Source organism: Legionella worsleiensis (genome assembly GCF_001467535.1).
In the GTDB taxonomy this organism is placed as follows: Bacteria; Pseudomonadota; Gammaproteobacteria; order Legionellales; family Legionellaceae; genus Legionella; species Legionella worsleiensis.
Genome location: NZ_LNZC01000012.1, coordinates 57,672 through 115,342, shown reverse-complemented (window position 1 = coordinate 115,342; position 57,671 = coordinate 57,672). Strand labels below are relative to the sequence as shown.

Here is a 57,671-nt window from a genome sequence, read left to right as displayed (position 1 = left end):
ATTGCTGACCATTCGCATCGTACACATGAATACGGTAGTCCAGACATAACTTACCTATTCCTTGCAAAACTGCTGCAGAGTAGAGCGCATACTGCCAAAGCAACTGTTCTTCAGACAGGATTCCGCTTTTATCCAGAACAATAAATTCTTTGAACAAACTTAATGCGGCTTCAGTTCGATTTAATGCGTAGTCCATTACCCCGCCGGGTTGAGAATAATAACTGTTTGCAGTTTCAGGAAGTGATTGGCAATAATCAACCATGTTTTCCAGAAGGACGTTACATAAACTCTCATAGCGAGATGCTTCCAAACCGCTTAATTCCCTTATTCGGTGTATCAAATTCTGGCGTTTGTTATCAAGCAAAAATTGTGCGGCGGTCACATGTCGCATTAAATCTTTAACTGGTTTAGCCTGAGCAGATAAAGTGCTTTTTCGTTGACGATGAAACAAAATAACCTCCAATATGTTATTTTATCTATTTTACACTATTTGGAAATAAATTTCGCTAGTTGAACATATTCCGCAACAGATATTTGTTCTGGTCTTCTACCGCCATCAATGCCCATGGTGTTCAACTCGTCAGCAGAAATAATCCCTTTCAAATTGTTAGTCAGTGTTTTACGGCGCATTGCAAACGAACTGGCAACAATTCGTTCCAGTTGCTCCACTGCAACTGGTGCAAAAGGAGAAACCTGGTAAGGGATCAGCCTGACAACAGCCGAATCGACTTTAGGCTGAGGATCAAAGGCCTCTGGAGGTACATCAAACAAATGCTCAACTTCGCAATGATATTGCAGCATAACGCTCAAACGTCCATAGGCTTTAGTTCCAGGAACAGCAGCCATTCGGTCTACAACTTCTTTTTGCAACATGAAGTGCATGTCATCGATGTGCTTGGCATAACCCAGTAAATGGATTAATAAGGGGGTTGAGATGTTGTAAGGCAAATTGCCTATTACCCTTAAGTGAGAACCCATTTGGCTGTAGTCAACCGTCAAGGCATCAGCAGGAATGAGCTTAAGCTTACCCTGAGCAATAGGAAGCTCTTGCAGGTAACGCTGTAAATCAGTATCAATTTCAATCGCCGTCAGTTGATGCAAGTGCCGCAACAAAGGCTGGGTCAAAGCCCCAAGGCCTGGCCCAATTTCTAATAGGTTGTCATCAGGTTGAGGATTTATAGCTCGCAATAATTCATCAATAATATGCTTGTTTTGCAGAAAATTCTGACCAAAACGCTTACGTGGGCTATGCCTCACTGTGATCACCTCAGCAGTTAAAAAGAAATTATAACGTGCTCTTGAAACGATTACTAGGCAACATCCATGAGGTTATTTTAAACACGATGCAATCCTCAATTAAGCGCCGATTTTTTATAGGTTAAACACGGTTTATCGTTTATTCTATTACCTTGTTTATCATAAAACATGAGAATCCATGTTAGTGCATTTGATTGAACTAAGGCGCCGTGCACTGTATACCCTAATCTTGTTTGGCATCTTGTTTTTTTTGTTTTTTTTTATTGCGACCGATTTATTTCACTATTTGGTCACGCCATTACTGCAATCACTGCCTAACCAGGAAGGGCTGATCGCCACCCAAATTACGTCTTCTGTATTCACGCCGCTAAAACTTGCTGCTGATGCCGCTTTATTGCTGAGCGCCCCTTTTGCATTATTTCAACTTTGGCGCTTTATCAGTCCAGGACTCTATGCAAATGAAAAAAAACAGGTACGTGGCGCAATCGTGTTAAGCATGGTGCTGTTTGCACTGGGGATGGTTTTTTGTTTTTTTATCATTTTGCCATTTATGTTTCAATTTTTTGCCCATGCTTTGCCCAAAGGGGTGCGATTGATGCCCGATATGGCCTATACCCTGGATTTTATCACCCGAATGTTGCTGTTATTTGGCCTGAGCTTTCAATTACCGCTCATCTGTTTAATCATTACCCGCTGCAACCTAGTCAATGTTATGGCACTAAAAAACAGCAGGCCTTACGTTATCGTAAGTGCATTTATCGTAGGAATGCTCCTTACTCCTCCAGACGTGTTCTCACAATTAATGTTGGCCTTACCTTTATGTTTCCTCTATGAACTGGGCATTATACTGGCTGTAGTATTTGCCTGATCACCTAAAAAGCCATGGAGCAATTGCATACGCAAAAATTGCTTTGCAAAATCCATTCAAGCTATCCCCCAATGTACCGATATAAGTTCCATAACGCTCAAAAAGGAGCTGGAAATGGATAAAATCGCTAAATTTAATATTGGAGATTTGGTCATTCACAAACGTGCTCGTTACCGTGCGATTGTTGTGGATGCTGATCCTATATTTCAAGCATCAGGAACCTATAATCCACAAGCAAGCCAACGTGAATTTGCTACCCGGAATCCATGGTATCGCTTATTGGTTGATGACAGCAGTCAGGTCACCTATGTGGAGGAATGCATGCTCATGGCAGACCCCAGCCACCTACCCATCAATAATCCACACATTCATCAATACCTGAGAGAAAAAGAAGGTGCTTACCGCATCACCAATGCCAAACACTAAAGACTTTAGTGGACAGTTACGTGAAGAGAAAGTACCCAGACATGTGGTCTAGGTACTCCGCAACATCAAAACCAACAAGGCGATAAAACCAATTAGAATCAATGCCAAAACACCCATGGTGGATGCGCTTTTACTTAAATTTTCTTTACTGAACTGATCGGGGCTACCCTTGATAAAACGATACAAAACAAACACAATCAATACGGCACCAATTATTCCTAAAATTTGATATAAAGTTTCCATTAATTCTCTCCTTGAGCATTATTCCTGTTGCCTTAAACTCACTTTACCGTGATTCAAAAGCAAATGCATCTGAAAAAAGGTGCGCAGGCGCTACGCCATAATCCACAAGAACATCACGTGTACTGTAAACCATGTCGAAAGGACCGCTTAAAACGATTTGCCACTCACCAAGATCATCACTATGTCTGGAGATAGCACAAGAAGCAAGCGTCTCATTACTCTCGTTAGACAGTAATGAACAGTATTTAAAGTGACTGGCATGATTTTGCCAATGAATAACCTTTTCATCCAGATACAAATCGCTGCGTGAGCGGGCACCCCAAATTAACTCAAAACAACGTTGGTCGTTCGTTGCGAGCAAGTGCTCAATCATTGCCTTAACTGGCGCAAATCCCGTGCCTCCGGCGATAAACAGAATGGGTCTTTCCTTATCGAGGTGATTCATGCTGCAATTACCAAAAGGCAAACGAATGGTTATTTCGCCATGTTCTTTAATATGAGCAAAGAGACGTTGATTGGAAGAATTTTCCAAACTATGGCGTATGTGCAATTCATATTTGTGAGAACCCAAGGGAGCGTTAGCAATAGAATAGCTCATCTCCTCATCACCCAAAATAATCTGCAAATATTGACCTGCCTGATAGGGCACGTATTGTGCAGGATTTAAAACAAGCTGCGTAATGCTGTCAGTTAGTGGTGCAATAGTCTCTACCTGAGCCTGAACTGTTTTTTCTATCATTAATCTAATCCCAGAGAAGACCAATATCCATTTACTTTAGTTATGATTTCTTCATCCATTTTAATAGGTCGCCCCCATTCTCTTTGGGTTTCTCCAGGCCATTTGCTGGTTGCATCCATTCCCATTTTTGATCCTAAACCAGAAACAGGTGAAGCAAAATCCAAATAGTCTATAGGCGTATTCTCAATCATCACGGTATCACGAGCCGGATCCATTCGTGTTGTAATTGCCCAGATCACATCCTGCCAATTTCTGGCATTCACATCATCATCGCATACAATAACAAATTTGGTATACATAAATTGCCGCAAGAAAGACCACACAGCCATCATAACTCTTTTGGCATGACCCGGGTATTCTTTCCTGATGGTCACTACAGCCAATCGATAAGAACATCCCTCAGGCGGCAGATAAAAATCAACTATCTCGGGGAACTGTTTTTGCAGCAACGGGATAAACAATTCGTTTAAAGCAACACCCAATACTGCCGGCTCGTCAGGTGGCCTACCCGTATAGGTACTCAGGTATATGGGATTATCACGATGAGTGATACGCTCTACTGTAAACACCGGAAAGGACTGTACCTCATTAAAATAACCAGTGTGATCGCCATAAGGGCCTTCTGGAGCTTCTTCGCCCGGCTCTATGTACCCTTCCAAAATAATTTCTGCACTGGCAGGCACATGCAATTCATTGCCTATACAACGGGTCAAGCGGGTACGTTGACCACGCAGCAAACCAGCAAATGCGTATTCAGATAAGGTATCAGGGACTGGGGTCACCGCAGCCAAAATAGTGGCAGGATCTGCCCCTAAAGTCACGGCTACAGGAAAACGCTCGCCTGGATTGGATTTCAGCCAGGCTTGATAATCAAGAGCGCCGCCTCGATGAGAAAGCCAGCGCATGATTAATTTATTTTTACTCAATAATTGCTGACGATAAATTCCCAAATTTTCTCGGGTTTGATTTGGACCTTTTGTCGTCACCATGCCCCAGGTAATTAAAGGAGCAACATCACCGGACCAGCACGTTTGTATGGGCAGCATGGTCAAATCCACTTCATCTTTTTCCCATACATTGTTCTGACATTCAGCGCCGCTCACGTATTTGGGTGCCAAAGTCATAGCCGGCTTTAATAAAGACAACTTACTAAACAAGTCTTTAATCCCTTTGGGCGGTTCTGGCTCCTTTAATGCAGCTAACAATTTACCCACATCCCTCAATGCAGCAATAGACTCCTCTCCCATACCCATGGCCACACGATCCACCGTTCCAAACAAGTTAGTCAAGACCGGCATTTGGTAATTAGCAGGGTTGGTAAAGAGCAAGGCAGGGCCACCTGAGCGCAATACTTTATCGCTTATGGCAGTCATTTCAAAATGAGGAGAAACGGGATAATCAATGCGCTTTAATAAGTCACGTGCTTCAAGCTGTGCGATAAAATCTCTTAGATCAGAGTAGTTCATTAGTGATTTAACTCAAATGGATTAGATTAGTTTGTTCCAATTGAACGCTTAACCCATTCTGACTGAGAGAGGCATACCTTATCCAAAGAGGGGTTTTACCTGCCTGCAGCCCGAACAGATTCACGTATACTACCTGGTTTATGCCCATGGGCATAAACCAGGCGAACCAAAGCTGATTTTGGTTAGTGAAAAAGCGAAGAATACTACTCTTGTCTTTTCATTGCATCAAAAAACTCAGCGTTGGTTTTATGATTTTTCATACGCTCTAACAAGAACTCTATAGCATCACATTCATCCATAGATTGCAGAATTTTACGTAATATCCAGGTTCGTTGTAAGTCTTCAGGACTTAACAACAAATCTTCACGCCGAGTTCCAGAACGATTAATATTAATAGCAGGAAACACTCGACGCTCAGCAATATTACGACTCAAATGGATCTCCATATTACCGGTTCCCTTGAATTCTTCGTAAATCACTTCATCCATTTTCGAACCAGTATCCACCAAAGCAGTAGCAATAATGGTTAAACTGCCGCCTTCCTCGATGTTTCGTGCCGCACCGTATAAACGCTTGGGGCGTTGCAATGCATTCGCATCAACACCACCGGTCAGAACCTTACCTGATGAGGGAACAACCGTGTTATATGCTCGTGCCAGACGAGTGATGGAATCAAGCAGAATAACCACATCTCTTTTATGCTCAACCAATCGCTTGGCCTTTTCAATCACCATCTCGGCAACTTGTACGTGACGGTTTGCAGGCTCATCAAAGGTACTGGCAACGACTTCACCTTTCACCGAACGCTGCATTTCGGTCACTTCTTCAGGCCGTTCGTCTATAAGCAATACAATCAAGTAACATTCTGGATAATTTTTTTCTATAGACCGGGCAATGTTTTGCAGCATCAAGGTTTTACCCGCTTTAGGGGGCGATACAATCAAACCACGCTGTCCTCGACCAAATGGGGCACATAAATCAACAACCCTGGCGGTCAAATCTTCGGTACTGCCGTTACCCTGTTCCATAACTAATCGTTGGGTAGCAAATAAAGGAGTAAGGTTTTCAAAGAGTATTTTGCGTTTCGCACTGTCTGGCGTGTCGTAGTTGATCTGATCAACCTTTAATAAAGCAAAATAACGCTCGCTGTCTTTTGGCGGTCGAATTTTACCCGAGATGGTATCGCCTGATCTTAAACCAAAACGTCTGATTTGACTTGGAGAGACGTAAATGTCATCTGGTCCTGCCAGATAAGAACCATCTGCTGATCGCAAGAATCCAAAACCATCAGTCAAAACTTCCAAGACACCATCGCCGTGGATGTCTTCACCTTTTAAAGCATGTGCTTTAAGAATTGCAAAAATAATGTCTTGTTTACGCAAACGGGAGGTATTTTCAACTCCCATCTCCTGGGCGATATTAACGAGGTCAGCAATAGCTAATTGCTTTAGTTCACTAAGATTCATACTTCTCACTTGATTTGTAGTTTAAACGAATTGAATATCCGAGAAAATTTTTTGTTAGGGAATAGCAGCTAAGAATTCGACTGCCTATGCAACATGTTCCGATCTTTTAGCATGTCACATATTGCTAACAGGCTATCACAGCTTGCAAACAAGATCCAACTTTTTTATACAAAAACTAAAAGAATTTGCTTACAGGATGTAGCTTTCGTTTCATTCCCGAAGATTGATGCAGTGACGGTTAGTCTCGATTTTTTTCTTACGCCAACCATCACTCAAACAGGATTAAACGTGACTTTCAACAAAAGCGCTTAATTGGGACTTGGACAGTAAGCCCATTTTAACGGCTTCAACCTGACCATTTTTAAATAAAATCAGGGTGGGTATGCTCATTACACCAAATTTGGCAGGTGCTTGAGGGTTGTCATCAATATTAATTTTTGCAAAAGTAACGTCTTTGCTGTGCGATGCAGCAACTTCTTCCAGAATAGGAGTCAGTGCTCGGCATGGACCACACCACTCAGCCCAAAAATCAACTAAAACTGGTTTGCTGGAATTAATGACATCCTGATCGAAACTTGCGTCTGTCACTGTTTTAATATTATCACTCATGAGTATTCCTCAACTGTTTAAAATTCAATTATAGATCACCACCAACTGCTTGCAACACGCTTAAGGCAGTAATAGCCGCTGTTTCTGTTCGTAAAATTCTTGGTCCCAAAGATAAAGGTAAATACTCCGATTGACAAGCCAATTTAATTTCGTCATCACTCCACCCACCCTCGGGCCCTATGATCAACGAAATATCGGATGAGCCGATCGGATAATCCCGCCATGTTTTTTTCCCTTCGGGATGTAAAATATATTTGCTTGCCGCATTGGCCAAGCCCAAATAGTCCTCTAACAAAAGGGGAGGATGAACTGGCGGAATCACGTTACGACCCGATTGCTCGCAAGCAGAAATGACAATATTTTGCCATTGATTCACTTTTTTTGCCATGCGTTCTTTATCCAGTTTTACAGCGCAACGCTCCGTTAATAGGGGTGTTATGGAAGCGACTCCCAGCTCAACTGCCTTTTGCATGACCAGCTCCATACGATCGCCCTTAGAGATGGCTTGCCCCAGATGAACGCTTAAAGGCGACTCGCGATTCACCTCTTTAACCTCTTTGATTGCGACATGAACTTGCTTTTTTTTAACCCGCTCAATTACAGCAGAATATTCACGATTGTCTCCGCAAAACAGAGTAAGCGGCTCACCTGCTTGCATGCGTAATACCACTGCCACATGTTGACCCGCATCGGGTGTTAATTCCAATACCTGCCCAACGGGACAACAGCCAGGTTGATAGATACGTATTTCTCTCACGGTTTATTCACCAAAAATATGAAGCCGACACTATAACAAAAATTACTTAATAACGTCTGCTATGCTAAAATGATTATTTCCTTTCAAACAGAATTATTTTATCCAAGGAAGCAAATATGACGAACTCTATGCGTATTGAATCAGACAGTATGGGTGAAATTGAAGTGCCCGCAGACAAATATTGGGGCGCCCAAACTGAACGTTCCTTACATCACTTCAACATTGGCTCCGACATTATGCCTCGTGAAGTAACACATGCCTTTGGTATCCTGAAAAAAGCTGCTGCACTGACTAATCAGGAATTAGGCAAACTTCCCAGTGACAAAGCCGACTTAATCGTCAAAGCAGCTGATGAAGTCAGTAAAGGCATCCTGGATGCTCATTTTCCTTTGCATGTCTGGCAAACAGGAAGCGGCACTCAATCGAATATGAATGCCAATGAAGTCATATCCAACAGAGCGATTGAGTTGGCTGGCGGAATCATGGGTACCAAGACCCCAATTCACCCCAATGATCATGTGAATATGTCTCAATCTTCAAATGATACCTTCCCTACAGCCATGCATATCGCAGCAGCCATAGCAATCAATAATAAACTACTGCCTGCCGTGCGCAATTTAAGAGATGCTTTTGCAATAAAAGTTGCAGCCTTTAAGGATATAGTAAAAATAGGCAGAACGCATTTACAAGATGCCGTGCCAATCACCTTGGGACAAGAGTTTTCCGGTTATGTTGCTCAACTCGATGCCTGCATTCACAGAATAGAAGAAGTACTACCCGAACTTTATGAATTGGCAGCAGGGGGCACAGCCGTAGGTACGGGTTTAAACACCCATCCGCAATTTGCCGTTAAAGTGGCAAAACACATTGCCGCCATTACTCAATTGCCCTTTGTTACAGCACCCAACAAATTTGCCGCTTTAGCGTCACACGAGCCTTTGGTTTTTGCGCACGGTGCGATGAAAACTTTGGCTTGCGCATTAATGAAAATTGCCAATGACATTCGCTGGCTTGCTTCAGGACCTCGCTGCGGCATAGGTGAGATAACCATTCCAGAAAATGAGCCGGGCTCATCCATCATGCCTGGTAAAGTCAATCCAACGCAATGCGAAGCAATGACCATGGTATGTGCTCAGGTTTTAGGAAACGATACTGCCGTAGGAATAGCTGACAGTCAGGGGAATTTTGAACTGAACGTATTTAAGCCCGTTATCATATTCAACGTGTTGCATTCGTTAAATCTTTTGGCGGATACCTGTCATTCCTTCCAGGAGTTTTGTGCAGAAGGCATAGAAGCCAATCAACCGGTGATTGACTATTATCTGCATCATTCCTTGATGCTGGTCACAGCGCTAAATCAGCATATTGGTTATGATAAAGCCGCAAAAATAGCCAAGACAGCTCATCATGATAATTCATCGCTACAAGAGGCTGCTGTAAAACTCGGTTATTTAACCGCAGAACAATTTGCGCAGTACGTTAAACCGGAAGAAATGATCGCACCTCAATAAGTTCTATTCCTGGCGAATATAAAACTGCGTCCCCTCGATTATCGCAGCAAGGGGGCGCAAGCTCTCTCCACCGTGTTACTCTATAACAGGCAATTGTGGCGCAGCAGTTTGTTTTGGGCCAGGAGTTGATTCCTGAGTTGGCTCTTTCGATGCGTAACTTTTTTGTTTTGGCGCAGAGACAACTGCAGCTGACTTATCAACGTGAGTTGAATACTCTGTTGAGTATGTAGACTCTTGAGCGCTTTGCCCGTCCATGTGACAACCTGATAATCCTACAACCAAAGCAGCGGCACCTGCCCACATTAACAACGTTGCATTATTCATACTAAGCTCCCTGCATAAGTTAATAAATTAAAGCGAATCTCCACTTCTCTCAACCAATATAAATTAAAAATCACGAATTAACCACTACAAATTCATCCGCAAAATCAGGATTTTTTTTCTTAAACTTAAAGACCATAACTCAAATGGCCATTTTGCATTTTATGTCTATATGCTTATAATCAAATCTTTCATATCAATAAGGGACTAATATGATTTACCCTAATATTTTGGGTGCGATAGGACATACGCCTGTGGTAAAAATAAATCGTCTGGGCAGCGAGTTGGATTGTGAGCTCTATGCTAAATGTGAGTATTTCAACCCAGGAGGATCTGTTAAAGATCGTATAGGTTATGAAATGGTTGTCCAGGCTGCGCGAGCAGGGCAAATAAAACCCGGTGATACCCTGATAGAACCAACCTCAGGCAATACCGGAATAGGCATTGCACTGGCAGGAGCCGTTTTAGGGTACAAGGTTATCATCACCATGCCAGAAAAAATGAGCCAGGAAAAACAATCCGTACTTGAGCTTTTGGGGGCAAAAATATACCGAACACGCACTGAAGCGGCATCACACGACCCGGACAGCCATATTTCTTTGGCAAAAGATCTTAAAAAGAAAATACCCAATTCTCACATACTCGATCAATACGCTAATCCCAATAATCCTAATGCGCATTATTGCGGTACAGCTCAGGAAATAATTGATGATTTCGGTATGGATCTGCATATGGTCGTTGCAGGAGTCGGTACCGGTGGAACAATTACCGGAATAGCAAAGCGATTAAAAGAATATAATCCCCAAATAAAAATTATAGGCGCTGATCCTGAAGGCTCGATACTAGGAGGGGGAACGGAGGTGAAATCTTATCTGGTTGAAGGAATTGGTTATGATTTCTTTCCGGACGTACTGGATAATCATTTAATCGATGCTTATGTTAAAACAAACGACGCTGATTCATTCAAAACAGCAAGACGATTAATTCGTGAAGAAGGATTGCTTGTAGGGGGATCTTGCGGTTCTGCAATGTGGGCAGCGCTACAGGCAGCAAAATCACTGAAAAAGGGACAGAAATGTCTGGTTATTTTACCGGATTCTATTCGCAATTACATGTCAAAATATGCTAATGATGAATGGATGAAGCAGCACGATTTTCTGTAAGCACATCTCTACACCATCATAACGCATTATGCATGCGACTCTGTAGAATAAACCTCTGTACACAGGGTAAACGCATCTAAATTATGAACATAAATCTCCACCCTTTTGCCTACGTCCTGCGCTTTATGCGCAGGATCCATGCGATCTTAGTGCAGGCAAAGATCTGGATTCTGCGCATAAAGCGCAGAACGTAGGCGTCTTGTTCTTAGATACTACGTTTAGATGTGTTTGCCCTGCCTCTGTACATGACAAAAAAACCGGTCATGCCCGCACAGGCGGGCTACCATTTCTGGTTTGGCGCTAAAATAAATTAAGCTAACTCACCAAAATACAAGAAGGTTTGTGTGGGGATACCTTGTTTACCTGGCTGTTTTAAGATTAATTGACGGGTGGTTGCTCGTCTGCACGGACATGACCGATTTTTTTGTCAAGCCTGCAAACGCTCATGCCGCTGGACTGGCTGCCTCGACAACCGGTTTTTCTATGTAATCCATTAACCTATCAGGATCTATCTGGTTTAGGCTAATCCACTCGGCCAAACTTCCTGCTAACGCATCTTTGATGTATTCTTCGTTATTTCGGGTATCAACCCGAACGACCAGACTATTGGACGCTTTTAACCTTGAAAAAAATTCCCTGCAATCATGGATAATCGTGCTGTGTTCGGGTAAAAACTTGATGTACAGTGCGACCAATTGCTTTTTAGTCAAACCTTCCATTAATAAATTCTTTTTCCATTGATCGTAAGTTCTTAAAATCTGTTTGTTATCTGCTTGAATCAACCCCACTATTTCGGCAAGCGTTTCGCTACTGAATTCTTCTGATGCCGCAGGCGCTGGAGGCTTTATGGCCAATTGACCTACATAAGCATAATCCGCCTCATTTTTAACTCGGGGAAAATAATTTTCGCCATTAAGCTGTAACTCCAATTCCGCTTTAAACATCCCCGTAGAATTACAGGAAAATAATGTTCTCTGCCTTAACTCTTTACCATTTTCTATAACAGAAAGAACTATGGAGATCCCTAATGCGTGCGATAAAGCGCCAAGAACGCTTGGAGGGAACACAGTTCCAGCCTGACGCAACACAGCTTTGGACTCATTCGCATCCATACCAGCAAAGATCTCCCTATATTCCAAAGGGTGAGCATACACTTCATCAACAGCCATTTGCTGAAATACATAGGCGAGACATTCCACCACCTCGGATTTACGCGCACTGTTGATTAACATTGTCATACGATCCGCAGGGGTAAGATAAGCCTGATTTGAAATGAATTTGGGGTAATAGGTGTAAAACCGTTCTAATATTTTCTTTAACGATTGATCACTGGCACGGCTACAATGTTTAAAGTAATCGATGTATGCTACGGCCAAAGCTTGAAACTGCTTTCCACCGGTATTGATGAATACGTCTTTTGATAAAGTCTGCGTTCTATCGTGTGTTGCAGGAGCCCTATCAAAAAACTGTTTCCGGCCATGGTATTCTCCTACCCCTGATATATAGTTCCATTTTAATGAATCAATATTAAGGAAATATTAACCCGCTTTTTACTTTCTACTGTAATTTTAAATACTATAGCGAATGAATTATAGGCGCCATGCATAATAAAGCAACCACTACAGGCTTATTTTCATTGTACGGCACGAAAAATATGTATACAGTATTCTTCTAAAACAGATGGACCTAAAAGGAGGACGCATGGAACAATATCACGATGAGGATATAGTCCGCATTAAAGAACTGTTGCGTCATACGGGTGAATTTATCGCTTATTTTGAACTTGCTGAAACTAAAATGCTGGAGTGGCGAGAAGAAATAGAACAACAAAATGCCCAATTACAACGCTCAGCCCAAAAAATATGCAATGAACTGGCGACGATTAGCGAATTAATCGCACCAGCAGGAGTTGAACAATTTCGGATGACGGCTGAAAAAGCACTGGCTCAAGGAGCAGCCAATTTGCATGCCCTGGAACAAAAAGGCAGCCAGATAGTGCACGATTTTCAACGGCATCAGGAGCATCTCAATACGTTAACGGAGCATTGTATTCATAAAATTGAACAGCAATCGGCTAAAATAACCCAAACCCTTGCCGCTCATCTGGCGCGATACGATGTTCACCAATTTCATAGAATTGCCAGTGAAAGCTGTGATCATATTGAGCGAGTAGCTCATGATGCTGTGAATAAAAGCAACAAATTACTCAATATGTTTCAATTAAGGCTAGGGCTTTTTGCCGTATTTACGACCTTGTTAACGGCCTTTGTTATTACCTTGTATCTTAGCGATGAACTCCCCTGGGAAATGCATCACCAGGCAATGAATGAAAGAGAGGCGGGCAAAGTCTTGTTGCAGGCATGGCCTAAGCTAACTCAAGAAGAGAAAGAGAAAATCCTGCAGGAAGACAGGTTTAGACATGGTTGATGAAGGCATTACGCTCATAAGTGCCTTGGCTGGTTTACTGTTTTTTTTAATGATAGTCCTGATGTTATGGCATTTTTTTCGATTACAGGTAAAACGCAGAAAAATTCGATTATGGCAGCGCACTTTGAACGTGACAAAACACGCCTGTGCTTTTAATGCGTTATTTGCTGCAGTAGATGGCTACTCACTGTCTCGTCTAGCACGACTAAATCAAAATATTGATGCTATTGAATATACTTACGGTGAAATTGAATTTATCCCTTTTTTAGCGCTCTTATCCCTGGTCAACCCTAAATCCGACACGGTATTCTATGATTTAGGGTGTGGTGTTGGCAAAGCCGTTTTCGCTTGCGCTATGGTATATCCTGTACGCAAAAGTGTTGGAATAGAAATACTCCCGGAACTTTATGCCAGTGCGTGTGCTCAAATCCAAAAATTAGCCTCGCATCCTGATTATAAAACTATTGCTCAGCAAATAGCGATCATCAAAGGCGATATAATCGATATCGATTTAAGTGAGGCGACGCTGATATTTATCAATTCCACAACGTTTATTGGAACAATCTGGGAAGAGATTAGCGTCAAACTCAGTCAGTTACCGCAACTTGAAACAGTAATGACTACCAGCAAAGCCCTAAAAAATCCTGATTTTATGGTAAAAAACAGTATCCAATTGCAAATGAGCTGGGGGGTGGTTCCGGTATTTATTCATGTTCGTAAACTTATTTAAACTAACTGTTATGAAAACATTGAATAATTTTTTACCCAGTCTATACTTATAAAACAAGTGAATAGTGTCAGCGCCTGATGTGTCTTGGTTGCAGACGTAAGATCACGCGACAAAACGAGGTGGGTATGATTAAATCGGAACTCATTGAACACATCGCTGCTCGAATGACGCATCTTTCTGAAAAGCAAGTAGCTGATGGAATAAATAAAATTCTGGAATTAATGAGCGAAGCGCTGATTAAGGGACAAAGAATAGAAATAAGAGGTTTTGGCAGTTTCTCACTGCACTACAGACCGCCTCGCAATGCCCATAATCCCAAGACGGGAGAAAAAGTAGTAACGGAAGCAAAACACAGTCCTCATTTTAAACCCGGTAAAGAACTGCGTGAGCGAGTTGATGCATCTCGATCAACCTGTCCCTTACTCAAAGAAGATTAGCATTGTTGTAAGACTAAAGACGCCTACCTGTAGCATACGGATAGGCGCCTCGATAACGTTTTGATTTTTACAGAATGCTCTGCGAATTGTCCATCGCACTTCAAGATGCTGGTGTCTTTTACAATACGCTATAAAGAGCTTTTTCCCTCGATGAACGACTCTAGGTTCTTGGTAACGTCACACCGGTTTGTCCCTGATATTTCCCACCGCGATCACGATAAGATACAGCACACACTTCACTTGCTTCTAAAAACAGCATTTGCGCCACCCCTTCATTCGCATAAATTTTAGCAGGCAAGGTTGTGGTATTTGAAAACTCCAGAGTAACATGTCCTTCCCACTCGGGCTCTAAAGGAGTGACGTTGACGATAATGCCGCAGCGAGCATAAGTTGATTTACCTAAACAAATAGTTAATACATTTCTGGGAATACGAAAGTATTCAACCGTTCTTGCTAAAGCGAAGGAGTTAGGCGGAATGATGCAAACATCCGATGTTACATCGACAAAACTGTTTTCATCAAAAGCTTTAGGATCGACAATTGCAGAATTGATGTTAGTAAATATCTTAAACTCATTAGAGCAACGAACATCGTACCCATAACTTGATACACCGTAAGAAATAATACGCCCGCTCTCGTTTTCTCTTACTTGTCCTGATTGAAATGGAGCGATCATTCCATGCTCACGAGCCATTTTCTCAATCCATTTATCTGACTTAATTGACACAGTTAAACCTCATCGCTAATAAAAAATAGAGTTCTATCACAAAAACTGTTCAAACGAAAGTTTGTACTGGCAAAAGCGATTGTTTTCAGCATTTGATATGGAGCAAATTAAATACATGACATTGATGCACCAGGCAGGAAAACCAAATAATTGCTATGTAAATCGACTTATCATTGTTCGCTGAGTTCTGCATCGCATCCTATCATGCGGCTTTTTGCCACATGATAGGATGGATTTTTCAATGCCCACTTTTAGAAATAAACTCCGATTTGCGCAGAAACCGTATCAGCAGTACGTCCGGTTCCCAAAGTAGGAAGATTGACTAAACCAGTAGGAGCCGCACCATTAGCAAATTGAGTAGCGCCATAGTCTATATCATGACGGTATTCCAGACTTTCAACGGTATCCTTCCATATAGAGATATTGAACACACCGACAAAGCGCTGTTCCGGTAAATTTAATGCCAAAGCATCTTTTGACCATTGATATCCAACACCTATTGACGAAGGCCTGTTAAATGCCCTAAAAGTCATACCCAATTCAAACTGCGCAGCCTGTGGCCTGGCTCCCCGGCCATTAAAGCTCAAATCCTGGGTTCTAAACGATTCGGTTGCACCCACCCATTCTGCGGCAAAATTATATCGGTCATATCCTATATTACCGTGAACATCCATAGCCTGAGTTTTGCGCACGGCTTCGTTTCCGTTAGTTATGGAGCCAAAACCGCCAAAGGTAGTACCCACAACGGAGCCCGTGCTTTGCATTCCTGCAGCATCTGCTATAGAACTGATGTAACTGGCTCCGACTTCCCCGTTAAGATCGTTATGCTCAAATATGTATCCTAAATTGAGCCCACCAACACCTGATTTACCCAGGATGGTATCACTTCTGTAGGCATAAACCGCTGCAAAGGGACCAGTATCTTGCTGAGATTTGTAACCCAAAATAAATGGCCTGGTTTTAGTACGGGCAACGCTCATGGTTAAAGGTGAGCTGATCATTGAACTGGAATAACGACCAAAAGGAACATAAAGTTGTCCTGCGGTAAAATACCAGGGTGTTTTATCGAGATTACCGATATTGACAAAGCCCATATTCAAGTTAAATGCAGAGTTATTGATTCGTGGGCCAACCGCAGGAGGGCTCTCATCGTAAGCGATGGCAATATAGGCTTCTACATTTTGGTTTAAGGCAGCAGCAACATCCAGTTCACTTGAACCCAGAGTCAAATCTCCATTGGTATTACTGCGAAAAGGATCGTTCATAACGGCTACGGGTTCAGATTTTCCACTCAAAGAAATAATAGGCATCTGAGGAACAGGATAACCTATACTTTGATACGCCCTATAAAGACGACGACGTTGTTGCATTAATCGAATATCCCGGTTAATACTCGAAATATTCACGATATAATCTGAACCATCGAATGCAGGTCTGTCTCCTAAATACGGCGAACTGACAACAGGAGTACCAGCAATATAGGTTACTACCCGATTCTCTGCCACAAGAGCAGTAGGATAGAAACCTATAGATTCAGGATGCGCCTCTGGAGTATGAACGGTCACGTGCGAAGAATAATAATTAGAATTTTTTTTCTTGTCCTGATTCTTTACTGGTGCAGCCAGAGGCTTATTCTTTTGTGCATGCGAGCTGGCTTTAGCGTGCTCATGAGCATCTCGTTGCGACACCAGTTGTTTTTGTAAACGCTCAAGCTTTACTTGTAACTCGTTAGCCTGGTGCTGTAAACGCTGAATATCACGTTGCAATTGCTGATCATTCTCCGCATATAAAGAGGGGGATATACAGGCCAAAGCCAATAGGGTTGTCTTAAACTTCATGCGGGGTACTCCTGTTTATTATTTTTACATCAATGCCGATTAGGCGAGCGATTATATCTTGCCATTTTCTCTATGGCTAGAATTAAATTCGGATCTTTCTTCGATTAAAATAAACAGGGTGTTTTTTTTGTATGCTGACTTTTGCAGCACAAAAAACCAGTAAGTTGGTAATTAACGCTATAACCAGGGATTGGGACAAATGACGAATATAAACACGTGGTGTTTTTATAAGGATATTGCTGTTTTGTGATTTATACTCTTCAGTAGTTGTGAAACGAAAATATGTAACTCCCCGCATCATGCCCAGCGCAGCGAGGGATCTCCCTGCAGTAGCACTGCTCTCTAACATAACTAACGAGATAAATCGTCCCACTCAGGATTTAATGAATTAATCAGCTCCTGCTTCTTTTTTCGAGTGTTTTTTACACTATTTTAGTTTGTGCCACTCCAGGGAGATCCCTCGCTGCGCTCAGGATGACGTGGGGAATTACGAAAATATTATTTAAGAAAGTGCTCATGGGATGAGTTAGTATGTTTTTAAAATTTAAAGCCCACATGACATGGGCTTATAGATGAATACTCAAATGTATTATGCATTTCCTAAGTATTTCACGCCAAAGTATGGGCCACTCAGAGCATAGTCTGAACTTACAATACGGTTTGTAGTATACCCGTCAATACCAAGGCTTTGTAATGCATTGAAATAGTTTACCAGTTGATATCCGCCTTCAAGATTCAATTGTCCCTGAGCCAAAGCATGGACATAATTTACACCAAGTTTTACTTCCATACTGGGAACAATGGCTTTTTTGCTGCCATAACGATCCGCTAATACGATACCTACAGGTTTACCTGTAAATTCATTATCAAGGCGGGTTGTTCCGTAAAGAATGGAGCCAGCAGCATTGGCAGTAAGGCTAAATGAACTGGTCAGATCGTATGAATAATCAATACCCGCTACAGGACCAACTCCATTAAAATCCGATTTATCATACTGATAAATTGCCGTAACACCTGAACTCACCAGTTGTACGGGTGATTGGGAATAACTGGCTATGGCCTGACTGTCCACGCTCGCATACTGCAAGCCACCATAGAACCGTATGTGTTTCACCAAACCGAAATCGGTATGTTCACCCACAACCAGATTAACCTGATTAAAATAAGTGGTATTTTGTAAACTGTAGGAAGAAGACAATGGGGGTAATAGAGGTGAAAACGGAATTAAACCAACAAAACCATCAGGATTTGAATTGTTTGTATAATGAATCCAGGTCATTGTGACATCATTACCTGTATTGAAATGGTAAGATCCAGCCAACCTATATCCCCAATCCCATTCATTAGTTGCTTCGCGGTAACCATTAAAGGGTAATACATCATGTTGATATGCTTTATCAGCGTCGTGTATTTGTCTTAGATACAGAGCTTGTACCCCTACATCCCACAATTTTGCTTCACAAGGAACAGTAACATGGCCAGGCGCACACGTTGGCCCCATTGTACCTGCACCTGCAACTCCGCTAAGCGCTAATACAAAAACAGCTAAAGTTGTCTTTTTTAACATAAATACTCCCTTACCTAAAAAAAAAGCCCATCAATTTAATGATGGGCTCTATAATACTTCTTAAATTAATAAGATATTATACGTTACCAACATACTTCAAACCAATGTATGGGCCAGAAGCTGAGAAATCAGTTTCGAAACCACCGTTTACATTGTTTGTGTTGTGCATAGCATTGAAGTAATTGAACCACATGTAACCTACATCAAGAGTCAAATCACCTTGTGCCATAGCGTAGGTGTAATCAGCGCCTAACTTGGCTTCAACTTCTGGAACGATTGCTCTCTTAGAACCGTAACCAGGGTTAAATCCGTCGTAGAAGTCACTGGTACCAACTAAAATTGCAGTAGCTCCTTTAGCGTAAATACCAAATCCGTTACCAAATACATAATTCATATCCAGACCAGCACGTGGACCGAATCCATTATATGTGGAATTAGCATTGTTCAGGAAAGCACCGCCGGTGTAACGGTTGTGATCCATTTGGATTCGTGCATATTGAACGCCACCGTGGAAACGCATTTTCTTGTTAGCGCTGAAATCAACGAATTGACCCATCTCAGCATTAACAGCATCCCATTTGATGTTGTGACGGTATGTGTCACCACCAAAGTACAGACCGTCGTTATCAGTATCTAAATGATACCAGTTCACGTTGAGGTCGTTTCCAGTGTTGAAATGGTATGAACCTTCTAACTTGAAGCCCCAATCCCAATCGTTATTCAATTCTTCGAAGTGATTCCAACCGTTTACTTGAACAGTTTCACGGTAACCCCATGAAGCGTCGTAAACAGGTTGTAAATACAGAGCGGTAATTCCGAAATCCCATGCGGTTCTTTCGCAAGGAACTGTAACATTACCTGGGGTGCAAACTGGACCCATAGTGCCAGCAAATACTGCGCTGCTACCTAAAGCAAGAACAGCTACCGCTGTTGTTTTTAAATTTAACATGCTTATCTCCACTTTTTTATTATTAATTTCCGTTCGTTACCAATTTAAATTTAATCAGCAACAGTACGCATTCTTCGCTCTAATCGAGAGCGTACCTAGATAAATTATCCAGCTGGACTTAAGTAAAGTCAACAGTATTGCTGAAATTTCTTAAAAAGCTAACAAATTACACATTACCAACATACTTCAACCCAATATAAGGGCCAGAAGCTGAGAAATCACTTTCAAAACCAACTTGTGTAAAACCAACTGGGGAAGCTGAGTTATGTATGGCATTGAAGTAATTGAACCACATGTAACCGACATCAAGAGTTAAATCGCCTTGGGCCATAGCGTAGGTGTAATCAGCGCCTAACTTGGCTTCAAATTCAGGGACGATTGCATTCTTGGAACCGTAACCAAGATTAGTTCCATCATAGAAGTCGCTGGTACCAACCAGTATTGCTACAGCGCCTTTAGCGTAGATGCCAAAACCATTGCCAAATACATAGTTCATATCAAGACCAGTACGTGGTCCAAAACCGCTGAACTTGGAATTAACATTGTCAAGAAACGCACTGCTTGTATAACGGTTGTGATCCATTTGGATTCTGGAGTATTGAACACCGCCATGGAAACGCATTTTTTTATTAGCACTGAAATCAACAAATTGACCCATTTCAGCGTTAATAGCATCCCACTTGATGTTGTGGCGATAAGTATTAGTCAGGTTGGAATAAACACCAGTGCTGTCAGTATCCAAATGATACCAATTTACATTGATGTCATTTCCTGTGTTGAAATGGTAAGAGCCTTCCAGTTTGAAGCCCCAATCCCAATCATGATTTAGTTCTTGATAATAAGAATAACCATTAACCGGTGGAACAATTTCACTGTATCCCCAGCTTGCATCATAAACTGGTTGCAAATAAAGGGCGCTAATTCCTACATCCCAAGCGGTTCTCTCGCAAGGAACAGTAACGTTACCCGGGGTACAAACTGGCCCCATAGTACCTGCGAACACTGCACTGCTACCTAAAGCAAGAACAGCTACTGCTGTTTTTTTCAAACTTAACATGCCTTGTCTCCACTAAATTATTATTGAGTTTCCAATTTATTGATAACCCACCTTTTAGAGTTGTCAATAGCACGCGTTCGTCATACAGGTTCGAAGCATGCAACGATATGAGTATCTGCACTGATTTTAAAGATGTCAAGGATTTCGTCGAAAAAAATGAATAATTTCATGGGGATAGCGTTTTTTTGGTCACGCATGGTAATTTTTGGACAGCAGCGATCTTCGCAAATCCAGTTAAAAGAACTTACTTAAACTCGTGAAATTTTGTCTTGGTTTTTTTTATTTGTTTCTTTAGGACGGCAAGTTTACTGAAATTCATCCATTGGAACTAAGCCCCAATGGATAAATTCTTAATACAAGAAGCTACAACTTAAACAATACCTACATATTTAAGCCCAACATAAGGACCTGATAATACAAAATCAGTTTCAAATCGGCCAGTTACTGAAGCAATAGTGTTGTGGAATAAATTTAAATAATCGTTCCACATGTAACCCGCATCCAGAGTAAGGCTACCCTGAGCCATCGAATAGGTATACGCAGCACCTAACTTGGCTTCCATTTCAGTGACCATAGCGTTCTTGGAACCATAACTTAACAACAGCCCATCATAAAACTTGCTTGTTCCAATCAATAACGCTGTGGCACCTTTTGCGTACACGCCAAAACCATTGGCAAATACATAATTCAGATCAATACCAGTACGCGGCCCAAATCCGCTATATTGTGAATCAGCATGGGAAAAAATCACATTACTTCTGAAGCTGTTAAGACCCGCTTTGGCGAATGCGTATTGAACGCCCCCGTGAAATCGTATTTTTTTATTCAGACTAAAGTCCACAAACTGTCCCATCTCGGCATTAACTACATTCCACTTCATTTGGAATTTATAGGTATTGGCGCTTTGGCCATAAGAACCCGTTGCTTCGGGTTGAAAATACATCCAGTTGACCGACAAATCATTTCCGGTGTTAAAATGATAGGAACCGTCCAGTCTGAAGCCCCAATCATAACCATGATCCCAGGCGTCACGACGCCGAAATCCCGCCAAATCCACGATGTCACGGTACCCCGCATCAGCATCTTCAATAGGCTCTAAGTATAATGCGCTAATACCGATATCCCATGCGATCGTTTCACAAGGAACAGTGACCGATCCTGGAGTACAAACAGGCCCCATAGTTCCGGCAAACCCTGTTCCATTAGCTAAAACAAGCGCAGCTATTGTTGTTCTTTTTAAAACCATAATACTTCTCTCCATAGACTGTTTTATTCGTTATTCAAAAAAATACGGGTTAATACCAACTAAAACGGCAAATCCCAAATAGATATGATGTACTGACGACAGTATCTAAACTGACAGTAAAGAAGTCAAGATAAAACTCAAATTAATTGATTATTATCAATAAGATAGCATATTATGCTCGGCCGGATTATTTTTTTATCAAATTGATAACAACACGACGGTTAGCAGCTCGACCTTCATCGGTATCATTGCGCGCAACGGGTTTTAATGCACCTAACCAGGTTACCGATAATTTGCGCTTGGGTACTCCAAGCCATATTAAATAGTTTTTCACCGCCTCAGCCCTGTATTGAGAAATAGCATTGTTATATCCTTTTCGACCGCTTTCATCCGCATAACCGACCACACGAATGAAATCAATTTGCGAGTCTGCTGCAACATATTGAGCTATTCGACGGAGCTGTGTTTTATCTTCATCAGTGAGCATGGTATCGTCAATACCGTAATGAAATACCGTTTCCTCGACGTCTTTATAGGAAAAAGGCAACAATCCACCAAGACATTTTTGATATTTAGCATAAACTTTTTGAAATTTAACCGGCGATAAAGACACGGTAACGCTAAACCCCTCCTCTGATAAGTAATTGAAATTAGCCTGATACCCTTGTGATAAAAAAATTAATAATTTTAATGCCTGTTCACGTGCGAGATAAATGCCAAATTCTCCGGGTTTTATAAAAGAACGGCCTACCACGTAAGTTTGGGGTGAAAAGGGTTTCCACACGGGTGGTTTTGCTACCACAAGCGCACGCAGGGGTTTTTGAACCTCATCCCATTTACGCAAAATAAAATGAGGTGGTTTCGTTGCGTATTGTTCGAAATATCCTATGCCATAATTTGGAATAGGTAATGACAATCCGCAACGCAGCGGACTACCGGTCATTTTCCATTGTTCGTCACCCATTGGACTTGCGTACTCTATATGTGGCGCAGCAAAGGCAGAAGAAATACACAACACTCCGCTTGCAATCCCTGTCACCAGCCATTTGCTTGAAATGTAATCAAGTGCCATTTTTTGCTCATCCAAAGAACTGAATTCATGATATCCTTGAGTATCGGCAATGATGCAGGAATCTTTATTATGCGTTCTCTTATTATTAACCGTCCTGATGACTGGCATGTTCACCTCAGAGATGAAGACCAGTTGCGGCATACTGTTCCAGCAACAGCCCAACATTTTGCGCGCGCATTGGTTATGCCCAATCTAAAGCCAGCACTGACTCACTTGTCTTTAATCAAAAGTTATAGAGAAAGGATAATCTCAGCCATACCCAAGGGTCATTCTTTTGAACCCTATATGACCTTTTATCTCAATGAATCCGTGTCAGCTGATGAACTGACCACAGCAGCGTCAGATCCCTTTATTCTGGGTGCTAAATTATACCCGGCAGGGGCAACAACTAATTCTGAGGCAGGAGCCAAATCATTACATGCGCTTTATCCATTATTTGAGGTAATGCAAAGTAATAATCTGGTCTTACAAATCCACGGCGAGGTCACTCATAGTGATATCTATGAGCGAGAATCGTTGTTCATTACAGAGTATTTAAAACCCATAGTAGCCAATTTTCCTGGTTTAAAAATTGTGTTGGAACATATCTCCACGCAAGCTGCGGTAGATTTTATTCGTGTAGCGCCAAAAAATGTTGCGGCGACAATTACGCCTCATCATCTTTTGTATAACCGTAATCACTTGCTCGCCGGTGGGCTAAGACCTCATTATTACTGTTTGCCTGTTTTGAAACATGAGAATGACCAAAAGGCATTACATCTTGCAGTCAGTAGTGGATCACCTAAATTTTTTGCAGGCACAGACAGTGCGCCACACCCCATTGCGGCCAAAGAAAATTCCTGCGGTTGTGCCGGAATTTACTCCGCTCCATTTGCGGTAGCCCTCTACGCTCAGGTATTTGACGAACTTCATCAGCTGGACAAACTAAATCCGTTTTTAAGCGTGTATGGCGCTGAGTTTTACCAATTACCTTTAAACAAACAGCAAATAGAACTGCGAGACATCCCGCAAAACATTCCCGAAATAATGCCTCTTGGACAAAACGAAGTGGTACCCATTGCTGCGGGACAAACGCTACCCTGGAGTGTTTATGACCAAGAGTAATACCGTTTTAAGTTTGAATATGAAAGAACGATTTCGTGGTTTTTTACCTGTTGTTGTTGACGTGGAAACAGCCGGTCTGGTCCCGCATAAAAATGCTCTTTTAGAGGTATGTGTTGTTTTGGTTGAAATGGATGCAGAGGGTCAGCTAAAACGTGGTGATAGTTTTTTTGAACACATACTTCCTTTTTCTGGAGCGGAGCTGGATCAAAAATCATTAGAGTTTAACCAGATAGATCCTTTTCAACCATTGCGTTTTGCCGTAGATGAGAAAGAAGCTCTGGAGCGATTATTTCAGCCCATTTTCGCAGCGTTAAAGAAAACTCGCTGCCAAAGAGCGGTCCTCGTAGGGCATAATGCCTGGTTTGATTTGCTGTTTTTAAAGGAAGCAATTAACAGAACCGGCGTGAAATCACCATTCCACGCATTTACCTGCTTTGATACCGCAACTCTGGGCGGGTTAATCTATGGACAAACAGTATTAGCAAAGGCGGCACATGCAGCAGGAATTCATTTTGATCCCAATGAGGCGCATTCTGCGATTTACGATGCGGAAAGAACAGCAGATTTATTTTGTGTTATGACCAATAAATGGCGAAAACTGACTCTGTTGTAACCAGACTGTGACGAGTTGGGAATGAGTTTTATCACAAGTGAAAAAACTCATTCCCCGAATTTTTTATAAAGAATCAGAATGTTGAGCTAAATATGCGGCAACACCTTGAGGAGAAGCTTTCATTCCTGCATCACCTTTTTTCCAACCAGCGGGACATACTTCACCATGTTCTTCAAAAAATTGTACCGCATCCACAGTACGAATAATTTCGTCAATGTTACGACCAATAGGTAAATCATTAACAATTTGCGAACGTACTGTTCCATTAGTGTCAATAATGAAAGCGCCACGGAATGCAACACCAGCAACAGGATGTTCAACTCCGTAAGACTGACAGATGCTATGAGTCATATCAGCAGCCATGGTATAACGCACTGGACCTATACCACCATCTTTAACTGAAGTATTACGGTACGCATTATGGGTAAAGTGAGAGTCAATAGAAACAGCAATCACCTCAACGTTTCTGCTTTTGAACTCGTCGATACGATGATCCAGGGCGATCAGCTCAGAGGGGCAAACAAAAGTAAAATCCAGTGGATAGAAAAATACAACGCCGTATTTTCCTTTAATGTGTTCATGTAAATTAAACTTATCAACAATTTCACCAGTTCCCAATACTGCAGCGACAGTAAAGTCTGGTGCTTTGCGTCCGACTAATACACTCATTCTATGATCTCCATTGCAAACGTGAAGTTTATCTTCACGCTATTATTTTCATTATGCAGCAATCGCATCACGTAACATGGGCTCTAGTTCACCTTGCGCAAACATATCAGCAATAATGTCAGAACCACCAATTAATTCACCTTTCACATAAAGTTGTGGGAAAGTAGGCCAATCCGATACCTGAGGCAAAACCTGACGAATATCTGGATTAGCGAGAATATCAACATAGGCAAAATCAACACCACACGCCTCAATGCACTGAACTGCACGCGCAGAAAACCCACACTGGGGCATCTTGGGTGTTCCTTTCATGTAAAGCACAATTGCATTTTCGGCAATTTGCTTTTTAATTTTATCTAAAGTATCCACTTATGCACCTTTTATAAAAATTAATCCTGATAATTATGGCGAAAACCTGACAAGGCCGCAACTAATCATTTGTTTTTACAGCATGATGCAGTAAATTTTTCCGATTCACTACTGGATAAACTATCAGAACACAGCGATTTGGTTCTGACAAAATAAATCAAACTGAGCTTTTAGTATACACTATTTTGGCTATAATATTAATACATTATGCACGAAGACATTTTAAAACCAGCCTCAAGTCATCGATTTTTGCAAGCACATTGAATATCGCCTCCATCCTGCTACACTAAGTGCTTTAAGAATTGGAGACTGTTATGACTTTTACCTTGCCACAATTACCTTATGCCCTGGACGCTTTGGCGCCGCATATATCCAAAGAAACATTAGAATACCATTATGGCAAACATCATAATGCCTATGTGAACAACTTAAACAAACTTATTGCTGGAACTGAATTTGAATCCAGGAGTCTTGAAGACATTATTATGCACGCTAAAGGCGGGATTTTTAATAACGCCGCTCAGGTGTGGAACCATACATTCTACTGGCATAGTCTTAGCCCTAATGGCGGCGGAGAACCTACTGGCAAATTGGCAGAAGCAATTATCAAACATTTTGGTTCTTTTGCAGCATTCAAAGAACAATTCACCCAGACAGCCGCAACAACTTTTGGCTCGGGTTGGGCATGGCTTGTTCAAGACAGCGCAGGCGATCTGAAGATTATCAGTACCAGCAATGCCGGCACACCCATGACTGAAGGATTTAACGCATTATTAACATGCGATGTCTGGGAACATGCCTATTACATTGACTACCGTAATCTGCGACCAGATTATATTAATGCCTTCTGGTCACTGGTCAACTGGGATTTTGTCAGTAACAACATGAAGTAATTTTTGAGGAATAAAGGAAGACATCATGGCTTTAATAACGACCTACAATCCTATGCCCGTAACCTTTACTCACGGTAAAGGGGTTTGGCTGTACGATGAGCAAGGAAAGGAATATCTTGACGGTTTAAGCGGAATAGCGGTTTGTGGGCTTGGCCATGCACACCCTGATGTAACTCAAACAATTCAGGAACAAGCGGCAAAGTTATTGCACACGTCGAATGCGTTTCATATCAAAGAACAAGAATTGCTTGCTGCAAAATTGACTGCGATGGCGGGAATGGATCAAGTGTTTTTTGCCAATTCAGGTGCCGAGGCAAATGAAGCAGCAATAAAACTAACCCGTCTTTACGGTCATAAAAAAGGCATAGAAACACCGTCAGTTATCGTTATGGAACGCGCTTTTCACGGGCGAACCATGGCAACATTGACCGCATCAGGTAATCGCAAGGTTCAGGCAGGTTTTGAACCCCTGGTTCCCGGATTTATTCGTGCGCCTTTCAATGATCTTGATGCCATACACGCAATAGCCGCCAATAGAGATGATGTCGTAGCGGTCATGATAGAACCGATTCAGGGTGAGGGAGGAATTTTTCCTGCAGAGGAAGGATACCTTCGCTCATTAGCCAAGCTTTGTGACCAACACGACTGGATGCTGATTCTCGATGAAATCCAGACCGGCAATGGTCGAACGGGTAAACTGTTCTCCTGTATGCATTACGGCATTCAACCCGACGTTCTAACTACTGCTAAAGGATTGGGCAACGGGTTGCCCATAGGTGCCTGCCTGATGAGTAAAAGAGCGAATGATTTGTTCAAGCCTGGAAGTCATGGCTCTACATTTGGTGGAAACTCTTTGGCTTGTGCTACAGCACTTACCGTTTTAAACGTCATAGAGCGTGATAAAATCTGCGAAAAAGTAACAAAAAATAGTGGCTTGCTCATGGATAAATTAATCAGCAACCTCGGTGAACATCCTAATGTAAAAGCCATACGAGGCAAAGGCTTTATGATCGGTATAGAACTGGATAGACCTGCCAATGACATGCGTGCTCTGGGTCTTGAACAAGGACTCTTGTTCAATATAACAGCCGATACAGTAGTCCGATTACTCCCACCTTTGATCATCACTGAAGACGAAATAGATGAGTTGGTTCGTCGTTTGACACGAACCATTAATCAATTTACTGCATAATCATCAGGGGCATAGCTTAATGCCCCTCTTTATTGCCGTAAAAGTATTGTTCTCTTGCGTATTGGGATCTGTTTTTTATCAGGAATAAAGGTGGCGCAAATAATGGCTTACTTTCACAGCGTTATTTGTAAATATCCAGTCTATTCCTCGATTTAACTCCCTGTATAGACTGTTTTTAGAATTCACAAAACCAACACCAAATGCCTGTTCGGCATTTTTTAGTTTATTTATTTGCTGTTCAGTCAGCAACAAATAACTCCCTAAAACACCGCCAAACGTGTTTTTGATACTTAACTCACAAAAGGCGTTCGTATTATTGTGGCCAGCTACCAGCAGTAACGATTTTTTTGGGAACAAGGTCAGGGCATCAAAAATACACGCATCTAAAGACAATAAATGAAAATCCTTGACGGGTGATAGTCCTTGCAGACAGGTCATCAAGGCCGATTCATCCTTAAGTGCTGATTTTAATTCGATAAATAAATGCATCTGATTACGGTACTTGGATATGACCTCTGTCAACGCAGGAATGTCCGGTACTAATGAACGCAAATCGCTAAAGGTCAAATCCTTAATTGCTTTGTCATGGCCCCATAATCGCTGCAATGTCGCATCATGATTAACTACCAAGACACCATCTGCAGTGGTTTGCACATCCAACTCAATACCCCAGCATCCAGCATTCTGCGCCAAATCAAATGCCGCCATAGTGTTTTCTATGATTCCCTGGCTGTTGGCATGAGCGCCTCGATGAGCAATTATTTTTGCATGATTTCTGTTAATTAACTCAGGTTTATGTCTTGGAATTACAGCGAAAAAGCTGTCGATTATTTGTTCTGCTAAAGCAAGCAACACGAGCATTTCCTGACTTGGGGTATACGTTGGCATCATTTTAAGCTGATGAGAATTAAAAGGCAAAACACCCCCACACAATTGATAAAATTGAACTACACTAGATGTAATAAAGGACAAGGCGTTTTTTAAATGCGCTATGAATCATAACAAGGAGTGTTGCAATGACCGAAAAAGTAACGAAATCTGGCATGGATTTAATAAAAGATCCCTTACTTAACAAAAATACCGCTTTTAGTTTGGAAGAAAGAAATCGATTTGGCCTGCATGGTCTGCTCCCCTCAACCATAGAGACCCTTGAAGAGCAGCTTATAAGATGCCGTGGCGCATACGATCTCAAAGACACTCCGCTGGAAAAACACATCTATCTTCGAGCATTGCAAGATAACAATGAAGTCCTTTTTTATCGATTTATCATTGATCACATGGAAGAAATGATGCCGACCATCTACACACCCATAGTCGGTTTGGCTTGTGAACAATTTTCTCATATTTACCGACAACCCAGAGGTTTGTTCCTTAGCTATCCAGTCCGGGATAAAATGGATGACATCATCAAGTCTGTTGCCTCATCACGCAACATAAGCGTTATCGTTGTCACTGATGGTGAGCGCATTCTTGGTTTGGGTGATCAAGGAGCAGGTGGTTTGGGAATCCCTATTGGCAAACTGTCGCTTTACACCAGCTGTGGAGGAATAAAGCCGTCTGCAACGCTGCCAATCATCCTGGATGTCGGCACAAACAATCAAGAACGCTTGCATGATCCAGAATACATAGGCTGGCGGCATGAACGCATCACAGGCAAAGACTATGATGAATTTGTCGATCAATTTGTGCAAAGCATTAAAAAGTACATGCCAAATGTTCTATTGCAATTTGAAGATTTTGCTCAACAGCATGCGTATCCATTACTCGAACGCTACAAAGATCAATTGTGCACATTCAACGATGACATTCAAGGTACCGCAGCAGTGGCGGTTGCGGCAATAATTGCTGCGACACGTGTCTCGGGTACACCCTTAAAAGATCAGCGTATCGCTTTATTAGGAGCAGGTTCTGCCGGCTGCGGTATTAGCGAACAATTAGTTCATGCCATGATGAACCAGGGTTTATCCGAGGCAGAAGCGCGATCTCGTTTTTATCTGGTCGATAGAAACGGACTGCTCCATGACGGTATGAACGATTTGTTACCATTCCAAAAAGTATTCACTCAGCCTCAAACCGCATTACAAAGCTGGGATACAGCCAATTCAGGTCCTATAACCTTGAGCGATGTGATCACCCATGCACATCCGACAATACTTCTTGGCGTATCAGGACAACCCAATCAATTTACCGAACCCATGATCCGCTCAATGGCAAGTTATTGCAAACGACCCATTATATTCCCATTATCAAATCCAACCTCTCGAGCTGAGGCAATACCTGCAGACCTGTTGCACTGGACTTCAGGAAATGCATTAATCGCAACGGGCAGCCCATTTGATCCGATACAGATTAACGGACAAACAATTAACATAGCGCAATGCAACAACTCTTATATATTTCCCGGAGTAGGTCTAGGCGTTGTGGCAGGCAAAGCCAAAAGAGTGACTAATGAGATGATGATGGCAGCTGCGTTGGCTTTAAGTGAATTAGCACCCGCTGTAGAAACGGGCGTAGGGCGCCTTCTTCCAGAACTGTCTACTATCAGAACAGTAAGCAGACATATAGCCAAAGCGGTAATCAAGCAGGGCATACGCCAAGGACATATAGATGCAATGGGCGATATTGAAATAGACCAAGCTATTGATGCAACCATGTGGACGCCTCATTACGAAAACTACATTTAAACAAAATAAACCGAGGTTGTTGGCGTGTTCAGGCAACAACCTCGGTCACACCTCTTCGAATAACAATAAATTAATTTCCGCACGTCATCACTAACCCAAGGACTAAGCTCCTCAAACTGGAACTGTGTCATTTCTGGGATAACTTCATGACGTTACTGATGGCAGTCATTTAAATGTCAACAGACTGGTATGCGATGAAATTGATGAAAAGTAGGTGGTTTGGATTTTATAATACGCTGTTAGAGGCGTTTGTCCTGTTTTTTTTGCTTAACTATTTCCATAACGGGGCGATATATGTAAAAATAATGCCCTGTTGTGAACCATTCTCTTCAGCGCTTTTCCAATACCTTATACGACTATTAACGAGACTCTTTTATGCCCCATATTACCGCTAATCTAAATCGAGCCCTTATTGATTTAATGAATGGAAAACCTGTTGCGATTCCAACAGAAACCGTATACGGATTAGCCGCTCTGATAAACAAAGAAAGCGCCATTAAAGCGGTTTTTGCCATGAAAAACCGACCATTGAATCATCCTTTAATTGTTCATGTGGCTCAAGATTGGGATTTACATCAACTGGTAGAAGAGATCCCTGAATACGCCCAATTACTCATAAAAAAATTCTGGCCAGGCCCGCTGACTTTGGTGTTACGTTGTAAAGAAAACACCATTAGCCCTTTAATTACTGGAGGCCAAACAACAGTTGCCATAAGATGTCCTGCCCACCCGGTGACGCAAAGACTCTTAAAAAAACTAAAGACACCAATAGTTGCTCCATCAGCAAATCCCTTTGGCAAAGTTAGCCCAACAACAGCCTTGCACGTCAAACAATCCTTCAAAGATCAAGAATTATTAATTCTGGATGGTGGTCGATGCGGTATAGGAATTGAATCGACTATAGTCGATGCAACGCATTCAGAACACTATCAAATTCTTCGCCATGGACTGATAGACGAAAAGGCTATAGCAGCCCTAATACCCACCCGCTATTCGGCAAAAGAAAGTGATATTCGAGTACCGGGAAAACTCGAAAGCCACTACCAACCCCAAAAAAATTTATACTACTTTGATCACTATGAAACACTGGCTCATTTTTGCCAGAAAAGACCAGGCGATGTTTATGTTATCGCCAGCAAACAACCGATCGGGGTAGCATTCAATATGTTTCATCTTCTCGCAAGTAGTCCAGAAAAAGCAGCCTACGACTTATATTATCAACTCAGGCACGCCGATGAATCCAACGCCATTTGTATTGCAATAGAACTCCCCCCAGATACCAGCGAATGGCAGGGCGTTAGAGAACGAATATTAAAAGCGGGTTTTCCCTACTCTAAATAAAAAAATATTGACATAAGCCTCTATTTTGCGTAACGTAGCGCACTATGCCGAGGTGGTGGAATTGGTAGACACGCTAGCTTCAGGTGCTAGTGGGGGTAACCCCGTGGAGGTTCGAGTCCTCTTCTCGGTACCATTGATGGATTTTTTAACAATTCGCAATGGTTCAAATTAGTAAGTAACACATTGATTAGTAATAACTCCCCACGTAATCCCGAGCGAAGCGAGGGATCTCCCTGCGTTGGCACAAACAAAAATAGTGTAAAAAACAGATGAAAAATTATGTAATCATTCGCATTTTTTCGTAATCATTCAAATCGGCTATCATGTGTCTCGTTGGGTAAGATATTAGGTAATATTTTTTATCTCTTATTCCAGCTCATCCAGTATAGTTTTTAGTTAAGGTATTTTATTTTGACTGAGTATAAATAAACCTTGATTACGCTAGCGCTCCATCAAGGCTACAATCCTTAAAATCATTATTGTTTATACGGCAAAGAGACGGTGGGATACTGTGATTCAATACTGCATTTGAATTTTGAAAGAAGATGCTTGGTTCAGGTGAGATGATCGACAAATAACTGGGATTATTTACAAAGACAATTCTTTCTACGTAATTGGTAGCAGCTACCCCGCTTTGTAGAGATTTAACGAATAGTGCCGTACCATCTAATTGAATTGCTTTAGATCCGACCAAAGCATAAGCATTTCCATATTTGGAGGACACGGCTATTTCTGATCCGGTTAAACGAGTCGCTTTGGTTTTGTAATCTACGGTTTCCTCAATCCCTGAAAGAATACCACCACGAGGGCATTCATCCTCTGCATTCACACTAATTTTTGAATAAACAATACTTGCGTAATCCATACGCTTCATATTGATGGCCGTTCCCTGGCACCCTTCGGCTTGCAAAGAAAGTACAGAATTATAAACGAACAAGCTTCCGTTTTCTGAAACAATATTAGAACCAAGGAGACTTTTCATCTTCAGACGGGTTCCCGTAATATCAATCTCATTTGCTTCAATGTTTGCGCCTTGGAACTCTCCCTCTGCATTTAAATCGGAATATTCTATAAATACCTTTTTGGCAACGACATTATCACTGTTTGATCCACCCATCTTATTCAAAACACAATCTCGTATCATCAAGTGACCAGCACTGTACAGATTAGTATCCACATAAAAATGTTCTACTTCTATATAATTAGAGTCCGTATTGACCCGAATATTTTCTACAAAATTTTGCGAACCTTCATGCCCACTGTATGCATTCCAGGATAGCGTACCTGAAAACAATGGCCGATCTTTGTTTAACGCCTTATGACGAAAATCAGACGTTCTACCAAAAACATGCTGTTTGCTATAGAACTCTATTAATTTGGCTTGATTAAATTGCCCCTGAATAACTGGTAATTCGTAAAAGCCCGTTGCAAACCAAAGAAGTTGAGTGTCGTCTTCTTTACTTATCCCATCGATTAAATTTTGTGTTATCTGTTTGCAAGGATTTTCGGCTGGGCATACATCTACCCCTTCGGAATAGATCTGAACGCTGCCCTCTGGGCTAAAAAACCATATCATGGAAAATGCTTCAGTAGTTTCACCCTGCGAAATGATTGTGTAACGCTCATTTGTATCCAGTTCTTCCTTGAAATGAATTGTACGTCCCGATTTATCAGCCAGCGTTATAGGTGTGTCATAAAAAGAATGATGAGAAGCATACGATAAATTATTATTCAATTTAAGGCTTTTAATCTGATTTGACGACAAATGGCTGACCATCAAGGGAGTTTTTCTACTGTCAACTGAAACTGGGGATGAATAAGTATGAAATGACAGACTGAGTAGGGCTACAAACAGTGCGATATAAAAATCCATTTTATCCTCAAACAGTGAAGTACTGTTTTAATTCTTTCTGATACACCGATTATAACTGATTATATATCAGAGAGTGCATCCAACACAATTACACCAGGGTAAACGCATCTAAACGTATTATCTAAGACCAAGACGCCTACGTTCTGCGCTTTATGCGCAGAATCCAGATCTTTGCCTGCACTAAGATCGCATGGATCCTGCGCATAAAGTGCAGGACGTAGGCAAAAGGGTGGAGATTTATGTTCATAATTTAGATGCGTTTGCCCTGACAATTACACCTGTTTTTACGCTACGAATTAAAATAACTGATGCTGATACTCCCCACAAAACATAACAAGATCAGGCGTGTTATAAAGAGCACTTGCGTAAACAAAATTTTAAGGGAACAAGCTGGATTATGCCTTCCAAAAACCTGTTTAAAATTAGAATGATAAAAAGGTTATTTGGAAGACGCTCTACTTTGATTTGTATTATTGCATTGATAGGGTATTTTCGGATAAGGGCTCATTTGTGGCCGGTTGTATTGATGATGTCGATTCAAGGGTAAAGAACTGACACAGGGTATTGTGGGTTCGTTTACCACGGTTATGATCTGCATGCACATAGGCCTGAAGAGCACTTTTTTGAATTTCAAGCAAACGGACATAGCTTTCGTTGGTAAATTCATTCAGTAAGCGTACGTGCTCTTCATCAAGGGGTAAATTAAAAATATATTGAGGCAGATATTTAACGTAACAGTCGTTACCAAGTTGGTCAGCTTGCAAGCGCTGTTTTTCCTTGTTAATGTTCCTCTGAGTTTTATAATTTTCTTGAAATAATGAGTTAACAAGATGATTACTGGACTTTGATTGTGGATAATATTCCCTAAGAACATCAATCACGGGCTTTATCTTATCTGCATCTAAAGCATTTGTACTATCCAGTGTTTGATTTACGGTATCATCAGAGGTCTCTTTTCTGGAAAAAAAGTCAATCAAACTCTTTATTGTCGCCCCTAATGTTATAGTCAAGGGAAGCGTTATTGCCCATAGAATATAACCAATTCCAGCGAGATAGTTCGCTTCGCGGCGAGTCCCTGCTCTGTCCTCGACTACTGCAGAAAGATGACCTATTTTGTAAGCATAAAAGACACCGATAGCATTTCTAAGGTATATTTGTTTAAAGCTCTGTTTAACCACTTAGCACCCCATAACATGACAAAAAAAGCAACACAAGATCAACATTAGATCATATAGTCCAATTGTTGTCAACTTGTAGTTCTTTTAGAGGATTATTCATCTGGCATTCATAGTCTAAACCGTTGACTCAATTACAGCACACCCAAACTTATAAAAACGTTTATGTGTTATCACTATCGCCATTAAAAAATACATTTAAAACACGCAAAAAAAAACGATTTTATAGTTTGTTTTTTTTTCTTAATGACTATATGCTGCTCTTTTTTAGCTAAATATTAAAGAACATCACGATGTACAGTAATAGACAAACTCGACAAAATATGAGTGCGGTGGAATTCAGTAATTACCTCCTAAAGGAAATTTTAAACCAATTTGCCGAAGTTAAAATCACCTCTCCAGAAAGAAAAAAAGATGTCTTCAAACCGCATCCTGACCCGGCACAAGGCAATTATAATGCGACCCGCACTGAATTCTCAAAAAAAATTTATCTGGAAACCAAATACTTTTTAAATGCATATCAAAACGATTTAAATCCAACAGATAAAGGGATTATTTTTAAAAAATATCTTAAACTTTGGAAAGATGTACAAGGTTGCCTGGATATTGCATTCACCGATTATGCGGAGCAGTACCAAAAAGCCAGATTTGGAAAATATGGAATACGTTACGATGAGTTTAAGCCAATGTTGGCTGGTTTTAATTTAAAAAATACCGCTTTTAAAGATATTATTAAAGCTGATTTGATATTTCTTAACGTTGATTTTACTGGTTCTTCATTTAGGGGAGCATCGTTTTATTACGGCCACTTTAGCGATTGTAATTTCAAACAAAGCACCATGGCCGGATCAAATTTCTGTCACACTGTATTCCATAAATGTGATCTTGAAGGCCTGGATTTAACCAACTGTGGTCTGTCTGAAGCAAAATTAAATCAATGCATCCTGTTTAAAACCCAATACACTGCAGAATATGGTTTATTCGTGTTTGAATGCTTTAAGGAGAATCTGTTTACAGCCATTAGTCATCAAAACGTGGTAGAGGCTATACGCTTGGTTAACACTTTTCCTGCATTAATCCATTCATACGACCGTTTACATAATACCCCTTTGCATGAAGCCGTTTATTGGGGACAAATTGACTTGATTGCCGTTTTACTGAAAAAAGGCGCATCAATGCACCGCAAAAATTTTTCGGATCAAACACCGTTTAGCGTGTCGTTAAGACGTATTCCTCCCTATGGATCCCCCTACTCTATAGAAACTTTTGCCCAAATAGTTACACTATTCATAGACGCAGGGCTTAATCTAAATACTAAGGAGGGTAAAGAATATTTGCGCAATATGGCATTTACAGGTTCTTTAGATGCCATTAAAATTTTAAAAGCGCATGTTGCTGATATTAATTTGCAAGATAAACGGGGCAATACTGTTTTACATCGCCTTGCCTATTATAGATGTTATTTTAACCAAAGACATGAAGAAATCTTTAAATGGTTTCTTGACGCTGGCGCTGATAAAGACATAAAAAATAGAGGCGGTTTGACTGCACTGGACTATGCGAAAAGCAGCGGAAACACGAGAGTAATTAATCTACTAAGCGCACCACCTTATCCCTTTTTTTTGCAGCATCTTAAAGTCAAACCCAAGAAACTCACCGCTGAAAAAGTGGCTTATTCGTTGTGGTTATCCGACAAAGATGCAAAAACCACCAGGGCATCACGATCTGAATTTACCCTATGGGCAAGCAAACAACATCTGGATTTTACTGATAAGGATGTAGAACAATGCCTTAAACCCTACGTGATGAAAAGCTAACGTGAACGTAGTCTTTGCGCACCCCTATGATCCAATGATCATAGAGGGAACACACAGGCGTATCAAATTGGCGGTTTTTCAATTGGCCCGTTCAACAGCCGCCATAGCCTGACCGAAACGCAGGCTGCTCTCTGCCTTTAAATACTTATCCCATACTACATGTTCACCATCCGCAAATAAAAGTACAACGGTAGAACCCAATTTAAAATAACCCATTTCTTCGCCCTTAGCGTAAAATCGCTTTAAGTCAGCCTGAGAATAATCATAATCTACTGTTTTTTTGGAACGCTGAACCACTCCATGCCAGCTGGTTCCAATTGCACCCACAATAGTGGCTCCAACCATAACCATGGCCATAGGTCCCGCTTTGGTATTAAAAAAAATAGCCAATCGTTCGTTTCTGGCAAACAATTTAGGCACAACTCTCGCCGTTGTTGGTTGTACCGAGAATAACGCTCCGGGGATGTAAGTCATGGAAACAAGTTCAGCATCTAAAGGCATATGCACCCGATGATAATCTTTAGGCGACAAATAAATCGTAGCAAATTGTCCTTGCGCAAAATCTTGCGCTTTATCACTAGAGCATGCCAAAAGCTCCTGAACTGAATAGGTACGCCCTTTAGCCTGAATGAGGGTTCCCTTGTCAATTGCGCCTAATTCACTAACACATCCATCAACAGGCGAAACAATATCAGCGGCAGCCAGGGGTCGGCATTCAGGCTTTAAGTGGCGGATAAAAAAATCGTTGAAGGTAGGGTATGCTTTTGGATCTTCAATGAGTGCTTCACGCATATTCACCTGATATGTATCGATGAAGCGTTGAATAATGTAATTTTTTATAGTCGGATTTTGTACATCAGCTAAACAACCTGCGACATGCGTTAATCCTTTTTTAGGAATAATATATTGAGGAATCGTTTTTAGTAAATCGAAGGACATAAACCCTACCCTTAAACCTGGAGAATAGCGATCATACCCCAAAGGCATGCGCTTTGTCACAAAAAGGACGTCTGTCGTCAGAAGGAAAATTAAAACCAATGCCTATTGAGCTAAACTCCATCAAACACAATAGCTACTGGATGAACTGGCAGCATAAGATCTTCTGTCTTGATTATGTGACGGTTCTGTAGAATATTTTTTAACATAAGAAAAAATACGCTCTTTATGATCTTCGGGCTCATATTGAGCAATTAACTTGCATCCGAGCATGTTTTGCATTTCAACACTTCGGCTAATATCGCCTTTCAGTTCATTAATTAATCGATCAAATAAACAGGTATTCATCGTTGAGGAATCTGAACCTCTAATAAATGTTAAGGCCACAGCTTTTGCATGACCAAAAGATTCACAATACTTTTTGACCTCACTTCTTCGGGAACCTGATCGCCAAAAATTAATACTACTTAACCCAGCCTCATATTCCAGTATGGCTTTTTCTACTATCGTATTAAATCTGTCGTTGGGTAATGTATTCACCCAATCAAATAATGTAGAGTAAAACAGACCAATACCGTCGGGATGATACAAATGCCGCAAGCGACTATCGCATTTGGCAAAGTTGACGGCAGCCAGGGTAAATGTAGCAATATCATTATTAAACGTTCCATCCCTGATCGCTTGACTGATACTGGGCAAAGGCTGTGTTTGCAACATGATTGGCGTAAGATGTTGGATAAGAAGAGAGTTTAGAGCCCCAACCTCTTCTCTACCAGAGCTTAAAATATAGGCCAGTCGGTTATCTCCACTTTGATTCTTGCTTGCTTCCAAAAACTTCTTAACCGGAATTGAGCGATGACGAGAGGATAAACTTTCTACAGTTGGGCTGTAGTATTTATCAATGATTTCTATGATGTATTCAGATAATTCATCGGGTTTCGTGTTTTTTGCCCACAAGAACAATGCTTCATTAAATTTTTTAATCTCTTCTTCATCAGTATGATGAGATATTTTTTTATCGGTAATGACTCGATTAAAATCATTGATCATTTCATCTATAGTGACCAGATGAATTTGGAAATTCATGTATTTGGCAAGTTGATCCAATTTGCTGGCTATTAGATTAAATTTTGTTGCATTACTGGTTGTTATCATCAGTGCTTGTAATAATATGCCATGGTAATGTGTATGTAACCGAAGCAATTCTCTGCAAAAATCCAGATTATCTTGCTCGGTAAGCTTGCAGCGCTCCTTCATGTAATACGTCTTCACTATGCGCTGCAATTCTTGCGCAAAGTTAACCAACAACTGCATGGCTAGACGCAAAGGATTTTCTTTGTCGACATTAATCTTAGGCTCAACGACCTCTTGGGATAAATCAGGCATGGCGCCAAATAATTCCCATGCGCTGGTTAAGCTCTCATCGGAAGTATTTTTGCCTTCAATCTCTAAAAGTTTAGGCGGAGCAGCACTTACGATTCCAAGAAGTTCTATAGTCAAGCAAAACGTATCATGCAATAATTTTTTCACAGTAGGTGCATACGCATCACGCCATATTTGATGATAACGATGTTGTAACTCATTCAAATCGTACTTTATGCTCACATCATCATTCTTGTACACAGTCTCATTTTGCTCCTGCATCCAGGCAGCAATATTTTTGTAAATAGAGGGTTTGTTATAAAGAGTTGCATAGGTTGCATCAAGGGCTACACCATGACCGTTATTTTCACACCCCATATAAAAAACAACCACTTTATATAAATTATCATAGTGCTTCTGGTAAAGAAGCATCATAAAATCAACAAAAAGCATTTTGTTGGTTTCTTCATTGCATAAGGTAGGGAAGTTCTCTTCATAACAAGCCCTAAGATTCACGTCTGTTTCATCCAGATCAGTATAATCTAACTTCATATCGCCAAAATATTCAAACAAACGATTACGCACTACTTCTGGCTGATAAGTAAGCAGTGCTTTCATCGCAATAACAAATTTTTGCTCATGAGCCTCAGGCTCATGAGCCAACTGTGCGAATTGAGCAGGATCGGCATATTGCTTGGGAAGAACCGTCTGAAAAAATTGAGAGGGAAGAACTTTAGGCGCTGTTTCCTGCCCCGGATGCGCATAGGTTGGCCAATGGTAGGCTTTTGAATCCACTACCTTTGGAAAAGTTTCCCAATCTCTAACCGATAAATTGATTCTGGTTTTAGGCACACCAATTCCCGGTCTGGCTTCTTTCATAAAGATAGTGAACCAGTAAAAATACATATCAAAATCCAAATCTACAGCTCTGCCACGGGCGATACCTCCATTGTGCGCATGAAAATCATCGTTATCGAGAAACCAACTGGCAAAAGCGATAACAATGAAAAAAATGTCAAGTAATGTTCTGGTGCCGGGAATAACTTGTTCTTTTAAAACAGGATCGGTGGGGATGGGATCGTTATAAAAATTAAAAGAGGTAAATCCATCTATGGCTAGTGATACAGTACCAACGATTTTTTGATCTTTATCTAAAACCAGGCGTTCTTCGGCTGTATACTCTCCTTGAAATAACATTTTTAAACATGAAGTAGCAACGTCAATTTTAGCCAAGAGTGAAGGATAATGATTGTGAGGCTCCAGTCTTTTAAAAAAAGCAAGCTTATCAACTCCGTTTTCCTTAAAGGTAACGCGAGTTATTATGTGAGAGCCTTCCACAGCTGGCCCAGCTGTTAATTCAGTTAAATCGCTCTCCCTAAGCGCTTTCTTAGGAAACCCCATATCAAATCCTTTAATACTAGTCCATCACCCCATGCATCATATTAAGCAGAAATAATCAAGAAGTTCAAGAGTATTTTTAATACAACATATTAATTTAAGGTTTTTAAACGTCACATTTAAAGTAACCTGTTCATTTTATATTAAAAAATCACTGATTCAGGATGCAGAAAACACCCTGTCTAAGGATTATAGTCTATAAAACAGGAACAATTTTAGTTAATTGTTCCTGTTTTTAACTTATTTTAATTGGGGTATTTCAGCTTCGGGATGAGCAACAAGGAAACTAATTTCTTTATTAAGCGACCGCAGTTTTTCACCGGATTTTGTTTGATTAAAAAACCAGTAATTTCCGGTGTTTTGTTCTTTAATACAATTAGCCACGCCCAGGCTGAGCAGGCTAATTACCGTATTGGCGATAATTACCAAAAGCTGATGTATCAGAGATTTAATTTCTGGATCAATGATGTCTAATACACGCTTTTCAGCTTTTTTGATTTGTTGCTTAATATCCCTACCAGGATGAGTGATGCCTTGATAGGCTATAGAGTAAAGCGTTTTTCTGTAGTGCTCATCAACACGTTGCCATGCACTCACTTTATCTCGGTCAGCAGATGATTTTCTTAATCGCTCATGAATCCCTTTACATTCTTCTTCAACGTTTAATATCACCTGACGAAACCGATCACCAGCGTGTGTTTCCCCATCACCGGCTAAAGCAATAACCTCGTGAGAAAAGCCAAGCCGCTGCATTTGGTTAACGCAAATAAATCGTTGATGCAACTGTGAGGCCAGAGAGAATAAATGATTATCGGTTATCGCAAGCAACGCTTTGCCTTGACTCACCACACCATGTTGTAACCCATTATAAAGAAGATTAATCAGTGTTTTTCTATATTCTATATTCTCAACCTGAGCTAACTGCGGTAAAAACAAGCGCAAAATTTGCCCTTGATGATTCGTCATTAAAGTCCAGCAGTATATATCGGATTCTGTTATTGCTGTCTGCTTCAATAAACTAAAACAATGAGCCAGCTCTTCGAGCTCATGCTCGTTCAATTTGATTAGCTCGGATTTCTTCAGATGGTACTGGGCAAACTCACCAGCAAAATGATGTAAAATGGACTTCTGCATATGAAGTAACGGTTTAAAGATACATTTTCTTAGCTCTTTAATATTAATAATTCGTTTTGTTTGATCCAAAGCAACCAAAGTTGAGGCTAACAAAGGGTAATGTCTGGTTTGCTCGACTATTTCCTGGAGTTGTAGTAGTGAATAGTTCCCTTTAGCCCAAAAGATCAAACACAATGATCGGCAATCAGCATCAACCAAAGTATTGATGTATTCCAATTGAGCAAGTTTGTTTGGATCTTTAAACAGTAAAGGAACATCCTGGGTTATTTCTAACCTGACGAGTACTGCAAAGGCATGAAAATAGGATTCTTTTGATACAATTAATCGCACCAATTCCATATCGTAGGCTTTATTTCTTAATGCAGGCAATACCCAAAACTGCACAGGATCCCACAACAAAGTACCTAAATTTTCAATAAAGTGATGATCATGAAGCAGTTTGGAGTGTTCTTCCAGTAATTCTTCTTCATAAAACAAAACGATCATCTGTAATAAATTTTTGTTATATTGAGGATCATTTTTTAATGTCGCTGCCTCAAGTTGTTTTCTTAATCCGTCAGGTTTCTCCAGCACATCGTGTAACATTTCCGCAGACAAGACCAGATTGTAGTGTAAAATAAGTTCACTGGCTTTACTTGATGTACCACAGTTTGCATCCGGGTTATTTAATTGTATAGACCTCACCAAAGCATCTATACTCGGTGCGTTAAGATCAATTTCATCACTGCCATTTTTTATAAGCTGTTTTAATTGCCGTTGAATGAACGGATAATGAATTTGAGTAAATAAAGGATTATTTACAACATCTACCTTCGCTACCTCAAGATTTGATTCTGCTGAATTAAAATAGAGTTGCAAGTCAACGCTTGATAACAAAACAACCTGCTGCTGATCCGGTGCAAGGTGGGTATTTTTCATTAATCCGAGCAACCATTGAGCAGGATTATCTTTTCGATAATACAATACCAGCCCACATAGTTCTTGATGATTATTAATAAATGCAAAATCCTTCCGCACCCTTTGTGTTTCATAATCATCAAACTGTTCACCAACTACTTTTAAAGGTTGAGATGAGGCCCCCATAATGAGAATTAAATGTGCAGCGGAAAGGCCATCAGGGATATTATTTGGTTTTTGTTTTAAGGAGTGCAACCGACGAATGTATTCATCAGCTTCTTGTTTTGAACCCAGAAATCTGGTTTCTGGAACAACCGCATCATAATTTACCCGCAGCACCCATTCCTGATTACATGCTTTAAAAATTTGTTGTGCAGTTCCTTGTATAACATAAACCATGATATTTAATCTCAAAGCTACAATCTGTGAATATTATAACCAAATTTGTACCATAATAGTGGTTTTTTTCAATTTATTTTGGCACCACTAATATAAAAATTAAAAAATCGCAGAGATACAAGACGGTATCTTATTTATAATCCCCAACATTCACGTACAATATCGATACGCTTGCCAACGACAAAATGACACAAATGAAACAATTTTTAGTGGATCATCTAAAGTGCTTATTAACTCGTAGGTAATGCGTTAAAATGTTGCCATAGTTCGCAGCACTTTATGTAACAGTGTTTACCTGACGAGAACAATAAATGAATTACAACATAATTGGAGCCGGCAGATTAGGTAAAAATATTGCCCTGGCTTTATCCGTTCATCAACAGATTAACCTGAATTCGATATGCAATCGCCGATACGACACCGCCATACAAGCCTGTCACGAGATTGGGCAAGGTAAAGCAGTCAAAACGATCACTCAGCTACCCCAATCGGATGTGACCTGGATTACCTGTAATGATGATGCAATTGAATCGGTTGTTTACCAGTTATTATGTGATGCTGTTTTAAAACCGGGTAGTTTTATTATTCACTGCAGTGGTGCACTAAATTCCACGTTGCTTCATCCCTTGAAAGAGCTGGGATGTTCTGTAGCCAGTTTTCATCCTCTGAAGGCATTTAAATCGGGGTATCTTGATCCTGCAGCATTTAGGGAAATTTACTGCGTAGCTGAAGGTGATGACCTTGTTTGCAAATGGTTACATCAAATTTTTCAGCCACTTGGAGCACAAGTACTCTCTATTCAACCCGATGAGAAAACAAAATACCATGCTGCGGCAGCAATAGCATCAAACTACCTGATTACTTTAGCTCACGCCAGCGAAGAATTATTGCTGCAAGCAGGAATCGCTCAAACGCATGCACGGACGATGATTTGTAATCTGATGCAGGGAAATATTAATAATTTGCTCCACACGCAACGTATAGAAGAGACGCTGACTGGCCCCTTATGTCGTGGAGACACTCAGACACTTAATATGCACTTAAAAGCCATCAACAATCCAAAGACCCAAGCGCTTTACAAAACAGCAGGCTTGGCTACTCTTGCCATGACCGATTTACCTGAAGAAACCCAAATCAGAATCGAAGAACTGTTGCATTACTAGCCACTGTTTCACGGGAAACACTGACTAAAACAGGCGTTTCCCACAAATAAGAATGATAAACAGAGGCAAATCAACAACCTCTTTGGCAAAAAGGCCAATGACAGAGCAATGTTAGTTACATTCAGCCTGATTAACCTGCAAATGCGTCACATTCTGTAACCCTCGCGGTAAACGATTACCTCTACGACCTCGTTCACCTTTGTAGTGCGCTAAATCAGCACCTTTAAGAGTAAAATGTCGTTTACCCGCATGCACCGTCAAAGAGTCCTCATCAGACACTATTTGCATGTCGATAACATACTCTTCACGAGAAATGGACTTGCTTGATGGAATACCAATTAATTTATTCCCTTTTCCACGAGATAACTCGGGCAATTCTTTAATAGAAAAAATCAACAATCGGCCCACACTGGTTGCGCAAGCAACCCAAAGCTCATCGCCATTAGGCAATAGGCGAGGAGAAAGTATTTGGCTGTTCTCAGAGAGTTTTATGCATGCTTTTCCATTACGGTTTTTTACATACAAATCAGAAACTTTGGCAATAAATCCATATCCAGCGTCACTAGCCAATAAAACTCGCTGCTCTGGCTCACCGCCAACCATTGCTTCAAAAGTCATGCCCTCGGCCGGATTTAATTTTCCGGTTAAAGGTTCGCCTTGTCCTCTGGCTGATGGCAGGGCATGGCCTGGCAAAGAATAGACTTTGCCTTCACTATCAAAAAAAATAATTTGCTGATTTGAACGGGCACAGGCCTGTGCTTTAAATTCATCACCGGCTTTATAGGCAAGTTCTGTACCTAACACATCATGACCTTTGGCTGCTCTAACCCAACCATTTTTAGATAAAACAACGGTTATCGGTTCATTAGGTAAAATATCTTCTTCTTTAAGTGCTTGAGCATCTTGTCTGACAATGATGGGCGAACGACGCACATCACCAAATTCATCCCTATCTCTTAGAATTTCGTCTTTGACTAAAGCCTTTAAAAGAGATTCACTGGCCAGTGTTTTTTGAATGGTATCTCGCTCAGCACTTAAATCATCAAGCTCACCACGCAGCTTAAATTCTTCCAGTTTAGCCAAATGACGAAGCTTCATTTCTAAAATTGCTTCAGCTTGACGCTCGGTCAAGTTAAATCGAGCAATCAATCCCTGTTTAGGATTTTCGTGTTCACGAATAATAGCAATAACTTCATCTATATTCAGATAAGCAATTAACAAACCTTCCAGAACATGAATGCGCTCTAAAACCTTTTCTAATCGGTACTCCAGGCGGCGTTTCACGGTTGCAACACGATACTCCAACCATTCGGTGAGGATTTTAAGCAGTCCTTTTACTCTAGGCTTTCCATCCAGACCAATCATATTAAAATTAACTCTGTAGCTGCGTTCCAAATCAGTTGTAGCAAAAAGATGAGACATCAGTGCGTCAACATCAACACGGTTTGATCGGGGTATAATAACCAGGCGAGTAGGATGTTCATGATCGGATTCATCGCGTAAATCTTCAACCATAGGTAATTTTTTTTGCTGCATTTGCAAGGCAATCTGTTCTATTACTTTGGCGCCAGAAACCTGATAGGGTAAAGCAGTAATAACAATATTGAGTTTTTCCTGATTAAAAATCGCACGCATCTTAACCGAGCCGTTACCCGTCTCATACATTGAGGTTATCGCCTCTCGAGGGGTGATAATTTCAGCTTCTGTTGGAAAATCTGGGCCCTGAATGTGCTGCATGATCGCAGTAAGATCTGCATTGGGATTATCCAGCAAGTGAACACAGGCATTTGCCACTTCAGTTAAATTATGCGGCAATATATCCGATGCCATACCTACGGCAATTCCCGTTGCTCCATTCAATAAAATATTGGGTAATCTTGCGGGAAGTAATGAGGGTTCATGTAAAGTGCCGTCAAAATTATCCACCCAATCGACGGTGCCTTGTAACAGTTCGCCTAACAAAACTTCTGCATAAGGTGATAACCGTGCTTCGGTATATCGCATAGCAGCGAATGACTTGGGATCATCAGGAGATCCCCAGTTACCTTGTCCGTCTACAAAGGGGTAACGATAAGAAAAGGGCTGTGCCATCAACACCATCGCTTCATAACATGCGCTGTCACCATGCGGATGAAACTTACCCAAAACATCCCCTACGGTTCGTGCTGACTTTTTATGCTTCGCTGTTGCCTTTAGTCCCAGCTCAGACATGGCATAGACTATTCTGCGTTGTACTGGTTTTAAACCATCAGCTATGTTGGGTAATGCTCTGTCAAGAATAACGTACATGGAATAATCCAGGTATGCTTTCTCAGTAAATTCAGTTAATGGCTTTTGTTCTGTTATATCATTCATCGTTTTTGTATTCATTAAAGTAGTAATCGCTATTTAAACATCGTAGAGCAATAATAGTAAGTAATGCAAAGCAATTTTAGCAAATTATTCATCATGTTAGAATTATACTCATGATGTATGTTGTGAATAACTTTATGCTGCATTTTTTGATACAGTCATCAAAAAAAATAACCTATTGATTTTAAATGTAATTTAAAAAGCAAGGCTTATAATTTATATACACCCCTGTGGATAACTCTGTGAATTAAAGGTTAAGTAAGGTGTATAAGTTGTATCATTTGTGTTAATGATATGGGTCATCGCATTAATCTAAGAGGATGCATCAATACGTATGCTTAGTTGATGTACTCATTGGTCGTAATTTGCTGATTCAATAAAAAAGGCCAGTTAATTCATACTGGCCTTCTTAGATCCGAAAAGAGTCAAAATTATTTAATCTTTTTTCTTACTTTTTGAATCGCACGAATTTGCGCAACAGCTCGAGCCAGCTCAGCCGCAGCAACAGAATAATCAAGGTCACCGCCTTTATTGGCCATAGCTGCTTCCGCTTGAGCTTTTGCCGCAAGGGCAGCGGCTTCATCAAGATGCTCGGCTCGCTCAACGACATCAGCCAAAACAGTAACACGATGGGGTTGCACTTCAAGCATTCCACCTTGAACGTAAAATATTTCCTGCTCACCACCAGGAATGGTTAAACGTATCTCACCAGGCCTTAACAGCGTAAGCAGGGGAGCATGACCGGGAGTTATCCCGATTTCTCCCAACTCTCCTGTGGCAACAACCATCTCTACCAGTCCAGAGAAAATTTCTTGTTCCGCACTAACAATATCCAGATGCGTTGTTATAGTCATATCGGTTTGCCTCATAGGGTTTTAGCTTTTGCAACAGCTTCCTCAATGCTTCCAACCATGTAAAATGCCTGCTCTGGTAAATCGTCGTATTCACCGGCAAGAATTCCCTGGAATCCTTTAATGGTATCCTTCAGAGAAACGTATTTTCCTGGGGAACCAGTGAACACCTCTGCAACGAAGAAAGGCTGAGACAGGAATCTTTGGATTTTACGAGCACGAGTAACGACTCGTTTGTCTTCTTCAGACAACTCATCCATACCAAGAATCGCAATAATATCTTTCAATTCTTTATAACGCTGTAAGGTCTGCTGTACACGACGAGCTGTATCGTAGTGCTCTTGACCAACAATTAATGGATCTAACTGACGTGAAGTAGAGTCAAGCGGATCAACTGCTGGATAAATTCCAAGCTCAGCAATTTGACGAGACAATACAACGGTAGCATCAAGGTGAGCAAAGGTAGTTGCAGGTGATGGATCGGTCAAGTCATCAGCTGGTACGTAAACTGCTTGAATGGACGTAATAGATCCTGTCTTTGTAGAAGTAATACGCTCTTGCAGCATACCCATTTCTTCAGCCAATGTAGGCTGATATCCTACCGCTGAGGGCATACGACCCAATAGTGCTGATACTTCAACTCCAGCAAGAGTATAACGATAGATATTATCGATAAACAGTAATACATCACGGCCTTCATCACGGAACTTTTCCGCCATAGTCAAACCGGTCAAGGCAACACGCAAACGGTTTCCAGGTGGCTCATTCATCTGTCCATAAACAAGAGATACTTTGTCCAAGACGTTTGAGTCTTTCATTTCATGATAAAAGTCATTTCCTTCACGAGTACGTTCGCCCACACCGGCAAACACAGAGTAACCACTATGTTCGATCGCAATGTTACGAATTAGCTCCATCATATTTACAGTTTTACCTACACCGGCACCACCGAACAATCCAACTTTACCGCCTTTGGCAAAAGGACACAGCAAATCAATAACTTTAATACCGGTTTCCAGCAATTCCTGACTGCCTGCCTGCTCTTCATAACTGGGCGCCTTACGGTGAATAGCCCAGTGCTCTTCCGCACCGATTGGACCGGCATCATCAACTGGACGACCAAGAACATCCATAATACGACCCAAAGTTTTTTTACCGACAGGAACCTGAATCGGTTTACCTGAATTGCGGGCTTTTAAACCTCTTTTTAAACCATCTGTTGTTCCCATGGCAATAGTCCGTACAACACCGTCTCCAAGTTGTTGTTGGACTTCAAAAACCAAATCACTATCAACAAGCTCTAATGCGTCATTGACTTTAGGGACGCTATCACGGGGAAACTCAACGTCAACCACCGCACCAATTACTTCTACTACAGTACCTAAGCTCATTTTATACCCTCTTATAAAGCGGCTGCGCCACCGACAATTTCTGCTAACTCTTGAGTAATTGCAGCTTGTCGGGCTTTGTTATAAGCCAATTGAAATTCTTTTATCAAATCACCCGCATTGTCGGTTGCGCTTTTCATCGCAATCATTTTTGCGGCCTGTTCACAGGCGATATTCTCTACGACGGCCTGATAAACTTGTAATTCAATATAACGTTCTAGCAAATCATCGAGTAAATCCTTGGCATCTGGTTCGTAAATATAGTCCCAATGATGACCCATGGTAGTGGTATCTTCTTCAGATTTGGGTAATGGCAACAATTGTTTCACCATGGGCTTTTGCGTCATGGTATTGACAAATTCGTTATAAACGATATGCAAAGAATCTATAGTACCGTTGTAATAAGAATCAATCATTACCTTAACAAGGCCTATCAAGTCATTAAGACCAGGGGTGTCACCCAAATGCTCAACGGAGCCAAGGATATGTCCACCAACACGCTTGAAAAAAGCCTGGCCTTTTCTGCCAACAACAGCAATATCGACTTCTTTGCCTTGCTCTTTCCAGCTGCGAATATTACGAATAGTTTCTCGCAGCAGGTTAGCATTAAGACCACCGCATAATCCTCTGTCGGTTGTCACAACGATAACGCCTATGCGTTTTATTTCTCGTTCGGTCATAAAAGGATGTCTGTATTCCGAATTCGCACGAGCGATATGCTTTACTACGTCGTAAATTTTATTGGCATAGGGTTTGGATGCACGCATTCTTTCCTGCGTTTTACGCATTTTACTCGCTGCCACCATTTCCATCGCTCGTGTAATTTTACGAGTTTTATTAATACTCGAAATTTTCGAACGGATTTCTTTTGCTCCAGCCATATGTTACTTCGCCTTTAATTGATTTATAGGTCATTACCTCAATAGTAATGACCTGTATACCTATTGGAATGACTTCCTCGAGATATTGAATTACCAACTAGCTGTACGTTTAAACTCTTCAACTGCTTTTGTTAATTTGGCTTCAATCTCGTTATCGTAAGCACCAGCTTCATTAATTGCATGCAGTAATGCGGCATGGGTACTGCGCATGTAATCGTGCAATGAAGATTCAAAAGAACTGATTTCGTTTACTGGAACGTCATCCAGGTATCCTTTTTCAACAACAAATAAAGAAATACCCATTTCCGCTACAGTAAAAGGGGAATATTGCTTTTGCTTCATCAGTTCAGTAATGCGCTGACCACGCTCTAACTGCTTACGTGTTGCATCATCAAGGTCAGATGCAAATTGAGAGAATGCTTCCAACTCACGAAACTGTGCCAAAGCCAATCGAGTTCCACCGCCCAGCTTTTTCATGATTTTAGTCTGTGCAGCACCACCAACTCGAGATACTGATAAACCGGAGTTAATTGCAGGTCGAACGCCTGAGTTGAATAAATCAACATCAAGGAAGATCTGACCGTCAGTAATCGATATTACGTTAGTAGGAACGAAGGCGGACACGTCACCAGCCTGAGTTTCGATAATAGGCAGAGCAGTCAAGGAACCGGTCTTACCCTTTACTTCACCATGGGTTAATTTTTCTACTTCTTCAGCATTGATTCGAGCGGCTCGCTCCAGCAAACGAGAATGCAGATAGAAAATATCCCCAGGGTACGCTTCACGACCTGGTGGTCTGCGTAACAACAAGGATATTTGTCTGTATGCCCAAGCTTGTTTGGTCAGGTCATCATAGACGATTAATGCATCTTCGCCGCGCTCCATGAAGTATTCACCCATAGAACAACCAGAGTAGGGGGCAATAAACTGTAACGCAGCAGAATCAGAAGCGCCAGCAACAACGACTATAGTGTGTTCTAAAGCACCGTGTTCTTCTAACTTACGTACTATAGAAGCAACGGATGATGCCTTTTGACCAATGGCAACGTACACGCATTTAACACCGGTACCTTTCTGGTTAATAATGGCATCAATAGCGATTGCAGTCTTACCTGTTTGACGATCCCCGATAATCAACTCCCGCTGTCCACGACCTACAGGAATCATCGCATCAATCGCCTTCAAGCCTGTTTGTACAGGTTGATCAACTGACTTACGTGAAATAACCCCAGGAGCTACTTTTTCTATAGGTGACATGGCAGCAGCATTAATAGGGCCTTTACCGTCTATAGGATTACCCAAAGCATCAACAACACGACCTAAAAGACCATTACCGACAGGAACTTCTAAAATTCGTCCGGTACACTTACCTTTTTGACCTTCAGCCAAGGTAGAGGAGTCGCCAAGTATTACTGCACCTACAGAGTCTCTTTCAAGGTTCAGTGCCAGTCCATATACTCCGCCAGGAAATTCGATCATTTCACCAGCCATTGCATCCGCAAGACCGTGCAAGCGGACGATACCGTCTTTTAAACTAACAACAGTTCCTTCATTACGTGCTTCGGAAACCACGCTAAATTGATCAATTTTCTTTCTGATTAATTCACTGATTTCAGAAGGATTTAAAGCTACTTGTTCTGACATGGAAACTATCCTCTAAATTAAGCGGCCAAGCCGGTACCAAGCTTGTTGAGCTTGCCCCGAACTGAACCATCGATAACTAAATCGCCTGCACGAATAACTGCACCACCAAGCAAGGAGGGATCAATACTGATTTTCAGTGACACCTGACGCTGTAACCGCTTGCTGAGTGATTCAGCAAGCTTTTGTTGCTGCGCAGACGAGACTTCAGAAAAACTCAAAACATCAACACTAAGAGTCTTTTCCTGTTCCGCTCTATGCGCCTCGTAGAGCGCTTTAATTTCTGGAAGCAGCATCAACCGCTTGTTGGTTACCAACAAGGCAATCAGGTTATGCAACGAATTGATGTCTTTATTTTTTATGCCGCAAACCTCATGTAACAACTCGATTTGTTGCGTTTCTGTGGTAGCCGGATTTGCAATAAATTGCGATGCTTGAGGTGTAAGTACTGCTTGCGCAAGATTCATCAAGTGTGCAGACCAGTCAGCCAATTTGTTTTCTGCCAATGCATGCTCAAAAATTGCTTTTGCATAGGGTCTCGCTATAGTGGTGCTATCAGACATATCAAATCTCTTCTATCAAGTTATCTAACAGTGCGCTGTTTGCTTTGGCATCCACTTCACGCATTAGAATTTTTTCAGCACCAGATATCGCTAATCGGGCAACCTGTTTACGCAGTTCTTCTTTAGCATGATTTACTTGTTGTGCCAATTGCTCCTGAGCAAGCTTCGCTTGTATCTGAGCTTCTTTTTTGGCAGCTTCTTTAGCTTCCTCTATGATTTGCGAAGCGCGTTTGTTCGCTTTATCGATTATATCAGCAGATTGAGCCTTGGCTTGTCGCAACTCATCTTTGACACGATGTTGTGCCAATTCAAGCTCTTTACGACCACGTTCAGCAGCAGACAAACCATCTGCTATTTTCTCTTGCCTTTCTTCCAATGCTTTGGCTAATGGAGGCCAAACTAATTTCATAGTAAACAAAACAAAAGCGGCAAAAACCAGCATTTGTACTACTAATGTTAAATTAATATCCAAAGTAATATCTCCTGTAACAATTAGGGCGCAATGGCGCCCTGTTCATGTGTTATCAAGAACCCAGGTTGCTAAGGAAAGGGTTTGCGAAAGTAAAGAACAATGCGATACCAACGCCAATCATAGTAACCGCATCCAAAAGACCAGCTACGATAAACATTTTAACCTGCAGCATGGGAACCATTTCTGGTTGACGTGCTGAACCTTCTAAAAACTTACCACCCAATAGACCAAAACCTATTGCCGTGCCCAGTGCGCCCAAACCGATTAACAAGGCTACCGCAATAACGGTCATACTTTGTACTTGTGCTATTAATTCAACAGCTTGCATATTTATCCCCTTTACAATGGATGATGAAAATTAAATTGGTTAATGTTCTTCGTGTGCCAGACTGAGATACACAATAGTCAGGACCATGAAAATAAATGCTTGCAACGTAATTACCAGAATATGGAAAATAGACCAGGCCAGTGCCAGTACAAACTGAGCCAAACCTAGAGTCGTTGTTCCTATCAATGAACTTGATGCTGCATTTAAGGTGAGTAACGCTATCAAAATAAAGATTAATTCGCCAGCATATAAATTTCCAAATAACCGTAGAGCCAGAGAAATGGGTTTGGCGATTAAACCAACCAGTTCCAGCAAAAGGTTAAAAGGAATGAACAGCGGGTGATTAAAAGGCTGCAAGGTTAATTCTTTAATAAACCCTTTAGCACCTTTTATTTTGATACTGTAGAAAATAATTAATAAAAAAACGGAGATAGACAAACCGAAAGTCAGGTTCAGATCGTTTGTCGGCACCACTTTCAAATAATGTATACCCGTCATTTGCGCAATAAAAGGCAATACATCAACAGGGACTATATCCATGAAGTTCATGAGAAACACCCATAAAAATATGGTGAGTGCCAATGGGCCTATTAAATTATTTTTCCCATGGAAGCAGTCTTTAACCTGATTATCTGCAAATTCCAGCATTAATTCAGCAAAGTTCTGCAGTTTTCCAGGAACTCCGGTTGTTACCTTACGTGCACCAAAATACATCAATGCAGCAACAATAATTCCTGAAAACAAGGAGAAAAATAACGTATCGAGGTTCAGCGTCCAAAAACCGCCGTCTGAACCCAACTTCATATCGCTCACGTTGTAAGTGAGGTATGTTAAATGATGCTTGATGTAATTTGTGCTAGATACCATTTCAGTCACTTTCTGGCCTATTCTGTTTATTGACAATTATCCATGGGGCAAACCAATGCGTCATGAGTACCAATATATACGATATAAAAAAAGCTAACGGCGATACTTTAAAAAAGACAAACACCGCTGTGAACAGGAACATGGACAAAATAATCTTGACTGCTTCACCCTTATAAAAGCTGTTTACTATTTGCTTTGCAGCTCGAGCCCCTTCGTACTTGAAGATTTTGCTTGCAAAGTAAGCATTAGGGATGATGCAGACCAGTCCGCCAAGCAATGCTGAACCTGCAGCTTTCATAGTAAAAGCCACGGCACACACGCCAGCGATAACTAAAGTTAATCCAAGCTGCGTTAGCCACAACCGCATTATTTTGCGCTTATTCAGCTTTTTGTTCACATATTCACCTGACGTTCACCGCGCGAATTATAAAACAACCTATTTCAATAATCAACGACCATATTCAAATTTCGAGCTATAATAAACATGTAGGGCTTGGTTTTCATGCAAAACCAGGTAGATTTATTTGAACCTCGCCAAAGGAATACATTATGTCTGAGAAAATGCAACATACCGCTGCCAGTCTGCGTGAAAAGATGATTCATCGTTATAACGACGGATTAGAACACAAACATAATAAATGTCATCTCCTCTATAGACGCCACTGTAAATCTCATCCCGTTCTCCCCAAAACCGATCAAGAGACAGAATCCGATACAAACGGCTCTACAGGGCTTAATCGGGAATTTAATTTAAGAAAAATGCGTAAACGACTGGATAAAGGTCGAATCCATTGATACATTATACGCTATCCTCCCAGGTTAGCCACTTCCTGGCTTGGACGTGCAGCTAATGGCCTGATTGTATCAGGCCATATTTCTTGATGCATTGATAGGTCAATAAACACTTAAACTGCAATGCTTTTTTCTTTGAAACAAACCATTCACTGTCTGACTTAATTTTTGTACGTGTAATACTTCATTATTTTTACCACTCGCTCAACACCCTTGGTATATCGTGCCATTTTAATAACCTTCTCGGCCTGATTGGGCTCCACATCGCCCATAATATAAACCACCCGATCTGACGTTATTATTTTAAACGCATCTGGGGCAATTGAATCATCAGCAAATATTTGACTGCGTATTTTTGTAGTAATCCAACTGTCCGCCACGCTGTTAGATGAAATACGCTTGATCTGAACCTCGTTAAACAGGCGTCTATACTGTTTTACTTGAGTCAAACGTGCGCTCAACTCCTCAAACAACTCATTAGTGGGGACATGGCCTGCTACAAGTACATCGCCGTTAAATACGGCAATATCCAGAACACAAAGAGAGTTATTGAACGTCCTGTCTACCGCCAAAATTCGATTAACCTCAGCCAATAAATTATAGTCACTCAGTTTTTTATAAACGTTATGTCTGTCATAAAGCAAATTAGCACCAGTCCATACCGTACTGATACAACCAGATAAAGTACAGGCAGCAAGCAAAAGCATGAGGATAAAACGTCCGTGTTTTAACATCTTAGCGAATATACTGAAAAATTTTCACGACCTTACGTACACCGTTTATGCGTCGGGCCACGTCAACAGCCAAAGAAGCTTGCTCTGGGGTGACTATTCCCATTAGATAAACGACACCGTTTTCTGTAACGATACGTATTGAACCTGATTCCAGACCTTTTTTGGTTAACATATTGCTTCTAACCTGTCCCGTAATTAGGGAATCTTGCGAGCGTTGAGTTAATGGAATGGGATTATCTACTGTAATCTCATCATAGACTCGCCTTACGCCAGGAGCATTCTGCGCCACTCGTTCTGCAACAACACGCAAGGATGCGGTAGGCGTTTGCCCCACTAATAAGACAACCCGGTTAAAACTGGTCACTAAAATACGTGAATTTCTAAACTGAGGATCGGTAACTATCTCTTTATGGATGACATGAAATAATCGAGCATCTGCTTCTATGGTTGTGACACTTCGTCTATCATAGACCATACCTGCGGCTGCGCCCGCAACAACAGCAACCACACAGCCTGTTAACATAGCAGATACCAATAAAACAGCTATTGATTTTAATCTCGTGTTTATACTCATTTTTTACCCTAAAACTTGACCAAATAAAGACTGATCAATTAAATCACAAAAACAGTGCAATATGAACAAGTGAATCTCTCTTATTCGCACTGCGCTGTCTGAGGGCACACGCAACTCTATATCTTCAGGCCCCAAATGATTTGCTAAAACACCGCCATCCCGTCCACTTAAAGCGATAGTATCCATACCCCGTTCATTTGCTGCATGCAGCGCATGCAGCATGCAATCTGCATTGCCCGAAGTGGTGAGTAATAGCAATACATCCTGTTCCTTTCCTAAGGCGTGTATTTGTCTGGCAAACACCTGACCATAATGATTTTCATTTGCAAATGATCCGACACATGCAGCATCAGAACTTAAATTAATCACGGGTAAAGGCGGTCTTTCTACCTCAAAATGATTCAACATAGAGCTGGTGAAATGCGCACAATTGGCACTTGATCCTCCACTGCCACAGATAAATATTGCTCCATCAGCCAAGAGACAATTAACCAATCGTTGTCCTGCTTTGGCGATAATTTCTGATAAAGCATCAGCAACAGCAATCTTTGTCTCAATATGAACACCGAAAAGGTGTCTTACTCTTTCTTCCAACTGAATCATTTTTTATTAACCTTTTTATTTTCAATAATCGGCATTAAATGCATCTTTTAACCAGGTAATTACCCCTGTATTTCCCTCAATACCGATGACATCAAAGCGTACGGGGGTTTGTTCATATCGTTTATTCTTCAGCAAATAATGCGAGGCCGTTCTTATAATCTTTTGGCGCTTTGCAAACGTAATACTCGCAATTGCATCACCAAATTGTATATTTGAACGAGAACGAACCTCAATAAAAACAAGATAATCACCTTCTTGCATAATCAAATCGATCTCGCCTGAACGACAGTAATAGTTCTGACCTAATAATTTAAGTCCTTGTTTTAGCAAATAGGCCAAAGCCTGTTGTTCGGCACTTCGTCCTCTATTTATGGTGCTCAAATAACTCTACCTTAAATTGTTTAATCTGGCTAAACCGTAGTGCCTAAAGACTGTACCAGTCCTTGTCTGAACTGTCCCCACTCAAGTACACGTGCGACTTGCCCGGAAGGTTGTAAAAATAAAGTACCATTAGCTTCCATAGCACCGTCTGCTGGAAATAAAATTAACTGGTTTAATTGAGTAGCCAGAGCGTAACTGTCCATCCCCAATGCATAAAGTCGGTTATAACTGTTAAATTGCTCTGGCCAGTTTCGTGATCCGGCCTGATGCGAAAAGACCCAGGGAATGTCGCAAAAAACAACACCATCCAAATCTTTATCTTTTAACGCATTTGCGCTCCCGCCATACACAGTTGATGTCGCAAAAACAGGAACATCGCCTGCATAATAGTACTTTAACAAAGGCATAATCTGACGAGCTTTTGTGGGATAAGCCAATAAAAAGATCATATCAAAATCATGCCTGCGGGTGGTTAAAGCGTTCAGGTTAGTTCCCAAGACCTGTTTTAATCGCTTCTCTCTTGCCTGACTTTCAGAAACTTTTAAAAAGTCCTGAATGTTCTTGTTTAGATCATCCTCGGCACCGTATAAAAGGGTGTCGGCTATTTTACCACCATTATTCGTCCATTGCTGGCTAAATGCTTTGGTCACCTCATTCCCCCAATCATTTTTTGGAGCGATAACCAGAGCTTTTCTATATCCTTTACTTTGCGCTTTTAATGCTACCTGAGTGGCCTCATTTGCAGGTGAAAGTCCGAAAAGATAAGAGTTATCCTGCACTGCAGTTGCTGAATCATTCAAAAGTAAAGTAGGTACAGGATGATTTAATGCGGCAACAGCAGCAACTTGACTCTTGGTCAAGGGACCAACAACATAATCCGCTCCTGCATCTATGGCTTTTTGGTACAAAAGAGTGACATCGCCCTTGGCAGTGTCATAAAATTTTATCTGTGTTGTTTCTTCATCATTTCTCGATTTATATGCGGCCATAAAACCGTCATGTACTGCTTTTCCTGGGCCCGACAACGGTCCACTCATAGGAAGTAATAATGCTATATGTTTAGGTTTAGCAATCATTTTATCAGCGATGCGGTTTAAGGGTGATGGTAAAAGGGCATTAGCTGGATGATTGGTAAAATGCGATTGCCACTGAGCCAAAGCATCAAGCAAAGACTTAGGGCTTTCTCGATATTGACCAGCAATAACCGCTAATTGCAACCAACCTTGCAATTCAGATTTATCAACGGCTTCAGCAACCATAGTGCTTAATTGGGTCTGAGGTATGTTGATTAAAGTTAACCAGAGAGTTCTTAGGTTGTTTGTTTGCAAATCGGTACCGCTGAGCAAGGT

The 57,671-nt window shown here is 41.1% G+C and carries 56 protein-coding genes and 1 tRNA gene (2 of these 57 cut by a window edge); 17 read left to right on the top strand and 40 right to left on the bottom strand.

Annotation, left to right across the window (positions count from 1 at the left end; genetic code table 11):
- Positions 1-451, bottom strand: partial view of a conjugal transfer nickase/helicase domain-containing protein gene (locus Lwor_RS06370; RefSeq protein ID WP_172458828.1) — the 5' portion only. Its footprint begins 887 nt before the window's first position; 451 of the gene's 1,338 nt are visible here — the first part of the coding sequence; it begins with the start codon at positions 449-451; its stop codon lies beyond the left edge, outside the window.
- A 35-nt stretch (positions 452-486) separates the two neighbouring features.
- Positions 487-1,257 carry a 16S rRNA (adenine(1518)-N(6)/adenine(1519)-N(6))-dimethyltransferase RsmA gene (gene rsmA, locus Lwor_RS06365; protein ID WP_058493064.1) on the bottom strand — a complete coding sequence of 257 codons (771 nt, stop codon included), beginning with the start codon at positions 1,255-1,257 and terminating at the stop codon, positions 487-489.
- A 178-nt stretch (positions 1,258-1,435) separates the two neighbouring features.
- Between rsmA and tatC the strand changes: the two genes are divergently transcribed.
- Both tatC and hspQ read left to right on the top strand, forming a co-directional pair.
- On the top strand, positions 1,436-2,125 hold the full coding sequence (gene tatC / locus Lwor_RS06360) for a twin-arginine translocase subunit TatC (protein WP_058493063.1): 690 nt from the start codon (positions 1,436-1,438) through the stop codon (positions 2,123-2,125).
- 114 nt (positions 2,126-2,239) lie between these two features.
- The gene (hspQ, locus tag Lwor_RS06355; protein WP_058493062.1) at positions 2,240-2,551 is read left to right on the top strand and encodes a heat shock protein HspQ; all 312 of its coding nucleotides are present in this window, start codon (positions 2,240-2,242) and stop codon (positions 2,549-2,551) included.
- Positions 2,552-2,599: 48 nt separating this feature from the next.
- Here the strand turns inward: hspQ and Lwor_RS06350 are convergent, their stop codons facing one another.
- The 6 genes from Lwor_RS06350 to Lwor_RS06325 all read right to left on the bottom strand — a co-directional run bounded on the left by Lwor_RS06350 (position 2,600) and on the right by Lwor_RS06325 (position 7,831).
- Positions 2,600-2,794, bottom strand: a complete 195-nt coding sequence (locus tag Lwor_RS06350; RefSeq protein ID WP_058493061.1) for a hypothetical protein — start codon at positions 2,792-2,794, stop codon at positions 2,600-2,602.
- Between the two features lie 43 nt (positions 2,795-2,837).
- A complete protein-coding gene (locus tag Lwor_RS06345) occupies positions 2,838-3,533 on the bottom strand; it encodes an NAD(P)H-flavin reductase (RefSeq protein ID WP_058493060.1) in 696 nt (231 codons plus the stop codon).
- Positions 3,533-4,999, bottom strand: a complete 1,467-nt coding sequence (gene ubiD, locus Lwor_RS06340) for a 4-hydroxy-3-polyprenylbenzoate decarboxylase (protein ID WP_058493059.1) — start codon at positions 4,997-4,999, stop codon at positions 3,533-3,535. The genes Lwor_RS06345 and ubiD overlap by 1 nt, the downstream gene beginning before the upstream one ends.
- A 203-nt stretch (positions 5,000-5,202) precedes the next feature.
- Positions 5,203-6,465, bottom strand: coding sequence for a transcription termination factor Rho (gene rho / locus Lwor_RS06335; RefSeq protein ID WP_028382861.1), 1,263 nt, complete (start codon positions 6,463-6,465; stop codon positions 5,203-5,205).
- Positions 6,466-6,747: 282 nt separating this feature from the next.
- The gene (gene trxA, locus Lwor_RS06330; RefSeq protein ID WP_058493058.1) at positions 6,748-7,074 is read right to left on the bottom strand and encodes a thioredoxin; all 327 of its coding nucleotides are present in this window, start codon (positions 7,072-7,074) and stop codon (positions 6,748-6,750) included.
- A 28-nt stretch (positions 7,075-7,102) separates the two neighbouring features.
- Positions 7,103-7,831 carry a 16S rRNA (uracil(1498)-N(3))-methyltransferase gene (locus Lwor_RS06325; protein WP_058493057.1) on the bottom strand — a complete coding sequence of 243 codons (729 nt, stop codon included), beginning with the start codon at positions 7,829-7,831 and terminating at the stop codon, positions 7,103-7,105.
- 128 nt (positions 7,832-7,959) lie between these two features.
- Here Lwor_RS06325 and fumC point away from each other — a divergent pair, with 128 nt between their 5' ends.
- The gene (gene fumC / locus Lwor_RS06320) at positions 7,960-9,342 is read left to right on the top strand and encodes a class II fumarate hydratase (RefSeq protein WP_058493366.1); all 1,383 of its coding nucleotides are present in this window, start codon (positions 7,960-7,962) and stop codon (positions 9,340-9,342) included.
- 75 nt (positions 9,343-9,417) lie between these two features.
- On the opposite strand, the gene Lwor_RS06315 is transcribed toward fumC, so the two are convergent.
- Entirely contained in the window at positions 9,418-9,666 is a 249-nt protein-coding gene (locus tag Lwor_RS06315) for a hypothetical protein (RefSeq protein ID WP_058493056.1), read from the bottom strand.
- Positions 9,667-9,875: 209 nt separating this feature from the next.
- Here Lwor_RS06315 and Lwor_RS06310 point away from each other — a divergent pair, with 209 nt between their 5' ends.
- Positions 9,876-10,826 carry a pyridoxal-phosphate dependent enzyme gene (locus Lwor_RS06310; RefSeq protein ID WP_058493055.1) on the top strand — a complete coding sequence of 317 codons (951 nt, stop codon included), beginning with the start codon at positions 9,876-9,878 and terminating at the stop codon, positions 10,824-10,826.
- Between the two features lie 443 nt (positions 10,827-11,269).
- On the opposite strand, the gene Lwor_RS13950 is transcribed toward Lwor_RS06310, so the two are convergent.
- Positions 11,270-12,202 carry a hypothetical protein gene (locus tag Lwor_RS13950; protein WP_175042909.1) on the bottom strand — a complete coding sequence of 311 codons (933 nt, stop codon included), beginning with the start codon at positions 12,200-12,202 and terminating at the stop codon, positions 11,270-11,272.
- A 325-nt stretch (positions 12,203-12,527) separates the two neighbouring features.
- Between Lwor_RS13950 and Lwor_RS06300 the strand changes: the two genes are divergently transcribed.
- From Lwor_RS06300 to Lwor_RS06290, 3 genes are all read left to right on the top strand, one after another.
- Entirely contained in the window at positions 12,528-13,253 is a 726-nt protein-coding gene (locus Lwor_RS06300) for a hypothetical protein (RefSeq protein WP_058493054.1), read from the top strand.
- A complete protein-coding gene (locus Lwor_RS06295; protein ID WP_058493053.1) occupies positions 13,246-13,983 on the top strand; it encodes a class I SAM-dependent methyltransferase in 738 nt (245 codons plus the stop codon). Before Lwor_RS06300 ends, Lwor_RS06295 begins: the two co-directional genes overlap by 8 nt.
- 125 nt (positions 13,984-14,108) lie before the next feature.
- Positions 14,109-14,420, top strand: a complete 312-nt coding sequence (locus Lwor_RS06290) for an integration host factor subunit beta (protein WP_058493052.1) — start codon at positions 14,109-14,111, stop codon at positions 14,418-14,420.
- Between the two features lie 160 nt (positions 14,421-14,580).
- Here the strand turns inward: Lwor_RS06290 and dcd are convergent, their stop codons facing one another.
- From dcd to Lwor_RS06250, 7 genes are all read right to left on the bottom strand, one after another.
- Complete coding sequence (gene dcd, locus Lwor_RS06285) at positions 14,581-15,147, bottom strand: dCTP deaminase (protein ID WP_058493051.1); 567 nt, start codon at positions 15,145-15,147, stop codon at positions 14,581-14,583.
- Positions 15,148-15,398: 251 nt separating this feature from the next.
- Positions 15,399-16,985: an LbtU family siderophore porin gene (locus Lwor_RS06280; RefSeq protein ID WP_058493050.1), complete on the bottom strand. Its 1,587-nt coding sequence runs from the start codon at positions 16,983-16,985 to the stop codon at positions 15,399-15,401.
- A gap of 589 nt (positions 16,986-17,574) precedes the next feature.
- Positions 17,575-18,552, bottom strand: coding sequence for an Lpg1974 family pore-forming outer membrane protein (locus Lwor_RS06270; protein ID WP_058493048.1), 978 nt, complete (start codon positions 18,550-18,552; stop codon positions 17,575-17,577).
- A 76-nt stretch (positions 18,553-18,628) separates the two neighbouring features.
- On the bottom strand, positions 18,629-19,501 hold the full coding sequence (locus Lwor_RS06265) for an Lpg1974 family pore-forming outer membrane protein (protein WP_058493047.1): 873 nt from the start codon (positions 19,499-19,501) through the stop codon (positions 18,629-18,631).
- A gap of 166 nt (positions 19,502-19,667) precedes the next feature.
- Positions 19,668-20,558: an Lpg1974 family pore-forming outer membrane protein gene (locus Lwor_RS06260; protein WP_058493046.1), complete on the bottom strand. Its 891-nt coding sequence runs from the start codon at positions 20,556-20,558 to the stop codon at positions 19,668-19,670.
- Between the two features lie 370 nt (positions 20,559-20,928).
- Positions 20,929-21,807: an Lpg1974 family pore-forming outer membrane protein gene (locus Lwor_RS06255; protein WP_115091124.1), complete on the bottom strand. Its 879-nt coding sequence runs from the start codon at positions 21,805-21,807 to the stop codon at positions 20,929-20,931.
- Between the two features lie 184 nt (positions 21,808-21,991).
- Positions 21,992-22,984, bottom strand: coding sequence for a flagellar protein MotY (locus Lwor_RS06250; RefSeq protein ID WP_238584631.1), 993 nt, complete (start codon positions 22,982-22,984; stop codon positions 21,992-21,994).
- Between Lwor_RS06250 and pyrC the strand changes: the two genes are divergently transcribed.
- Positions 22,946-23,980 (top strand): dihydroorotase, encoded by a 1,035-nt coding sequence (gene pyrC, locus Lwor_RS06245; protein ID WP_058493365.1) that lies wholly within the window; start codon positions 22,946-22,948, stop codon positions 23,978-23,980. The genes Lwor_RS06250 and pyrC overlap by 39 nt on opposite strands.
- Positions 23,967-24,593, top strand: a complete 627-nt coding sequence (gene rnt / locus Lwor_RS06240) for a ribonuclease T (RefSeq protein ID WP_058493043.1) — start codon at positions 23,967-23,969, stop codon at positions 24,591-24,593. Before pyrC ends, rnt begins: the two co-directional genes overlap by 14 nt.
- A 63-nt stretch (positions 24,594-24,656) precedes the next feature.
- On the opposite strand, the gene Lwor_RS06235 is transcribed toward rnt, so the two are convergent.
- Both Lwor_RS06235 and grxD read right to left on the bottom strand, forming a co-directional pair.
- Entirely contained in the window at positions 24,657-25,262 is a 606-nt protein-coding gene (locus Lwor_RS06235; RefSeq protein ID WP_058493042.1) for a peroxiredoxin, read from the bottom strand.
- A gap of 51 nt (positions 25,263-25,313) precedes the next feature.
- Positions 25,314-25,631 carry a Grx4 family monothiol glutaredoxin gene (gene grxD / locus Lwor_RS06230; protein ID WP_058493041.1) on the bottom strand — a complete coding sequence of 106 codons (318 nt, stop codon included), beginning with the start codon at positions 25,629-25,631 and terminating at the stop codon, positions 25,314-25,316.
- Between the two features lie 314 nt (positions 25,632-25,945).
- On the opposite strand from grxD, the gene sodB reads away from it, so the two are divergent.
- On the top strand, positions 25,946-26,524 hold the full coding sequence (gene sodB, locus Lwor_RS06225; protein WP_058493040.1) for a superoxide dismutase [Fe]: 579 nt from the start codon (positions 25,946-25,948) through the stop codon (positions 26,522-26,524).
- 25 nt (positions 26,525-26,549) lie between these two features.
- Positions 26,550-27,716: an aspartate aminotransferase family protein gene (locus Lwor_RS06220; RefSeq protein WP_058493039.1), complete on the top strand. Its 1,167-nt coding sequence runs from the start codon at positions 26,550-26,552 to the stop codon at positions 27,714-27,716.
- Between the two features lie 78 nt (positions 27,717-27,794).
- On the opposite strand, the gene Lwor_RS06215 is transcribed toward Lwor_RS06220, so the two are convergent.
- Complete coding sequence (locus Lwor_RS06215; RefSeq protein WP_058493038.1) at positions 27,795-28,571, bottom strand: glycerophosphodiester phosphodiesterase; 777 nt, start codon at positions 28,569-28,571, stop codon at positions 27,795-27,797.
- Positions 28,572-28,732: 161 nt separating this feature from the next.
- Between Lwor_RS06215 and Lwor_RS06210 the strand changes: the two genes are divergently transcribed.
- The 3 genes from Lwor_RS06210 (at position 28,733) to Lwor_RS06200 (ending at position 31,874) form a co-directional block, all read left to right on the top strand.
- The gene (locus Lwor_RS06210; RefSeq protein ID WP_058493037.1) at positions 28,733-30,400 is read left to right on the top strand and encodes an NAD-dependent malic enzyme; all 1,668 of its coding nucleotides are present in this window, start codon (positions 28,733-28,735) and stop codon (positions 30,398-30,400) included.
- Between the two features lie 375 nt (positions 30,401-30,775).
- Positions 30,776-31,741 carry an L-threonylcarbamoyladenylate synthase gene (locus tag Lwor_RS06205; protein ID WP_058493036.1) on the top strand — a complete coding sequence of 322 codons (966 nt, stop codon included), beginning with the start codon at positions 30,776-30,778 and terminating at the stop codon, positions 31,739-31,741.
- Positions 31,742-31,787: 46 nt separating this feature from the next.
- Positions 31,788-31,874 (top strand) — tRNA-Leu (locus Lwor_RS06200).
- 303 nt (positions 31,875-32,177) lie between these two features.
- Here Lwor_RS06200 and Lwor_RS06195 read toward each other — a convergent pair.
- Together Lwor_RS06195 and Lwor_RS06190 are read right to left on the bottom strand one after the other, a co-directional pair.
- Positions 32,178-33,614 (bottom strand): hypothetical protein, encoded by a 1,437-nt coding sequence (locus Lwor_RS06195; RefSeq protein WP_058493035.1) that lies wholly within the window; start codon positions 33,612-33,614, stop codon positions 32,178-32,180.
- Between the two features lie 470 nt (positions 33,615-34,084).
- Complete coding sequence (locus Lwor_RS06190; protein ID WP_058493034.1) at positions 34,085-34,792, bottom strand: hypothetical protein; 708 nt, start codon at positions 34,790-34,792, stop codon at positions 34,085-34,087.
- Positions 34,793-35,082: 290 nt separating this feature from the next.
- Between Lwor_RS06190 and Lwor_RS06185 the strand changes: the two genes are divergently transcribed.
- Positions 35,083-36,606: an ankyrin repeat domain-containing protein gene (locus Lwor_RS06185; protein ID WP_058493033.1), complete on the top strand. Its 1,524-nt coding sequence runs from the start codon at positions 35,083-35,085 to the stop codon at positions 36,604-36,606.
- 78 nt (positions 36,607-36,684) lie between these two features.
- On the opposite strand, the gene asd is transcribed toward Lwor_RS06185, so the two are convergent.
- From asd to Lwor_RS06170, 3 genes are all read right to left on the bottom strand, one after another.
- Positions 36,685-37,545 (bottom strand): archaetidylserine decarboxylase, encoded by an 861-nt coding sequence (gene asd / locus Lwor_RS06180; RefSeq protein ID WP_058493032.1) that lies wholly within the window; start codon positions 37,543-37,545, stop codon positions 36,685-36,687.
- Positions 37,546-37,665: 120 nt separating this feature from the next.
- Complete coding sequence (locus Lwor_RS06175; protein ID WP_058493031.1) at positions 37,666-40,305, bottom strand: hypothetical protein; 2,640 nt, start codon at positions 40,303-40,305, stop codon at positions 37,666-37,668.
- Positions 40,306-40,542: 237 nt separating this feature from the next.
- The gene (locus tag Lwor_RS06170) at positions 40,543-42,732 is read right to left on the bottom strand and encodes a hypothetical protein (protein ID WP_238584630.1); all 2,190 of its coding nucleotides are present in this window, start codon (positions 42,730-42,732) and stop codon (positions 40,543-40,545) included.
- Positions 42,733-43,043: 311 nt separating this feature from the next.
- On the opposite strand from Lwor_RS06170, the gene Lwor_RS06165 reads away from it, so the two are divergent.
- A complete protein-coding gene (locus Lwor_RS06165; RefSeq protein WP_058493030.1) occupies positions 43,044-43,895 on the top strand; it encodes a Rossmann-like and DUF2520 domain-containing protein in 852 nt (283 codons plus the stop codon).
- Positions 43,896-44,006: 111 nt separating this feature from the next.
- On the opposite strand, the gene parC is transcribed toward Lwor_RS06165, so the two are convergent.
- From parC to Lwor_RS06115, 10 genes are all read right to left on the bottom strand, one after another.
- Positions 44,007-46,250 carry a DNA topoisomerase IV subunit A gene (parC, locus tag Lwor_RS06160; RefSeq protein ID WP_172458827.1) on the bottom strand — a complete coding sequence of 748 codons (2,244 nt, stop codon included), beginning with the start codon at positions 46,248-46,250 and terminating at the stop codon, positions 44,007-44,009.
- Between the two features lie 428 nt (positions 46,251-46,678).
- On the bottom strand, positions 46,679-47,101 hold the full coding sequence (locus Lwor_RS06155; RefSeq protein ID WP_058493363.1) for a F0F1 ATP synthase subunit epsilon: 423 nt from the start codon (positions 47,099-47,101) through the stop codon (positions 46,679-46,681).
- A gap of 11 nt (positions 47,102-47,112) precedes the next feature.
- A complete protein-coding gene (gene atpD, locus Lwor_RS06150; RefSeq protein WP_058493028.1) occupies positions 47,113-48,489 on the bottom strand; it encodes a F0F1 ATP synthase subunit beta in 1,377 nt (458 codons plus the stop codon).
- An 11-nt stretch (positions 48,490-48,500) separates the two neighbouring features.
- Positions 48,501-49,367, bottom strand: a complete 867-nt coding sequence (gene atpG / locus Lwor_RS06145; protein ID WP_058493027.1) for a F0F1 ATP synthase subunit gamma — start codon at positions 49,365-49,367, stop codon at positions 48,501-48,503.
- 90 nt (positions 49,368-49,457) lie between these two features.
- Positions 49,458-51,011 carry a F0F1 ATP synthase subunit alpha gene (gene atpA / locus Lwor_RS06140; protein WP_058493026.1) on the bottom strand — a complete coding sequence of 518 codons (1,554 nt, stop codon included), beginning with the start codon at positions 51,009-51,011 and terminating at the stop codon, positions 49,458-49,460.
- A gap of 17 nt (positions 51,012-51,028) precedes the next feature.
- Entirely contained in the window at positions 51,029-51,571 is a 543-nt protein-coding gene (locus tag Lwor_RS06135) for a F0F1 ATP synthase subunit delta (protein WP_058493025.1), read from the bottom strand.
- Between the two features lies 1 nt (position 51,572).
- Positions 51,573-52,043: a F0F1 ATP synthase subunit B gene (locus Lwor_RS06130; RefSeq protein ID WP_058493024.1), complete on the bottom strand. Its 471-nt coding sequence runs from the start codon at positions 52,041-52,043 to the stop codon at positions 51,573-51,575.
- A gap of 52 nt (positions 52,044-52,095) precedes the next feature.
- Positions 52,096-52,371 (bottom strand): F0F1 ATP synthase subunit C, encoded by a 276-nt coding sequence (gene atpE, locus Lwor_RS06125; RefSeq protein ID WP_028382916.1) that lies wholly within the window; start codon positions 52,369-52,371, stop codon positions 52,096-52,098.
- A 39-nt stretch (positions 52,372-52,410) separates the two neighbouring features.
- A complete protein-coding gene (gene atpB, locus Lwor_RS06120) occupies positions 52,411-53,238 on the bottom strand; it encodes a F0F1 ATP synthase subunit A (RefSeq protein ID WP_058493023.1) in 828 nt (275 codons plus the stop codon).
- A 1-nt stretch (position 53,239) separates the two neighbouring features.
- On the bottom strand, positions 53,240-53,635 hold the full coding sequence (locus tag Lwor_RS06115; protein ID WP_058493022.1) for a F0F1 ATP synthase subunit I: 396 nt from the start codon (positions 53,633-53,635) through the stop codon (positions 53,240-53,242).
- A gap of 152 nt (positions 53,636-53,787) precedes the next feature.
- Between Lwor_RS06115 and Lwor_RS06110 the strand changes: the two genes are divergently transcribed.
- Complete coding sequence (locus Lwor_RS06110; protein ID WP_058493021.1) at positions 53,788-54,033, top strand: hypothetical protein; 246 nt, start codon at positions 53,788-53,790, stop codon at positions 54,031-54,033.
- Positions 54,034-54,191: 158 nt separating this feature from the next.
- On the opposite strand, the gene Lwor_RS06105 is transcribed toward Lwor_RS06110, so the two are convergent.
- The 5 genes in view from Lwor_RS06105 to Lwor_RS06085 are tightly spaced (at most 29 nt apart) and all read right to left on the bottom strand, a layout consistent with a single transcriptional unit that may run on beyond the window.
- Positions 54,192-54,764 (bottom strand): BON domain-containing protein, encoded by a 573-nt coding sequence (locus Lwor_RS06105; RefSeq protein ID WP_058493020.1) that lies wholly within the window; start codon positions 54,762-54,764, stop codon positions 54,192-54,194.
- A 1-nt stretch (position 54,765) separates the two neighbouring features.
- Positions 54,766-55,338 (bottom strand): BON domain-containing protein, encoded by a 573-nt coding sequence (locus tag Lwor_RS06100; protein ID WP_083501581.1) that lies wholly within the window; start codon positions 55,336-55,338, stop codon positions 54,766-54,768.
- Positions 55,339-55,341: 3 nt separating this feature from the next.
- A complete protein-coding gene (locus Lwor_RS06095) occupies positions 55,342-55,941 on the bottom strand; it encodes a D-sedoheptulose-7-phosphate isomerase (protein ID WP_058493019.1) in 600 nt (199 codons plus the stop codon).
- 21 nt (positions 55,942-55,962) lie between these two features.
- On the bottom strand, positions 55,963-56,322 hold the full coding sequence (locus tag Lwor_RS06090) for a YraN family protein (RefSeq protein ID WP_058493018.1): 360 nt from the start codon (positions 56,320-56,322) through the stop codon (positions 55,963-55,965).
- 29 nt (positions 56,323-56,351) lie between these two features.
- A protein-coding gene (locus Lwor_RS06085) for a penicillin-binding protein activator (protein ID WP_058493017.1) crosses the window boundary here: on the bottom strand, positions 56,352-57,671 show its 3' portion. Its footprint extends 492 nt past the window's final position; only the last 1,320 of its 1,812 coding nucleotides appear in the window; its start codon lies beyond the right edge, outside the window; the stop codon is at positions 56,352-56,354.

Excerpts from the sequence above, each read along its gene's own strand:
- Lwor_RS06110 (WP_058493021.1), top strand. The coding sequence starts at position 53,788 with ATGTCTGAGAAAATGCAACATACCGCTGCCAGTCTGCGTGAAAAGATG.
- Lwor_RS06105 (WP_058493020.1), bottom strand. The coding sequence starts at position 54,764 with ATGTTAAAACACGGACGTTTTATCCTCATGCTTTTGCTTGCTGCCTGT.
- Lwor_RS06265 (WP_058493047.1), bottom strand. The coding sequence starts at position 19,501 with ATGTTAAATTTAAAAACAACAGCGGTAGCTGTTCTTGCTTTAGGTAGC.
- Lwor_RS06250 (WP_238584631.1), bottom strand. The coding sequence starts at position 22,984 with ATGCCAGTCATCAGGACGGTTAATAATAAGAGAACGCATAATAAAGAT.
- fumC (WP_058493366.1), top strand. The coding sequence starts at position 7,960 with ATGCGTATTGAATCAGACAGTATGGGTGAAATTGAAGTGCCCGCAGAC.
- asd (WP_058493032.1), bottom strand. The coding sequence starts at position 37,545 with ATGTCCTTCGATTTACTAAAAACGATTCCTCAATATATTATTCCTAAA.
- Lwor_RS06135 (WP_058493025.1), bottom strand. The coding sequence starts at position 51,571 with ATGTCTGATAGCACCACTATAGCGAGACCCTATGCAAAAGCAATTTTT.
- Lwor_RS06220 (WP_058493039.1), top strand. The coding sequence starts at position 26,550 with ATGGCTTTAATAACGACCTACAATCCTATGCCCGTAACCTTTACTCAC.
- Lwor_RS06170 (WP_238584630.1), bottom strand. The coding sequence starts at position 42,732 with ATGGTTTATGTTATACAAGGAACTGCACAACAAATTTTTAAAGCATGT.
- Lwor_RS06175 (WP_058493031.1), bottom strand. The coding sequence starts at position 40,305 with ATGGGGTTTCCTAAGAAAGCGCTTAGGGAGAGCGATTTAACTGAATTA.
- Lwor_RS06210 (WP_058493037.1), top strand. The coding sequence starts at position 28,733 with ATGACCGAAAAAGTAACGAAATCTGGCATGGATTTAATAAAAGATCCC.
- atpE (WP_028382916.1), bottom strand. The coding sequence starts at position 52,371 with ATGCAAGCTGTTGAATTAATAGCACAAGTACAAAGTATGACCGTTATT.
- Lwor_RS06165 (WP_058493030.1), top strand. The coding sequence starts at position 43,044 with ATGAATTACAACATAATTGGAGCCGGCAGATTAGGTAAAAATATTGCC.
- rho (WP_028382861.1), bottom strand. The coding sequence starts at position 6,465 with ATGAATCTTAGTGAACTAAAGCAATTAGCTATTGCTGACCTCGTTAAT.
- Lwor_RS06270 (WP_058493048.1), bottom strand. The coding sequence starts at position 18,552 with ATGTTAAAAAAGACAACTTTAGCTGTTTTTGTATTAGCGCTTAGCGGA.
- Lwor_RS06280 (WP_058493050.1), bottom strand. The coding sequence starts at position 16,985 with ATGAAGTTTAAGACAACCCTATTGGCTTTGGCCTGTATATCCCCCTCT.
- Lwor_RS06345 (WP_058493060.1), bottom strand. The coding sequence starts at position 3,533 with ATGATAGAAAAAACAGTTCAGGCTCAGGTAGAGACTATTGCACCACTA.
- atpD (WP_058493028.1), bottom strand. The coding sequence starts at position 48,489 with ATGAGCTTAGGTACTGTAGTAGAAGTAATTGGTGCGGTGGTTGACGTT.
- Lwor_RS06235 (WP_058493042.1), bottom strand. The coding sequence starts at position 25,262 with ATGAGTGTATTAGTCGGACGCAAAGCACCAGACTTTACTGTCGCTGCA.
- tatC (WP_058493063.1), top strand. The coding sequence starts at position 1,436 with ATGTTAGTGCATTTGATTGAACTAAGGCGCCGTGCACTGTATACCCTA.
- Lwor_RS06205 (WP_058493036.1), top strand. The coding sequence starts at position 30,776 with ATGCCCCATATTACCGCTAATCTAAATCGAGCCCTTATTGATTTAATG.
- Lwor_RS06155 (WP_058493363.1), bottom strand. The coding sequence starts at position 47,101 with ATGACTATAACAACGCATCTGGATATTGTTAGTGCGGAACAAGAAATT.
- Lwor_RS06310 (WP_058493055.1), top strand. The coding sequence starts at position 9,876 with ATGATTTACCCTAATATTTTGGGTGCGATAGGACATACGCCTGTGGTA.
- Lwor_RS06300 (WP_058493054.1), top strand. The coding sequence starts at position 12,528 with ATGGAACAATATCACGATGAGGATATAGTCCGCATTAAAGAACTGTTG.
- pyrC (WP_058493365.1), top strand. The coding sequence starts at position 22,946 with ATGCGTTCTCTTATTATTAACCGTCCTGATGACTGGCATGTTCACCTC.
- Lwor_RS06350 (WP_058493061.1), bottom strand. The coding sequence starts at position 2,794 with ATGGAAACTTTATATCAAATTTTAGGAATAATTGGTGCCGTATTGATT.
- Lwor_RS06290 (WP_058493052.1), top strand. The coding sequence starts at position 14,109 with ATGATTAAATCGGAACTCATTGAACACATCGCTGCTCGAATGACGCAT.
- hspQ (WP_058493062.1), top strand. The coding sequence starts at position 2,240 with ATGGATAAAATCGCTAAATTTAATATTGGAGATTTGGTCATTCACAAA.
- rnt (WP_058493043.1), top strand. The coding sequence starts at position 23,967 with ATGACCAAGAGTAATACCGTTTTAAGTTTGAATATGAAAGAACGATTT.
- sodB (WP_058493040.1), top strand. The coding sequence starts at position 25,946 with ATGACTTTTACCTTGCCACAATTACCTTATGCCCTGGACGCTTTGGCG.
- atpG (WP_058493027.1), bottom strand. The coding sequence starts at position 49,367 with ATGGCTGGAGCAAAAGAAATCCGTTCGAAAATTTCGAGTATTAATAAA.
- Lwor_RS06295 (WP_058493053.1), top strand. The coding sequence starts at position 13,246 with ATGGTTGATGAAGGCATTACGCTCATAAGTGCCTTGGCTGGTTTACTG.
- trxA (WP_058493058.1), bottom strand. The coding sequence starts at position 7,074 with ATGAGTGATAATATTAAAACAGTGACAGACGCAAGTTTCGATCAGGAT.
- atpA (WP_058493026.1), bottom strand. The coding sequence starts at position 51,011 with ATGTCAGAACAAGTAGCTTTAAATCCTTCTGAAATCAGTGAATTAATC.
- Lwor_RS06260 (WP_058493046.1), bottom strand. The coding sequence starts at position 20,558 with ATGTTAAGTTTGAAAAAAACAGCAGTAGCTGTTCTTGCTTTAGGTAGC.
- Lwor_RS06100 (WP_083501581.1), bottom strand. The coding sequence starts at position 55,338 with ATGAGTATAAACACGAGATTAAAATCAATAGCTGTTTTATTGGTATCT.
- parC (WP_172458827.1), bottom strand. The coding sequence starts at position 46,250 with ATGAATGATATAACAGAACAAAAGCCATTAACTGAATTTACTGAGAAA.
- Lwor_RS06185 (WP_058493033.1), top strand. The coding sequence starts at position 35,083 with ATGTACAGTAATAGACAAACTCGACAAAATATGAGTGCGGTGGAATTC.
- Lwor_RS06095 (WP_058493019.1), bottom strand. The coding sequence starts at position 55,941 with ATGATTCAGTTGGAAGAAAGAGTAAGACACCTTTTCGGTGTTCATATT.
- atpB (WP_058493023.1), bottom strand. The coding sequence starts at position 53,238 with ATGGTATCTAGCACAAATTACATCAAGCATCATTTAACATACCTCACT.
- Lwor_RS06315 (WP_058493056.1), bottom strand. The coding sequence starts at position 9,666 with ATGAATAATGCAACGTTGTTAATGTGGGCAGGTGCCGCTGCTTTGGTT.
- ubiD (WP_058493059.1), bottom strand. The coding sequence starts at position 4,999 with ATGAACTACTCTGATCTAAGAGATTTTATCGCACAGCTTGAAGCACGT.
- Lwor_RS06195 (WP_058493035.1), bottom strand. The coding sequence starts at position 33,614 with ATGGATTTTTATATCGCACTGTTTGTAGCCCTACTCAGTCTGTCATTT.